Source organism: Aquiflexum sp., assembly GCF_041749095.1.
Taxonomy (GTDB): Bacteria; Bacteroidota; Bacteroidia; order Cytophagales; family Cyclobacteriaceae; genus Aquiflexum.
In genome coordinates, this window is record NZ_JBGTCA010000019.1 from 1 (window position 1) to 57671 (window position 57671).

Here is a 57671-nt window from a genome sequence, read left to right on the forward strand (position 1 = left end):
AATTGAATAATTGTAGATTGCTTCCTAAAGCAATGTGGTCAAAATCTCTATCTCTGTGCCAAATTGGAATATCAAAATAAAGTGCATTCCATGCAATCAAACAATCATTGCTTTTCCTAATTGAAATCCCTTTTTTCTTCAGTGAAAAAAATAATTGGGCAGCACCTTCTGCGGATTGATAAGGGTCAATCTGCAGCTTTTGTAATGCATCGAGTTTCAGGGATAAATTAGTAAAATCATTTTCTGTTCTGCATCCCTGCAACAACTCCTGTACTATGGTCGGGCAGATGCAAACCTGATCATTCGTAATCAGATCAAACATTCTTTGGGAAATATTGTCATTTGGATCATTTAAGAAGGGAATCCATATTGAAGTATCTATTAAAACCATTTTTCAAATTGTTCTCATATCCTCAAGATTACCTTCCCATTTTAATTTCCCGCGAAGTTCTGCCAATTCCTTCAATTTCAACATCCTTAAATATTCCCTCAAAGCAGTATCCACGACTTCTTTTTTGGTTTTGATAGCCGATTTTTCCAGAATCTCACCCATTAATTTTTCATCAATTTCAATATTTGTTCTCATGATGCAAATATATGTTATACACAAAAATAACATAAATTATACACACAAAAGTTTAATCTTTAAAAATCTGCATAATCGCATTTTAACCGATAACTTTGAACTTTCAAAACCACTAACCTCCAATCACATTGAAAATCCTTATCATCAACGGTCCTAATCTCAATCTCTTGGGCAAAAGAGAACCGGAAATTTATGGCAGCACTTCCTTTGAAGATTATTTTGGAACGCTGAAAACAAAGTTTCCTGATCTGGAATTACACTATTTTCAAAACAATATTGAGGGGGAAATCATTGATAAAATCCATGAAGTTGGATTTGACTTTGATGCGATCCTTATCAATGCGGGCGGATACACGCATACATCTGTTGCCATTTCGGATGCCATCGCAGGAGTGACCACACCGGTATTGGAGGTACATATTTCCAATATTTACAAAAGAGAGGAATTCCGCCACAAAAGCATAATCACCAAGGAATGCGTTGGGATGATTTCGGGTCTTGGTCTCAAAGGGTATGAGCTGGGCATCCGGTTTTTTCTCAAACAGTAGGTTTCGGAACCCAATATCTTAATATCAAAATATCAACAAATATCCATCAGCTACGGATTCAATGGTTGTGAATTCGTTAAGCCATTCCAACCTTCAACTCCCTTAAATATAAAAACAATGATCACATTTGCACCGGGACCTTCCAAGGTCTATGACAGCCTTCCCCCATACATGCAGGATGCCTATGAAAAAGGCATTTTGAGCGCAAATCACCGTTCTGCTGTTTTCATGCATCTCTATCAGGAAACAGAAACACTGATGCGGGAAAAGCTCCATGTGCCTGAGGATTACAAATTACTTTTCACCTCTTCAGCGACAGAGAATTGGGAGATCATTTCCCAATCCATAGTGCAGTCTGCAGGTTATCATATTTTTTCCGGTTCATTTGGCAAGAAATGGTTTGATTATGCCAAATACATCGAACCTAAATGCCATGCCCATAAATTAGAGTCAGATCAAACTATTGATGTGCAAAATCTGGAGATCGGGGAAGAATTCGATGTGATTGCCATAACCCAAAACGAGACATCAAATGCCACTCAGGTCACCAATCGGACCATCGCTGACATTGCCAATAAATATCCCGGGAAAATGATAGCTGTGGATACCACTTCTTCCATGGGAGGAATTGAGCTGGAATTTAGATTGGCAGACATTTGGTATGCTTCAGTACAGAAATGTTTTGGACTGCCTGCAGGTTTGGGGATTTTGATTATTTCTCCTAAAGCCATTGAAAAGGCAAAATACAAGGGCGAAAAAGGGAGATATAACAGCCTGAACTTTATGCTAGAAAATGCTGAAAACTATCAGACCCATTACACCCCAAATGTCTTTGGTATTTATTTACTGTTTAGGGTATTAAAGGACATTCCTGAAATCCAGCATATAGACCAAAAAACCAAAGAACGCATGAGGATCTTGGAAGACACTATTGCCAAAACAGGAAAATTAAGAATGCTGATCCAAAATCCTGAAGCCAGAAGCAGCACGGTCCTGGCGATCACAGGAAGAGACGAACTGATCACTGAAGTCAAAAAATCTGCAGAAAAAGTTGGTATGCAGATGGGTAGTGGATATGGGCCATTGAAAGCAAGCAGTTTCAGGATAGCCAATTTCCCGGCTATCTCTGATACGGAATTTCAAAATCTGATCGATTTTCTCAAAAAATATTAGACCTCCATTAATCTACTTTTCTTTGCATCATGATTACAATCTTTACAGACGGTGCCTCCAAAGGCAATCCCGGGCCGGGTGGTTATGGAGTAGTGATGAAATACAACCAACATCGAAAAGAACTTTCAGGCGGTTACAGACTCACTACCAACAACAGGATGGAACTCCTGGCAGTCATCCGTGCCCTCCAGGAACTGAAAGCAAGGGGTATCCCAGTGACAATTTACTCAGACAGCAAGTATGTCGTGGATGCCATTGAAAAGGGTTGGCTATGGAGTTGGCAGAAAAAGGGATTCAAGGACAAGAAGAATATCGATCTCTGGAAAATATATATTCCATTGCACGTCAGGTACAAGCCGAAGTTCATGTGGGTAAAAGGCCATGCCGGACACCTTGAAAATGAACGCTGCGATCAATTGGCCGTAGCAGCGGCGGAAATGCCCAATTTACCTGCTGATGAGGGATATGAGAATCTTTGATTTGAGTTTCTGTAAATAGACAGAAGACGGAAGACGGAAGACGGAACATGGCATGAGTCGATATTTTGGACAGCTTTTTAGATCGCTAATTATTTAATCTTTGATCCTTTTAAAAGACTGTTCACTAAAATGAAAGACGCTGTATTCCGGTTCAAACAATTTGCTGTGCAACAGGACAGGTGCGCCATGAAAATCAGCACTGATGGGGTAGTTTTGGGAGCATTTGCAGGTCGGGGAAATCCACAAAGAATTCTGGATATCGGAGCAGGAACAGGGGTTGTTTCATTGATGTTGGCACAAAGATTTCCTGAGGCCACGATTACAGGGATTGAAATTGACAAAGATGCTTTTGAACAGGCCTCAGAAAATGTATGCAAAAGTCCTTGGAGTAACCGCATAAAAATGATTAACCAAAGCTTTCAGGAATTTTATAACCAACATGATGGAAAGTTTGATTTGATTGTCAGCAATCCCCCCTTTTTTCCAAAACACTTAAAATCACCTGATCCAAAAAAAAATTTGGCTTTACACAATGACAGTCTATCTTTCGGTGAACTGGCAAATGGCATAAAAAGGTTATTGGAGAATGATGGACATTTTTGGCTGATTCTACCCCCTGAACAAATGGATACAATCAATAGAATTCTTGAATTTTTAGGTTTTTTTGTTTTTGAAAAACTGGATTTAAGAGATAAACCAGCTAAAAATATTATTAGGACAATTCAGGCTTTTTCTTTTTCAAAAGGAGAAATAAAAAATTCTGATATGCATATTAAAGATAAATCAGGGAAATACTCAAAAGATTATTCTGAACTACTCCAACAGTTTCTTATCATATTTTAGTTTTTATATAGTCTGACCATAACAAAATGTTTTTTTTAAATCCATTATTGCTGTACTTTTAAACCCTATTTTATAAGAGTTAAATTAATGAATAAGAGTAATATTGGTGTCATATCATTTCTGGTGATTTTAATGGGTATTTTTTCGTCTTGTGAAGAAGAAAATATAATACCCCCCTCACTGATCACCGAAGAAGTTATTTATCTGAGTGGAGAGCGGGTCAGATTACTTGGAAGGATCCTCACTACCCAAAATATCAATGCAAATGACCATGGTTTTTATGTGGCTGAAAATGAGGCCTTTAATCAGCCATTGATCATTTCCTTGGGGGAAAGAATCAACCCGGGCAGATTTATTGGAGAAATTGAGGCGCTGACCATTGAACGCACCTACTATGCTAAGTCCTTTATCAATATAGGTGGAGAGATTCAATTCGGCAATGTTTTACAACTCACGACCCTCTCCCCTCAAATTCAAAGTTTTTCTCCAAATAATGGCCCGGCAGGAACTCTCATAACCATAACGGGTAAAAATTTTACTTCGGATACCCAAATATTAATCGGGAACAGGCCAGCTGAAATTCAGTCAATAGAATTTGAATCAAGGATTACGGCAAAAATTCCTCCCCCTGGTTCAACAGCTAGGGAAACTGTGACTATAATTATTCAGGGAAGGGAATTTGTTCTTAACCAACAGTATGAATATCCTACAGGAACATTTACGAAGCTCCCAAATCCACCTATATCTATTCGGCTGAAAGGAAATATTTTTTTTCAGGACAATGAAAATTTCTATTTGGGTTTGGGAACCAATGCTGATAATTCATTGAATTCTAAAATCTGGAAATATAATCTTGGTACCGAGCAATGGTCTGAGGAAACTTTTCAAGGCAACCCATTGTGGCTGGCTTTTTCCACAAATAATTATTTTGGTGGTGGTTCAAGTACTATTGCATTCTCACCATATGTACCAAGTCGGGATTTTTGGAGAATTCAAAATGGGAATTTTGAGAAATTGCCTGATTTACCATTTGCAGTTATAGAACCGGTTTCATTTGAAACCAATCAAAATCTATATGTAAGCGGCGGGTTAATTGGGAACAGTAATTTCAAATATTCGAAATCTTCCGGTGAATGGAGAAGTATCAATCCTGCCCCGGTTTCTTTAAATAAAACTGATTTATATTTTGTCCACAATGACAAATTATATATAGCGAGTTCAACCAACAAACAGATTTATCTGTTTGATCCAGAGACAGAAGAATGGAGTTTCTTCGGTATATATCCCGGAGATTTAGTGGGAGGAAGTGCTGGATTTGGAGTTACCATTGGTGACCGGGTCTTTGCCGGTTTAAATTATAGGTCTGTTCAGGTATGGGAACTCAATATGGTGCCAGGTTCAAATTGGATCAAGAAAAATGATTTTATTGGCACACCGTTAGCCTGGAATATTGGAGTTTTTTCAGATGGGGAGTTCATATACTTGGTAAGGAGGCTAGATCTTTCCGGCCAAATAGAATTCTGGAAATTTGATCCAAACAGGTTTTAAATAAAGATTATATGAGAAAAATTTTACAATTAATATTTTTTCTTTTCCTGGTTGGTATTTCTGCAAATGCGCAGCAAAAAAATGTCGTGGGAAGGGATATCGGACAATTAAAAGACCTCAAAATAGGTGGCCGGATCATCGATCAGATCACAGGTGAACCTTTGGTGGGAGCTACAATTACCGTTCGCGAACTGACACAAACAGAAATTACAAGTACCAACGGCACCTTTAATCTGGTTTTGGACAGAGCAGAATACACGCTTGAGATCAGGTATGTTGGTTATGAAACCGTATTATATCCTTTTGTAGCAGTGGGCGATGGAAGGATAAGTCTAACCATGATTCAAGAAGACTTTACATTGGATGATGTGGTTATCTATGGTAGGGATCCTGAGAAAAACATCAGAAGCACAGATATGGGTGCCATCAGCATCAGCATGAATACACTGAGGGAATTACCTCCATTTCTTGGAGAAGTGGATATTATAAGAAGCATTGCTACTCTTCCTGGCGTTAGTCAGGTGGGGGAAGCTTCATCAGGATTAAATGTAAGAGGAGGAGGGGCTGATCAAAACCTTATTATGTTTGCGGGTGCACCTATATATAATCCTTCTCACCTTTTCGGTTTGTTCACGGCTTTCAATCCTGATGTGGTAAATGATTTCACTTTATATAAGGCGATAATCCCGACCAAATACGGAGGAAGAGGGTCATCCATCTTGGATATCACACCAAAATCAGGAAGTCTGACCAATTGGGGCGGTGACCTAATGGTAGGTACAGTTTCAGGTAAAATCGGATTTAATGGTCCTGTCATCAAAGACAAGGTCTCTGCTAAAGTCGGTGTAAGAGGATCTTATATTAACTGGTTGCTCGGGTCGCTGAACAATGCCGATCTGAGGACAAGCCAGGCCAATTTCAATGATGTGAACGGAATTCTATATGGCGAAATCAATGATAACCATAATGTCACCTATAGCTTCTACCGTAGTTATGATGATTTTGCACTGGCATCTGACACCACCATTTCATGGACAAATATGAGCCATACGCTAAGTTATCAGGGGAGATTTTCTGAAAAGTTTTCTGTCAATGCCATAGGATTTTCCACGTTGTATGATTTTACCATTTTCAATCAATCAGGTATCAATAATTTCGACCTCAATTCAGGAATCATTGACAATGGCTTAAGGTTGAACTTTACTTATGCCCTGAGTGAAAGGAACAGAATCACCTTTGGCGGAGATACTAAAAACCTTACCATCAACCCGGGAGAACTAATACCGGGAGTTGTCAACGGAGAATCTACCATTCTTCCCCAATTGGTGCAAAGCGAATATGCCAGAGAGTCAGGCTTATATCTTCAACATGAACTTGAATTGGGGGAAAAATTCGGTTTTTCCTATGGAATGAGATACGACATGTACCAATATTATGGGCCTCGGACTGTCAGGGAATATGCCCCAAATCTTCCACTGAATGCTGGAAATGTCATCGGTGAAAGAACTTATGGAGATGGCGAACTTATCCAATCTTATGATGGCTGGGGTCCAAGGGCTTCTATTCGCTATTCTATAGATTCCAGGACCTCCATCAAAGGTGGCTACAACAAAATGTACCAGTTTATCCATTTGATCTCGAATACTGCCACCATAGCTCCGACAGATATTTGGAAGTTGAGTGACCGATTTTTGAAGCCACAGATTGTAGATCAGTATTCCCTGGGGATATATAAAAACTTCAGAGGAAATATTTTTGAGACCTCAGTAGAAGTATATTACAAAGACATTCAAAATGTGGTGGAATACAAAGACGGAGCAAAGCTTTTGCTACAGAACAATCTTGAAACAGAAATCATACCAGGGGAAGGAAGGGCTTATGGGGTTGAAGTCTATGCAAAGAAAAATCTTGGTAGAATCACCGGTTGGGCAAGTTATACCTATTCCAGAACCTTTAGGAGAGTCATTACACCTTTCGAGGAAGAGATAATCAATGATGGAGAATGGTACCCTGCCAATTTTGATAAACCACATGACTTGACTTTGATCGGAAATTATAAAATGGCATCCAATGTTTCCCTTTCGGCTACCTTTTCCTACAGTACAGGAAGACCTGTGACATTCCCGGAAGCTAAATTTGATTTTGCAGGTAATTCCCTCGCATTTTTTAGAAACCGGAATCTTCAAAGAATTCCTGATTTTCATAGGTTAGATCTTTCTTTAAATTTCCAGTTGAAAGGTAAAGGTAAATTCTATGATGGTGACTGGACATTTGCTGTAATGAATGTTTATGGAAGGAAAAACCCATTTTCGATCTTTTTTGCCGACCAGCCCGGTTCTCCACCACAAGCCTATAGACTTGCAATACTTGGTGTGCCACTTCCTACTTTGAGTTATTCGATGAAATTCTGATGAACATGTTGAAAAGATTGATTTATATATTATTGATTATCCCTATTTCCTGTATTGATCCCTATAAGATCGATATCCCCCAAGGTACTCAACTGCTAACGGTCGATGGTTTTATAACCACCGATCCCGGGCCGCATTTGATAAGATTGACCAGAAGTGATACCTATGGTAGTGTATTTGAGGGCCTAATCAGGCCTGTAACCAGGGCAACAGTAGGTATAAGGGACAGCGAGGGAAATGTAACCTTCCTCGATGAACTGGCAAATGACGGTGTCTATGCCACGCCTGCAGGTTTTAGGGCAAGGGTTGGGATTTCATATTCCTTACAGATCAATTTACAGACCGGTAAGTCTTACACTTCCCTTCCTGAAAGAGTAGAATCTGTCCCTCAAATTGATTCACTTTCTTACAAGTCTATAAAATTTAATACCAATGACAGGTTAACAGACATAATCGGTGTTCAAGTATTTGCCCACTTTACAGATCCAAGTGATCAGGCAAATTTCTATTATTGGAGAAATGGTACTTCCACATTTGTATTGGTAGCCAACCCGGAACTGTACACTTTACCTCCGAATCATCCCGAAAATCCAAGAGGCCCGGCTCCTAAAGACTGCTGCGCGATTTGTTTTGTCGATGATGAATCCAGAATTCAAAGATTCACTCTTGCTTCCGATGAGAACTTCAATGGCCTGTCCCAACGACTTCCAGTCCTGTTTATTGAAGATAATGGATTGAGGTTTAGACAAACCTACAGGGCAGAAATACAACAAATGGCAATTTCAAGTGAAGCACATAGGTTTCTGAGTTTGATTGAGCAGCAAACAAATCTCACGGGAAGTGTTTTTGACAATCCTCCTGCCAGTATTAGAGGAAATATCATAAGTTTAGATGATCCTGATGAGACGGTTTTAGGCTACTTTATTGCCGGCTCGGTCGATAAAAAAAATGTCTACATTGAAAACAATAAACTTGAATTCCGTCAAACACCCGGAATAATTCCGGATGATTGTCTTACGGTAAGCGGAGCCAGACTCAATCCTCCGGCAGATTGGAACCCGTAAGGAAATTAATTTGCAATAACTCCAATAATAACTACAGAAGCTTGATCCTTTCTTCGAATACAATCCCTTCTTTTTCCAAAGCCCCTAAAATAGGCTCATAAATTTCGGATAGAACAGGAACGTGTAAGCCCCTCACATTGATTTTACCATCCAAAAACAGATCAACGGCAATGGCCAATGGCAGACCAACTGTCTTGGCCATTGCAGTATGTTCCTGATTTACTCCTTTGCATACCAGGCTGGAAACTATATCCTTCTTTCCTTCGGGAGTCTCAATCTCAAATAGATGCTGCATGACAATCATGTCTTTATCTTGATGTCCCAACTTCCACTTTTCTTTCAAAATCTCCTCTAAAATTGAAGCCGGACTTCCTGTTTTTTTTGGTATTGGACTATCAGAAAACATTCCTAACCATTCGATTTTCTCGAGTATTTCGCTACCGACCCATGGTAGAAGTTCCTGAAGTTTTTCCTCCACCGATTTGGTCTCATGAAAAGGCAAAAATGAATTAAAAAACATCCTATGTGAAAATCCCGTAGGCAACTCCATCTGAAAAGAGTCGTCTGTGATTCCCAATTGCACAAAGACATCCCAACTTTGACAAAACCCAGCTCTTCTTAAAGTCCCTCTCAGCAATGTAGGGATTTCATTAAGTCCATAAATCTTTCTATAACTCAAAGAATCCCTGTTTGGATAGCCTTCAAAATCACCAACTTTGTCAAATCTGATTTTCTCCAGTCTCCTGTAAAGCATGTGATAGGGTATATATTTGAGTTCTCCATTTTGGATAAACCGAGAAGTCCCCTGACCTGCAAGGACAACATTTCTAGGATTCCAGGTAAATTTATATTTCCAAGGGTTATTCTCACTTTCAGGCGCTAGTAACCCACCTGTATAGGACTTAAAAGAAGTGACCCTATTGCCTGTTTTTTTTTCATCATTGATAATTTTCATAGCAGACATGTGATCCAAACCCGGATCTAATCCACATTCATTTAGAAAAAGGAGGTTCTTGGCTTCTATTTCACTTTTCATTTCCCTCATTTCCCCGGATTCATAGGAAGCGGAGAAAAAATGTTTGCCCAATTCCAGACAGTCCTTTGCGATGATCGGATGCAAAAAAGCAGGAAGCATTGAAATCACCACATCTGATTCTTCGATAAGGGCTTTTCTTTTCTCTTCATCTTCCAAGTTTATACACACAGCTTTGCCTGACCCATGGTCCTTCAGCTTTTCGGCAGCAATCTCCACAGAAACATCTGCTACAATAATTTTTCTTTTTTTTGGTACAGCTGTCTCCAAAAGATATTCAATTAGAAAAACGGATGATTTCCCTGCACCGAGGATCAGTATTGTTTGCATAATGAATAAATAAATATGACTGCCCGAAGTTGTGAAAAAACAGGGAAGGCAAAAAATCCAACACTATAATTAAATGGAAAATAACAATTCCGGATTTTTTTTTGTTATTTCAATCCGATTTTTAAATCATAAAATGAATAGAAGGATAGAGTTGAAAGTAAGTTTGGAGGTGATCCAAAAAAAGGACTGGTCTGAGGAAGAGTGCATTTTGATTTCCAGGGCAAGTGAAATTTTAGAGATGGCCCATGCCCCATATTCAAATTTTCTGGTAGGAGCAGCATTACTTCTGGAAGATGGTTCTATTTTTGTAGCGAACAATCAGGAAAATGTTTCTTTTCCGGTTGGGGTCTGTGCAGAAAGGGCCGTTCTTAGTTATGCCTTGGGAAATAATCCTAAAGTAAGGCCTTTGAAATTGGCAATAGTTGCTAAAAGGAATGGTGAAAAAAAAATGGCAACCGTAACCCCGTGTGGACTTTGCCGGCAGACTATCAATGAATATGAAGTGAAATTTGGGCAACCAATTGAATTGTTGATGCTCAATCCTGATGGGGATATTTTAAAAGCGTCTGGAATTGACCAGTTATTGCCTTTTAGATTTAACGATTTGAACAGTTAATGAAATATAATTTCAAATATCAGCATACTGCCCAATATAGGACATCCCATGTGATCAATAGGAACGAAAAAGAAATTATTATTGCCCTTCACGGCTATGGTCAGTTGTCAGAATTCTTCCTCAAAAAGCTCGAACCAATTTTCAGTGAAGACAAGTTGATTGTTGTACCGGAGGCAACGAATTACGCTTATTTGGAAGGTTTTTCCGGCAGAGTTGGAGCCAATTGGATGACCCTCCACGAGAGAGAGTCTGCCATAACCAACAACAATGATTATCTCAATGGACTTCTCGAAAATATCCTTTTGAAATACAGGATTAGACCAATCGTCAAAGTCATGGGTTTTTCTCAAGGTGCCGCCACTGCTACTCGATGGGTCAGTCAACTTCCTTTTTCGGTAAATTCCCTTATTCTTTGGAGTGGAGGATTTGCCCATGACCTTAATTTCCAAAAAACCGGAGAAAAACTAAAGAATACAGAAGTTATGATTGTTTTAGGTGATTCGGACAGCCTCATTACGACGGATTCTATCCAAAAACAGGATGAGTTTCTTTCCATGTTGCCTTTTGAGGTAAAAAAGCTCCGATTTGAAGGAGGTCATGATTTAAATACACCTTTTCTCCAAAAGATTTTTGGATAATGTAAATTATATAAATGATACCAGAACAAAAAAGTTTGATATGAACTGCGAGTTATTTAATTTTCTTAAAATTTTATCTGAATTCCACAATGCTTACCCTATCTGAAAAAGAAGTCGAAAAAATAGCAGTGCAGCTGCTGAAGGGGATGATTTGTTTTTTCCAAATGGACAATAAAAAAATTCACCACTTACCTGATGATGAGGACTATTTCAATTACGATCTTACTCCTGAGGAGGAAGATATTCTGGATGAAATAGATGATAATCCCGACAATTTCGCAGAATTCACCAAGATGGAACCCAATCAGGAACATCAAATGATGGAGCATTTTGCTGATAGAATTGTAAAGGAGAGAAATTTCCAGGATGACCTCTTCAATGCTTTAAGCAAGCCGAAAGCAGCAACAGGTTTCAAATTCCTAATAGACAGTTCCGGAAAATATTCCGAAAAATGGCAGGAATACCGGATCCAAAAATACAAGGATTGGGTAAAGGAACAGGTTGACAGCTTTAACTATTCCGAAGAATAAGTAAAGTCACTTTTAGGTGGCTGTACTGAGCTCTTTCCAACACTAGTTCGTCTTAATCCATCTCCAGATGGTTTTGTAATTGACCTTGGTACCATGGATCAAAATCCCTATACGGTACACTTTCCCAGCCACCCATGTACTGAACAAAAATCCCACGATCAATAGCACTATTGACAGGGCCAAGTCCCAGAAAGGCACGCCATAACTCACCCTGCCCATCATGGCAATCGGTGAAGTGAACGGAACAATGGACAGCCAAAAAGAGACATTGCTATTGGGATCGTTCAATACAAAAACAAAAAGGCCCATATATCCAATTAGCAGTGGAATAGTGATGGGAAGCATAAATTGTTGAGCTTCAGAAGGTGTGTCTATGGCGGCACCCACAGCCGCAAAAAAAGCCCCATAAAGCAAGTAACCTCCCAAGAAGTAAAATATAAAAGTCAACGTCAGCTGAATAAAATCTATTCCCTGAATTGTCTGAATGATATTGTAAATATTTTCATCTCCATTGATCATTTGACCCATTTCAGGATTTGAAAGCTCCATTAATTGTTGGTGGGGCAATTGCATTCCGAAATAGCCGATTATTATTGAAGAGATCCCTCCTATCAGTACTACCCAGATCAGAAACTGGGTGAGACCTACTGCACCGATCCCGATTATTTTACCCATCATTAGCTGAAAGGGCCTGATAGAAGATATAAGGATTTCGATGATCCGGCTGGATTTTTCCTCGATAACTCCCTGCATGATCTGGTTGCCGTAGATAAAGATGAAAATATAGATTAGAATGCCTGCCATGAAGCCGATGGCATAATTGACCGTTGCGTCAGATATTTTTTCATCTCCTCTGTTATCCAAAGTAATGGATTGGATGGCCACTTTGGTTCGGTAGGCATTGATGACCTCCGGATCTATCCCCGATTCAAAAAGCCTTTGTTCCTCTATTCTTTTTTTCAGATTGGATTCAAGAGTGGTTATAAATCCCATACTTGGATTTTTTTCTGCATAATATATGATACCGGTTGGTTTGGTAAGATCTAATTTGGGAATATATAAAAAGCCAAATCTTTCTCCGTCCTGCACCATAGTCTTGGCATCTTCCAAGGATGTATTGGAAAAGGAAAAAGCGTATTGTTCCGAACTCTCAAGAAAAAACAGGTTATTTTCATCCACGACTTCAATAATTCTTAAAGCGGAACTGGATGATTCATCTACAGCTATCCATAGAAATACCCCCATAATTGCAGGAAAAATCAATGGAGTCAAAATTGTCGCTAAAAGAAAAGACTTCTTCTGTACCCTTGAGAGGTATTCTCTCTTGATTACCAGCCAGACTTTACCCATTTGAATAATCTTTAACTTGTTGGATAAAAATTTCTTCCATACTTGGTAATATTTCCTGAAAGCTGACCACTTCCCCAAACTCCATCAATTTGAGAAGCATTTGATTCGGAGAATCTTGCCCTAGCGACAATGTAAACGTGGCCAGTCCATTTTTTAATTGGGCGCCAAACTCCAATGGAAGATTGCTGCCATCACAATTAAGACTGATTTTATATTTATTGGGTCTAAATTGTTGTTTGATATTTTCCAGACTTCCCTCCAGAATTTTATGTGACTTGTGAATCATGGCTATTTGATCACACAATAGTTCTACTGATTCCATCCTATGAGTTGACAAAACCAGTGTAATTCCCTTATCCTTCAACTCAAGGATTTCATCTTTAATGATTTCAGCATTAATTGGATCAAACCCCGAAAAAGGTTCATCCAAAATTAGGAGTTCGGGTTCATGGATAATGGTAGAAATAAACTGCACCTTTTGGGCCATTCCTTTGGAAAGGTCATCAATCCTCTTGTCTTTCCAGGAAATTATATCCATTTTTTTAGCCAATAACTCACCTTTTCTTTGGCAATTGCAGCTGGCATGCCTTTTAGCCTCGCAAAATAGATCAATTGGTCCCAAACCTTCATTTTTTTGTACAGACCTCTTTCTTCGGGCAAATAGCCGATTCTGGAGATATGGTTTGGATGCAGTTTTTCTCCATTGAACAAAACCTGCCCTTGGTCTGCTTCTATGATCTGATTGATAATTCGGATAAGGGTGGTTTTTCCTGCCCCATTGGGACCTAGCAGACCAAAAATCCCACCTTCAGGAATACATAAAGAAACATCACTAAGAGCCTTGTTAGGTCCATAAGATTTGTTCAAATGTTGGATTTCGAGGATAGCCAAAGAAAATTCTTTTTGGTAAAAATATTAAATCTTGAAATTGTATCCTATCTGAGGGTAACAGAACCAACAGAAACATCAATATCGAAAGTCATCAGATTCTTACTGTTTTCTTTATAGGTTCTGCTTACGTAGGTTTTATTACCAATATCCTTAAGATGTTTGGGAATATAAGTCCTGCACATAGGTGTTGATTTGATCTTAACAATAAAGGGCTGACTGTCATCCGGTAGTTCAAGGTTAACTTTGCCTGCACCCACCATTGCCTGAATATTACAGGACTCAGGCATTTTGCCTGAGAATGAAAGATTGAGTGTTCCGTAATTGGCCTCAAATATCATTTCCTTGGCGTTTGTGAGATTGAGATTGAACGCTTCAACATTTCCCATATTAATGGACACCATGATGGTGTCCATTTTGACCGAATTTGCCGTATTTTTACTATAATCCAACAAAATGTCCGCACTCGTGGACTTAATAATGCAATTAGAGATTGGCAAATAGGAGAGATCAAGATTGGCTGTTCCAATTCCAAAATAAAAATGGAGATCATATAGAAAATTGGAATTCAGACCAACAGACCATTTATGGTCAAAATCGTCATTAGTGCTTGAAAAGAGTTTATAGGAAAGACTTTTTCCCAGATTTTCGGATTCTACATTTCTATGGACCAAATTGGCATATAGTACCTCATCCCTGATTTCATGGAAAAATGAAGGCAATATATTTACTTTCGATAAATTTGATTTGATATAAAGAGACTCCTCCCCTTGTTTTCTTTTGATCTCAGAAACACCTTTGTAAATGTTGAAATCCAGATAAACAAGATGGTACCCACGCCGCTCTTCAATTTTAAACTCTTTGGTGATCTGGGCCGTAAGCTGGAAAGAAACCCCAAAAACGAGTCCGATAATTAAGCTAAATCTGTTCAGCATACGGTAAGGTTACGGCAATCAATTTAAAAGGTTCTTGAAGGTATAAAAAAAGCCAGATTTTCGTCTGGCTCCAAATTTTTAGAAAAATTCTTTCATTTTATCGAAAAAGCTCTTTTCCGATTTACCTGGGTCTGGCTTGAAATTATCAGAATCTTTGAGGTCTTCAAGAATTTGTTTTTCCTCTTTACTGAGTTGTTTGGGAGTCCAAACATTCACGTGAATGAGCTGGTCACCTCTACTATATCCATTGATATCTCTTATTCCTTTTCCTTTCAATCTGAGAATCTTCCCACTTTGCGTACCCGGGTCTAGCTTTATCTTGACTTTACCGTCAATAGTAGGCACTTCAATCTGAGACCCCAAAGCTGCATCAATGAAACTGACATACAAGTCAAACACAACGTTATTGCCATCCCTTTGAAGAATTTCATCTTCAATCTCCTCAATCACTATCAGCAAATCTCCAGGAACTCCACCTGCCGTTTCATTTCCTTTTCCTGACATACTCAATTGCATGCCATCAGCAACACCTGCCGGGATATTGATCGGAATTACCTCCTCTTTTAATATAAGGCCCCTTGGATCTGCTTCCGCAGGTTTTTTATCTACGATTTGACCATTGCCTCCACAAGTAGGACATGTACTGGCCGAAACCATTTGACCCAACATGGTATTGACTACTTTTTTGATCTGACCGGAACCGTGGCAGGATGGACAGGATTTGAAAGTAACTCCATCTGCAATAATATGTCTCTTTACTTTGATTTTCTTCTCAACACCGTTAGCTATTTCTTTGAGGTTGAGCTTGAGCTTTACGCGAAGGTTTGTTCCTTTTTTGGTTCTTCGACCACCTCTGCCTCCTCCAAAAAATGATTCAAATCCGCCGCCTCCGAAAATATCTCCAAACTGGGAAAAGATATCCTCCATATTCATTCCGCCACCACCGTAGCCGCCATTTCCACCAAGACCCTGATGTCCAAACTGATCATAGCGCTGACGCTTATCCGGATTGCTTAAAACTTCATAGGCTTCCGCAGCTTCTTTGAATTTTTCTTCTGCTTCAGGATTATCAGGATTTTTATCCGGGTGATATTGAATTGCTAATTTCCTGTAAGCTTTTTTGATTTCCTCAGGGGCAGCACTTTTACTTACCCCTAATATTTCGTAATAATCTCTCTTTGCCATATCCTTTTTTATGCTCCTGTCACAACTTTGGCATACCTGATGACCTTATCACCGAGGGTATATCCTCTTTCCACTACATCGATAACCTTCCCTTTCATATCCTGTGTTGGGGAAGGAATTTGGGTAATTGCTTCTTGGGTTTCCGGATCAAATGCTTTTCCAATAAGATCATCCATAGGTTTCAAGCCCTTATTTTCCAGTATTTTTACAAGTTTATTGAATACCAATTGATTTCCATCTCTTACTTTAACCGGATTATCTTCATTTTCACTGGCTTTGCAGGCTCTTTCAAAATCGTCAATGACAGGTACTATCTCGGTCATCAGATCTTGAGAAGCAGTTTTTATTAGATCCAAACGTTCTTTGGAAGTCCTCCTTCTATAATTTTCAAACTCAGAATAAAGCCTTACATATTTATCTTTCAGTTCTGCCACCTCTTCTTGTAATTTTTCTTCCTGAGATAATTCACTTGTTTCAGATTTTGAATCAGAAGTGACGTGCTCTTCATTGGACAATTCATCCTGATTTACTTCCTGTTCTTCGGAAGTGAAATGTTCATCATTGAATAACTCTTTCTCAGCCATTTGTTTTAAAATTTTTTAATCTTTTGTAAATCATCAATTTGTTTGCCATTGCACATTCTCTGACAAACTGACATTTATTGACTATGGATAGCCTGCCATAACATGTCTTTCAATTTATCGAGATTATATTGGGATACAGAAGAAATGAAAATAGAAGGGATATCTTTAGGTAGATCTGCCCCCATTTGATCCATCAGCTCATCGTCCAACATGTCTGATTTTGTGATAGCCAATAGTCTCTTCTTGTCCAAAAGTTCGGGGTTGAATTTCTCCAATTCTCCGAGTAGGATTCTATATTGCTCAGAAATGCTTTCGGCATCTGCCGGTATCATAAATAACATGATGGAGTTCCTTTCTATATGTCTCAAAAATCTCAAGCCTAATCCCTTACCTTCCGAAGCTCCTTCTATGATTCCTGGGATATCGGCCATTACGAAGGATTTGTCATCTCTATACCCTATTACTCCGAGATTAGGAACTAAAGTCGTGAATGGATAATCACCAATCTCCGGTCTTGCCGCGGATATACTTGACAAAAGCGTAGATTTTCCGGCATTCGGAAAACCTACAAGTCCAACATCCGCCAATAATTTCAATTCAAGAATAATCCATTCCTCTATCCCCGGTTCGCCAGGTTGTGCAAAGTGTGGCGCTTGATTGGTCGCAGTTTTGAAGTGGTCGTTGCCCAATCCTCCTCTTCCTCCCGGTGTAAGAATTACCTCTTGCCCATCTTCAGTGACTTCGAACCTGACTTCCAATGATTCAGCATCCTTGGCAACGGTTCCTAATGGTACTTCCAAAATCACGTCAACCCCCTCCCTTCCTTTTCTTCTACCTCCTTCTCCGCCTTTGCCGTCTTCTCCAATAACATGTTTTTTGTATTTAAGGTGTAGAAGTGTCCAAAGCTGGGAGCTTCCTTTCAGAATGATGTGCCCACCTCGCCCACCATCCCCACCGTCAGGACCGCCTTTTGGCACGTGCTTTTCCCTTCTGAAATGAACAGAACCCGCCCCACCTGCTCCTGATCTTGAGCAAAATTTCACATAATCAATAAAGTTGGAATCAGCCACTTTCTTCTTTTTTTCTAACAAAAACGGCTAAGCTCTTAGCTTAGCCGAACAAATCCAATTACAAAGGTACAAATTATTCTATATCAGAGCTTATCAATTACTTTTTCGATGTCCCCAAAAATATCCTCGATTGTACCAACACCATTGATTTTTGTGAATTTGCCCTGCTTTTCATAATATGCTGCAACAGGCAAGGTCTCATCCAAATAGACTCTAATTCTGGTTTCTATTTTGGACTCGTCCTGATCATCCGTGCGACCAGAGGTCTTTCCTCTCTCCCTTATCCGTTCTTTCAGCACTTTCTCTTCCACCTCCAAAGCAATCATACCTGAAATCTCCAAGTTGTTGTTTTGCATCAGCTTGTCCAAAGCTTCAGCCTGTGCGACAGTTCTTGGAAATCCATCAAAAATAAAACCATTTGAATCTTTGTTATGGGTGATTTTGTCTTCAACCATCCTTATCACAACTTCATCAGGAACCAACCTTCCTTCGTCCATATATTTTTTGGCCAACTTACCAAGCTCTGTACCTTCTCCTAAATGCTTTCTGAACAAATCACCTGTCGAAAGGTGTGTCAGGTGGTATTTATCGATGATTTTTTCACTTTGGGTTCCTTTACCTGCCCCGGGAGGGCCAAATAACACAATATTGAGCATGATCTATTTCTTTTGTTTTTATAATGAAAACTATTTTAATTGGTATAAAGCAGGCAAGTTTCTTCCTAATCCATCATAATCCAATCCATACCCCACCACAAACCTATTTGGAATTTCAAACCCAACATAATCAATATTGATGTCATGAACCAGAGCATCAGGCTTTAATAGTAGGGAAGCTACCGCAATTTTTTTTGGTTTTCTTTCTTTAACAAGTTCCAAAAGAAATTTCATACTCAAACCTGTATCAACAATATCCTCAACAATAATTACTGATTTTCCCTCTATATCTAAATCCAGTCCAATTAAACTCTTTACTTCACCGCTAGACTTGGTTCCCATATATGAGGCTACCTTAATAAAAGTAACCTCAACAGGAACTTTAATATTTTTGGTCAGATCAGATAAAAACATGAAGGCACCGTTTAATACTCCTATCAGGACTGCAGGGCCCTCTGAAAAATCGTTTGATATTTCAGAAGCCAGTTCCTCTATTCGCTTTTTCAGCACATGAGCACTTATATAAGGTACAAATTCTTTATCTTTTATCAATACCATCTTATGAAACAAAAATGCCCTTTATTAAAGGGCGCTACAAATATAAAAAAAAAAGCTTGGCCATCTTGGATTTGGATATTAATCCTTATAAATGTTTCATCAAATACCTGTACATAGCCAGCATTGATTCCAGATCAAGAAGGGAGACCTTCTCTGATGGGGTATGAACATTATCCTCTGCTGCACCAATAAAACACCAATCAATAGCATAAGGTGAGAGTTGTATTTCCCTTCCGTCACTACCACCTGTACCTTCTACTTCTAATTGAAAAGGGATGCCACTGTCCAATGCCAATCTTATAATTCTATCCAAATATATTTTTCTGGGGATGAATTTGTCACGCATGGAGATGACTACTCCTTGATGATGCTCAATTCCATCTGTAATCCAGGTAATGTCCGAAACTAATGCCTGTTTGATTGGAAAAGTCTCCTCAATAAATTTTAGTAAAAAAGGAACACTTCCTCCTCCATGTTCTTCATAGGTTGAAAAAACGACCCAACCATGTTCAAGGGATTCACACATTTTTAGACAATTATAAATACCCAATCTGTTGTCTAAGTATGCAGCCTGAATAAATTCTTTATCAATCCTTATGTTTTGTGCATAGGATAATAAAGTTCCCCTTTCAATTGACCTTGGAAAATCGTGAAATAAATCTCCCTCTTTTTCAACAATTTTACACAAAATAGGACCTAAACTATCCTTTCCAACGATATATTCATCACTATCCACCTCAGGGCCGCCTATTGGCACAAGTTGATTTTCATACCTGACTGTAAAACCAATAGTATCTATATGGGCAAATACAGCGGTTCTTGGTTTCCCAAATTTCAGTAATAAGCAATCCTGAAACCTTTCTCCAAAATAAAAATCAGGCTGAACTTTCCACTGAAATTTCCGTTGTTGGATGTAGTCAATCAAAAATTCTGTCATAGAACGCTCATCTCCTGAGACACTTTGTATATTAAGTAACTTGTTGAGCAGTTCCATTTTAGTGTAATTTTGCTTGTTTTGGCTTAGTTTCACAAATATGAAAATTTGAAAAGATTTTTGATAAAGTTTAAAGTTTTAAAATATTAATATACATTTGTGAATAGTTAAAAGTTTATAAATTTGAAATCAAATCAATTAAACACTCAAAATCTGAACGTAAAAAATTTTTTATTATGAAAAAAATACTACTATCTACAATCATGGCTGGGTGTATTGCCTTATCGGTAAACGCCCAAAGCGACTACAATAAGTGGTCCCTAGAACTAAATGGAGGCTTTAATCATGTACAAGCTCCATTGACTCCTAACTATTTCTCACCCATCGCATTAGGTCATGTTGACTTCGGTGTTAGATACATGTTCAATGACAAGTTTGGAGCCAAACTTGATTATGGACTTGGCTCTTTCAACGAGAAAAGTGACTCTCCTACGTTTTCTACCGGTTATTACAGGTTGAATCTTCAGGGTGTGGCTAATTTGGGAAGAATTATGAAGTGGGAATCGTTCACAAGAACGTTCAATCTGTTAGGTCACCTTGGTGCTGGAATAGGTCAAGTAAGACCTGATGCAAATCCATTGGACGACAATGTCTTTAACCTAATGGCCGGTCTTACTGGCCAAATTAAGCTTGGTGAAAGAGTAGCTCTAACAGGTGATATCAGTGCCCTCGCTAACGGAAGACAAACTGTTTCTTTTGATGGGAATACTAATGTACCTACAACTGATCCAACTTACCATGGTCCGAAAGCGAACTGGTGGACTGGAACAATAGGATTGAATTTCTACCTTGGAAAAGCCTCTACTCATGCCGATTGGTATGTTGAAGCTGATAAATATGCTACAAAAGCAGAATTGGCTCAACAAATCGGTGAAATCAAAGATATGTTGAAAGACTCTGATGGAGATGGTATTCCTGATTATTTGGATAAAGAACCAAACACCCCTGCAGGTGCAAGAGTTGATAATATGGGTAGAACCTTAGATTCTGATGGTGACGGAATTCCTGACCATTTGGACAAATGTCCTTTTGCTCCCGGACCTGCCTCAAATAACGGTTGTCCAATTGAAGAAGAAGTTAAAGAAGTTGATTACTTCAAGAAAGCTATTAATGAAGGTTATGTAAATGTTTATTTTGCATTTGATAGTGCTAAGCCCCTTGGATATTCAGCTTCAGCCACAAATTATGTTGCTAATTTCTTAAAAAGGAATCCAGGAGTGAAATTAGAAGTCAAAGGTTATGCTGATGAAATCGGACCTGAAGATTATAATATGAAACTTTCTGAAAGAAGAGCTAAAACTGTTTATGATTTGTTGATCACAACAGGTATAGATGCATCCAGAATTACATATAAAGGCTACGGCGAAGATACAAGTGTAGATAAGAATTCTGCTGACGCCAGACAACTAGCTAGAAGAGTAAGTTTTGAAGTGAAATAGTAATCAATAGATATAAATAATAGCCCGATCCCAAAGATCGGGCTTTTTTTATGTAAATCTTCGCAGGTTAAATTAAAGTTAATTTATCGATATTTGTTTTTGTGAAATTTATAGCCAAAAGCCATGTTTATACTTGACAAGACAAATTCTATTGCCAATCAATATCTGTTCGAATTACGGGATAAAAGCATACAAATTGACCGCCTCCGCTTCAGAAAAAACCTTGAAAGGCTTGGGAAAATTATGGCTTATGAAATCTCCAAGTCTCTTCACTATTCCTCCAGAACAATTGAAACCCCTTTAGGAAATGCTACTATCCCTTTAATGCAAGAACAGCCGGTTCTGATTTCTGTAATGAGGGCTGCTATTCCCTTTTTCCAAGGATTCTTGAATTTTTTTGATGCAGCGGATAGTGGCTTTATTGGTGCCTATCGGGTAGCTGAAAAACCATGCTCCAAAGAAGTAGAAATCGATTACTTGTACCAAGCCGCACCTAGTCTAGAAGGAAAGGAAGTTATCATTATTGATCCTATGCTGGCCACCGGCAAATCATTTATAAATACCGTAGAAAACCTACTCCTTACCCATGGAAATCCAACCATGATCCATATTGCATGTGTTATCGCAGCACCTGAAGGAATTGACTACATTAAAAATCAATTGCGTATTCCCTTTACACTTTGGATTTGTTCATTGGATGAAAAGTTAAATGACAGATCCTATATTATTCCCGGTTTAGGAGATGCCGGAGATTTATGTTTTGGTCAAAAACTTTAAATAAAAATGGATTACCTGTTTTTAGTGATCGGGCTGGCCATTTTGTTGGCAGGAGGAAAATTTTTAGTTGATGGTGCCTCAGGATTGGCTTTAAAATTTGGGCTTAGTCAAGGTCTGATCGGGCTTACTATTGTGGCATTTGGCACTTCAGCTCCAGAGTTACTTGTGAGTATCAATGCGGCCATCAAGGGCAATAGTGATATTGCCTTGGGGAATGTCATTGGATCAAATATTTCAAATATTTCTTTGGTATTGGGAATAAGTGCAATGATTTTTCCCATAGTTATATTGAAGTCAGTAATCAAATTAGATTATTTGACAGCTCTATTAAGTTCTGTTCTTTTCTATGTGATGGCGTTGAATGGTACCATTTCGCGATGGGAAGGATTGATACTTTTTATTTTACTTATCTTGATAAACATTTATTTTTTCAGAAAGCTTTCAGGGGGAGACCACCTGGCTTCAGACGATACCTCTATTACAATCCATCCACTTTGGAAAACCATTGTGTTATTGATAGCCGGGATTTTAGGTTTGTTTTTTGGCTCGGATATGTTGGTGGACAGTGCGGTAAATATTTCCAAGAATTTGGGAATCAGTGAGCGGGTAATCGGTGTTACAATCATCGCAATTGGTACAAGTCTTCCTGAACTGGTAACCTCCGTGATTGCTGCATTGAATAAAAAAACGGATATCGCAATAGGAAATATCCTTGGAAGCAATATCATGAATGTTTTGTCAATCATAGGTATTACAGCATTGGTCAGCCCGATTCAGGTTTCAGATTTGTTTCTTAAACAGGATTTTATTTGGATGATCGGATTTACCTTAATCTTGTTCCCAATACTCAAGTCCAAATTGACCGTTTCTAAAAGAGAAGGATTTATATTATTGGTATTGTATGGGTTATATTTATATGTAATAATATGAGCACATACATCATTAAATTTCTTACCATATTTTTTGCATGTCTCTTCAAATTCATAGCAGGGCCTGTATTGGGTGCTGCTGCAGGCTACAACCTTACGGAAATAATCATAGTATCAGTGGGTGGAATGATGACTTCAGTCGTTGGTACGACCTATTTGGGGGATTGGTTTAAATCTCACTGGAACTTAAGAATTACGAAAAACCGAAAAAAATTCACTCCAAAAACACGGCGAATAGTCAGAGTTTGGAAAAAATTTGGGCCTTTAGGGGTCGCTGTTCTGACCCCTGTTTTCCTTACTCCAATAGGTGGATCAATAGTTCTGAATGCTTTTAATGTGGAAAAGAAAAAAATATTCTTTTATATGTTGGCCAGTGCCATGTTTTGGGCCTTAATTTTGGGTTATTCAATACATTGGTTGCTGAATATTCCATTCTTTGACAACCTACTCCGTTAGGTCCTCATCTGGAAGTATCTCAATATCCTGGATTAATACCCGCTTGGAAATTTCCTGACCAGTCAAAGTCGCTGCTAGTCCACCCATCGCTGTTTCCTTGTACCTGCTTTCCATACTGGATCCAATTTCCCCCATTGCATCGATACATTCATCAACAGGAATCACAGCGTTGACTCCGGCCAGAGCTATTTGAGCAGAACTATTAGCGATCGCCACTGCACTTGCATTTCTGACGACACAAGGAATTTCTACCAACCCAGCAACCGGATCACAGACCAAGCCTAGCATACATTGGATAGTAATAGCTACCGCATTGAATATTTGGTCAACGGAACCATCAAGACAGTAAACAATGGCTCCGGAGGCCATTGCGGCAGCAGAACCGGTCTCGGCCTGACATCCCCCGACCGCGCCGGCAAGGCTTGCTTTCTGCTCTATAATCAAAGCAATCCCAGCTCCAACAAGAAGCCCCTCCAGTATTTTTCTATCATCCAAAGAATGTATTTCCTGTAGTGTATATAATACTCCCGGCAAGATCCCTGAAGCTCCGGCAGTTGGCGCAGCCACCACTCGACCCATACAGGAATTCACTTCCTTTGCGGCCAAAGCACGTGATATTAGTTTTTGGAATTCAATAGAAAGGACAGCTAGTGGATGATTATAAACCTTCTTTGCTCCATTGTTGATCATTCCTGATCTTGAGGTCATATCTTCTGACAAACCGGTCTCAACAGCCTCTTTCATCACCTCATACGCTTTTGATAGACCTGACCAGATTTCATCTTCTGTAACACCCTTTTGGGAAACCTCATATTGCAAAACGGATTCAAATAGATTCAGTTGATTGGCTTTACAATATTCTTTCCATTCTATAAAACTTTCAAAAAGAAAACTCATTATAATTTGGGTTTAAATACAGAACAAATTTGGATATTCTACATCACAAAAAAAAGGCCTTCAAATCCAAGATATGAAGGCCTTCAGCAGTTATATTATATTTAACGAACTTCCACAATCTTCACCATAAACCTGATAGGTTCTTTTGGTCTCGCTATCTGGTTGATGAAGCCTTTTTCGAAAAGGTCTTTCCTGATTATGTATGGGAAAACTTGTGTGGAATTTGTAAAACCCAAATCGGATGGTATGAGCAATTCCAGTTCCATATCCTTTTTAACCCCAAACAAACCCAAATTCAAAAATTTCAAATTTCCTTCATTACCAATTGTAGCCTGTACAGGTGCATTAGGCGCATTTTCGGCTATAGGATCAGTGCTATCCAACTGAAATAACTGGAATGTGAAACGGACAATATCACTGTTGGCAGAAACCTTTGAATCCTCTGCCCCTTCCTCAAGGGTTTTAACATACATACCCTCTGAAGTTTTCTCAAATCCCTCTAACTCATTCTCAGAAATAAAGTCCTCCATTAATTCTTCCTCGAAGACCTTTAGTTCAGCCTCGGTGTAGGTGTCAACGAATTTCATTTTGATTACCAAATTGGAATTAGGTAGAATCAATTGTTGGTAACTATAAGTTTGATAGCCTAAATAGGAAGGGACATATAGTATTAAAGTTTCACCGGTTTTGGCCATCCCGGAGGCAAAATTCATAGCCCTGGGAACCAGTCCGCTATCATTGTGGACATATAATCTAGGCCTTTCAGTTTCATCCATATAGCTTTCAATCAATTGGTCATCTGTGGTTCTGATTTCATAATAAACTCCAACCACTTCATTGTTGACGATTTGATTGCCTGTAGCATTGACCACTTCTTTTCTGTAGAAATATCCTACCGGACTTTCAACTGCATCTATGGAATTTCTGGATAAATATTCTCTTAATAACCTGTCATCCTTTTCCATTGATTTCTGAAGGTCAGACTCGGACTCCGGAAAGCATGCCGTCAACCCATACATAACAATTCCGATCATTATCGGAACAACTCTTCTGTTTATCATTACTATTCTTTTTTATTTTTTAATTGGAAATTCATTCTCAGATTAATCCCTCCTATAGAGAACTGTTGATTGTTAAATGTTTGATCACCCAAAGAAAACTTATAAAAAGGTTCGATGGAAAGGAATGTCCCGTTTTTCAAATTCTGCTCATACCCAAATCCAAAATTAAGCATTTGACCGGAATTAACATTTCCGGAGCCTCCACTAGGACTTACCGTTTGAGTGTAGGTCTGTATGGCAGATTGCATACCAACAAAATTACCATGATTCAGGTTTGCAGTGCTGAATGTAGTTGTATTCAGCTGGTTCAGATACACCATATTGGAAAAACCGGAAATGAGATATACGTCAGAACTTTTATTTTCGAGAACTTTATACTTCAGGTTAATCGGAATCTCCAATTGGCCAAAGCTTAATTCTGTCGAGGAATTGATAAAATTTCCTGAGAATGCAGATCTTGCAGCCTCAGCTTGGTTTGCCAAATACAATGCGTTTGCATTTGATGCATCTGAGGTTATCAAAGCGTTTCTACCGGATGTTGTAGGTGTGATCTGTTGCCTTGCATAGGCCATACCGACATCAAGCTTCAATCTTTTGGAAAAAGAAAATTCCGACATCATTCCTGCCCCTAAACTCAGGGTTTGAGTGGCATTTGAAATAGTTTGAGGAGCAACCATTACGCCAAGTTTGACAGGACCATTCTTTTCGTCCTTCTTTGCAATTGTCTGCTTTTTCTCAATTTCGGCTTCATCACCCAACCAATTTTTAATATAATCCAATGTCTTTTTTTCTGCATCAGAATCTTGCTCAAATGTCAATGCTTTGGATGAATCTATAAAAGATTCATTGGATTTAGAATCATGATTGGTTTCAATTGGTGCATCATTACTATTATCGGCTACAGTAATGTTAGCTGGTAAAATCTTTTCCTCGTTTTTTATAACCACTGTATTGTCAGTATTATCCAAACTTGCCATAGGTACCCCCACAAAGGTAGTGTTCGGTATTTCATTTACCTTTTGATTCGTCCCTATGCCTTGTGCGTTTTCAATTCTTTTTTCCCCTTCAGAATCTTGGTCTTTTGTTGAATATTGATCGTCAATTTCAATTGGTTCATTGGATGTCAGCACCTCGGCTGGATCTTCATTTTCATATGTTTCTGTGACCTGCAATTGGTTTAGAAGTAATATACCTAATACCAAACTGGCCGCTATGCCCATCCACCAGAAGGCACCAATCCTTTTGAAAGCTTTATTTTTTTGTCCAAAATAAAGCTTCTTGAATTTTTCAAGTTCTTGAGGATCCAATGGTTCCTCATGTTGTTGAAAGGAGACTTTTATCTTATCAACAAGTCTTTTATCGAATTGCTCCTTCATTTTTTATTTCATTTAATTCCTGAACTTTTTCACGTAGCAGTTTTTTGGCCCTTGCCAAATAGGTCCTTGAAGTACTGGGAGGAATTCCAAGTTCATCACCGATTTCATTGTGGGAATAACCTTCTATTTCATACATATTGAATACAATCCTCAATATTTCCGGTAAATCCCTCAAAATTCCAAGAATGTCCTGAGAAGACAATCGGTCAATGATATCAGGGTCGGATACTTCAGTATCAGCTTTATCGATATTCATTACAGCAAAATATTTGACATTTTTTCTGTAATAATCAATCGATGTATTGATAAGAATTCTTCTGAACCAGCCTTTGAATGAATTATCAGGACTATACTGGGGCAACTTATCAAAGACCTTCATAAAACTGTCATTGACAATCTCACAAGCATCATCTCTGGAATTGGAATACCTTAAAGCAATGCTCATAGCATACCCATAGAAGTGCTTATAAAGCATTTCTACGGATTTGGAATCTCCATCTTTTGCTTTTTGGATCAGGTGTTTTTCCAAAGATACAGGTTGGTTTTCAGGCCCTTTGATACTAGACGCAATTCATTGGTAAAACGCTACAGGATTTTAAAAAAAATATCCGATCAGATTGTCTGTCCACTATAAAAGCAATGGACATCTCCGTCAAGGAATTAATTGATGCAGCTTTTTTAAGTTGTCATAAACTCTTACTTTTATTTTTGGTTAAGTAACATAGCAACAAAATTACCGTTAAATTCATCACCGAAATTATGATGAAAGCACTAAAATACATTTTATCTGTTCTTTTTCTGAGTCTTTATTTTTCAGCCAATGCTCAAAGAGAAGACGCAGGAGATTATGAATATGAAAGTGAAGTTCTATTTGGAGTGAATAAAAATACAAATGGTGGACTGATTGGCGGTTTTTCATTAAAAATGGGTTTCAGATTAGACGAAACAAATTTTCAGTTTTTTGGACTTGATCTGGCCAATGTCAAAGATTCCAGGGAAGTCCGATATCCCACTGTTTTGGGAAACTCATTTATATTCGGAAAATCCAACTATCTATATTCTTTAAGACCATATTATGGAAGAGAGTTGATTGTATTCAAGAAAGCTCCACAGCAAGGTGTTCAGGTATCTGTCTTGGGTGCGGTTGGTCCGAGTATTGGAATCATTGCCCCTTATGTCATAGAATATGCAGTCAATAGATTAGAGACAGTCAGAGAACAGTACAATCCCACAGATCACCAAAGCCGGTTCAATATCATAGGTCCGGGAAGAATTTTTGAGGGTATGAACCAATCTGACATTGCCTTTGGTGCAAATGCAAAAGCAGCAGTAAATTTTGAGTTTGGTGTATTCAAATCAAATGTAACGGGCTTGGAACTAGGTTACCAATTAGAGGGTTTTACCAAGGAAATCCCTTTGATACCTACTGTTGAAGGCAGGCAATTATTCCAATCTGTATATTTCACTTTCTTCTATGGATTCAGGAAATAGTGAATCCGCTGGTTTAATTGGCATTTGGGGATTAATTTTGGATTTCAATAAAGAATAGAAAATGATCGAACTTCCAGTAATATCCGAAGAGGCCACAAAACGCAAAAAACCGGATTGGTTGAGAGTTAAACTGCCCATTGGAAAAGAGTACGCCAAAGTACGGAAATTAGTAGATGAACATAAACTGCATACCATCTGCGAAAGTGGCAACTGTCCCAATATGGGTGAATGCTGGGGTGCAGGAACCGCAACTTTTATGATCTTGGGCAATGTCTGTACAAGGTCTTGTTCTTTTTGTGCTGTAGCTACCGGCAGACCTCCTGAATATGACACTGATGAACCAAGACGAGTAGCAGAAGCTATTCAATTGATGGGGGTCAAACATGCTGTGATCACTTCTGTCAACAGAGATGAACTGAAGGATAAAGGTGCGGAAATCTGGTATCAGACAGTAGTCGAAACTAAAAAACTTTCTCCTCAAACCACCATAGAGACCTTGATTCCAGATGTCAAATCAAACTGGGATGCCCTATACAGGATGATTTGTGGAGGGCAAGAAGTTGTGTCCCATAATGTGGAAACTGTTGAGAGTCTGTATCGAAGGGTCCGGCCTCAGGCAAAATATACCCGATCCCTGGAACAGATTAAGCTTACCAAAGAATATGGCAAGAGAACCAAAACCGGTATTATGCTGGGTTTGGGAGAAAAAAGGGATGAAGTGCTGAAGGCTATGGATGACTTGGTCGCCCATGGCTGTGATATTCTGACATTGGGGCAATATCTGCAACCTACCAAAATGCATATTGAGGTGGCAGAATTTATCCATCCTGATTTATTTATAGAATACCGTGAAGAAGGTTTAAAGAGGGGAATTAAATATGTAGAATCAGGTCCCTTGGTGAGATCTTCTTATCATGCCGAAAGACATGTAACTGTATAATAAACAAAGAGGATAGATTTTTGCCCATTCTCTTTTTAAAATAGACTTTTAAATTTATCTCAAATAAGCAGAAAGCATCCAAACAGTCTTTTCTTTGACGGTGTCTTTTATTTCTATTCCGATATCGATTGTGCTCATAATTTTTATATTTATGTTTTGTAACATTACCTTATGTTCAAAAATAAAGACATCAGGATTAGAAAAGTAATTTTGTCAGATTGATAATATCTATTGGCAAATTGAGTTTTCTATAATATATCCCATCATCCCTCTACATCTCAATGAAGAACAAACTTCAGGACATTGCCATCCTAGACTTCTACCAAAATAAGAACAGAATCAAATGGCTTATTTTTATCAGTTCTGTTATAATAAGTTTCGGATCAATTTATTATACCAATCTACTTGTTGAGGAATTGAAAGAGAGGGAAAGAAGACAGATTGAATTGTTTGCAATAGCCCTGGAATATGCCTCGGTCAATACCGATGCACTCAGCTTCATCAATGAAGAGATCATCAAGCAAAACAATTCCATTCCTGTTATTATTGTCGATTTGGATGGAAACGCAATTGAAAATAGAAATATAAAATTCAAGAAAAACGCAGATCCTGAAGAGATTGAAAAAGTTATTCAAAAAGAACTTGAAAAAATGAAGGCAGAGTACGAACCCATCCTGATAGAGGATTCTTTTTTGGTATATTATCGAAATTCTGAATTGCTGACTTCACTGAAATACTATCCTTATGTTCAATTAGCAGTAATCCTTGTATTTGGGGCATTGGCCTATGCTGTTTTTAATCAATCCAAGATTGCTGAACAAAACCGGGTCTGGGCCGGGCTTACCAAAGAGACCGCACATCAACTTGGTACACCGATAGCCTCTTTGATGGCATGGATAGATTATCTCCGAAATTCACCTGTTTGGGAAGAAAATAAGGAGGTGATCAAAGAAATGGACAAAGATGTGGTCAAACTCCGCATGGTGACAGAAAGGTTCAGTTCCATAGGCAGCACCCCTTCCATTCAACCTGAAAATGTATTTTCAGTTGTAGATGAGGCCATTAACTACCTAAGGCCACGTATTTCGACCAAGGTGAAAATGAAAGTTAACGGATATGCCAATAACATCGAGGCCATGTTGAACAAGCCGCTTTTTGAATGGGTAATAGAAAATCTTTGTAAAAATGCAGTGGACGCCATGAAAGGACAAGGAGAAATCTCCATAGATATCGTCAAAGAAAGCGAGCGCTACGTATTTGTGGACATTACAGATTCCGGTAAAGGGATGGAAAAGAACATGTATAAAAAAGTTTTTAACCCGGGTTTCACTACCCGGCAAAGAGGTTGGGGTCTCGGACTGACTTTGGCAAAAAGAATCATAGAAGGATACCATAATGGTAAAATATTTGTAAAAAATTCAGAACCCGGCAAAGGCACAACATTCCGGATTGTGCTTAATGGAACCAAAGAGGGGATTACCAAATTCAGGCGGGAAGATTTTTTGGAACATAAAGCTTAATCAAGAGAATTTGACAAAGTCCATTAACTTATGTGACATTGATTAATGTTTCATAACCTTCCAACCTATAAATTAAAACCTTACCTTTGCAGGCTGAAAAATTACAGAATCAGTAAAATACATGAGCCTGAACAAAGAAATACAAAAGAGGAGGACTTTTGCCATTATTGCCCACCCGGATGCCGGGAAGACGACATTGACCGAAAAATTATTGCTTTTTGGTGGTGCAATCCAAACTGCCGGAGCTGTCAAATCCAATAAAATAGATACTGCCACCAAATCCGACTGGATGGAGATAGAAAAACAAAGAGGTATCTCTGTGGCTACTTCTGTGATGGGATTTGAGTACAAAGGAGTCAAAATCAATTTATTGGATACTCCCGGACACCAGGATTTTGCAGAGGATACATACAGGACTTTGACTGCGGTGGATTCAGTCATTATGGTGATCGACTGCGTGAAAGGTGTTGAAATCCAGACCGAAAAACTCATGGAAGTCTGCAGGATGAGAAATACTCCTGTCATTTGTTTTATCAATAAACTTGACCGTGAAGGCCGGGATCCCTATGAGTTGTTGGATGAAGTGGAAGAAAAACTGAATATACAAGTAAGGCCATTATCATGGCCGATAGGTATGGGAAAAGGCTTCAAGGGTGTGTATAATCTGTATGATAAAAAACTGAATCTTTTTACACCCAGCCAAAGAAAATTAAGTGATGCAAGGGAGACTTTTGATAACCTTGACGACGAAAAGTTGGATAACCTGATCGGAACAAATAACGCTAATCAGCTTCGGGAGGATGTGGAATTAATAGAAGGTGTTTATCCTGAATTTGATCCAAAAGAATATTTGGAAGGAAAGATTGCTCCGGTATTTTTTGGCTCAGCAGTGAATAATTTCGGTGTAAATGAAATGCTGGATACATTCATCAAAATTGCACCGACCCCTAAAAGCAGACATACCGAAGAAAGAGAAGTATTGCCTGATGAGCCTAAATTTTCAGGGTTTGTATTCAAAATCCATGCAAATATGGATCCCAACCATAGAAATAGAATTGCTTTCCTAAGAATCTGTTCAGGTAAGTTTGAGAGAAATAAACCATATAACCATGTCCGCGGACCAAAACCTTTGCGGTTTTCCAATGTGACACAATTTATGGCCCAAGACAGAGAAATAGTGGATGAGGCATTTCCGGGAGACATTGTAGGTCTTTTTGACACAGGGAATCTCAAAATCGGGGACACCCTCACAGAAGGGGAAAACATGACCTTCAAAGGAATTCCCAGCTTTTCCCCTGAAATCTTCAAAGAAGTCATCAACAAAGACGCCATGAAAACCAAGCAATTGGAAAAAGGCCTGAAACAGCTGATGGAAGAAGGAGTCGCCCAGTATTTCACCTATGAAATGGGAAACAGAAAGGTTGTAGGAACAGTGGGCCAATTGCAGTTTGAGGTTATCCAATTCAGGTTGAAAAATGAATACAATGCTTCAGTAGAGTTTGCTCCCATGAACCTATACAAAGCATGCTGGATCAGCAGTAAAGATAAAAAACAGTTGGATGAATTTGTGAGGTCAAAAAACCGGCATATTGCATATGATAAGGACGGGAAACTGGTCTTTATGGCCGAATCCAAATCCTGGCTTCAAATGGTTCAGGAAAACTATCCTGAAATTGAATTCCATTTCACTTCAGAGTTTTAATTTTCATCCAATTCTTTCTTTTCATTCGTTGTATTAGAATACAACACGGCAATCGGCTTGGCCTTTATTTCATGCCCGCGTTGTATTGCATAAGCTTTCGTGAGTTCTCCGCACAGGAATAAGATCACAGAACTGTAAAATATCCATAGTAGGATGATGACCAAAGAGCCTGCTGCTGAGTAATAATCATTGAGGTCAAGATTGGAAATGATAAGGTTAATCACTCTGGTTCCGATCAAAAACAGGACTGTAGTAATGATGCCCCCTGCGATGGCATCTCTCCATTGAACAATGACATCAGGCAGCGTTTTGTGGACTATGGTGAAAAACAGCATCACTACGGAGAAATTGAAGATCATTCTAGCAGAGCCAAATACGATAGATTCAACAGCCTCAGGTAAAATTCCTGTGGCCACATTTGAAAGGTAAGCCAGAAGTATTTCTACAAAAAGTGTCAAGACCATCAAAAAACCCAAGCCGAGTACAAATAGCAAGGGGATAGTGCGATATTTTGCAATTTTCCAAAAACTGACACCTTTCTTGAGTTGTACTTTCCAGATGGAGTTCAAAGCTTTTTGCAGTATTCCGAAGATCATGGTGGCACTTTTGAAAATAACCAATATGGCAATAATGATGTAAAGAGCAGAGTCCGGTAAATCCATCACGTTGCTCAAAACCTGACGTACCTGTTCTGCAGCATCTGAATCCACGTTACTTTCTATTTGGCTGACAATTTCATCCTTGATTTCCGCCTTTTTAAAAAACAAATTCCCTATAGTAACAATGACAATTAAAATAGCGGGTAAGGAAAACAAGGTGAAAAATGCGATAGCAGCACTGTATATGATAGGTTGGTCCTGGCCAATAAAGCCCCATGTCTTCTTAAGAATTCCAATGGTGTCGTGATATGTCTTTTTCAGTTTCATCGAATTAGGTATCTTAGGTCAATTCAATTATTTTATATCCTTTTGCAGTTTTAACTTGGACATGCCCCTTAATTTAACATAAAAATTAAATAAGACCCCGAGGTCTCTAATTAATAAAATATCTTTGTGACCAAATCTGTAAAATTAAAATGAAAAATAAACCTTTTTCTGTTGTCTATGAGGACAACCATCTTTTGATAGTGAATAAAGCTGCCGGAATCCTTGTCCAAGGAGATAAAACAGGCGATAAAACACTTACGGATTATTGTAGAGATTATATAGCCAACAAATACAATAAGCCGGGAGCGGTGTTCCTTCACCCCGTTCATAGATTGGATAGGCCTGTAAGTGGTCTGGTTGCTTTTGCCCGAACTTCTAAAGGCTTGGAAAGAATGATGGAGCTTTTCCGCAAACGGGAAATCCACAAAGTCTATTGGGCGATTGTCAAAAGCAAACCCAAAGAGGAAATTGGAAAATTGACACACTATCTTGTTAAAGATGAACAACGCAATGTGGTGACTGCTTATGAAAAAGAGGTAGAAGGTTCGCAGAAAGCCGAACTGAATTACAAAAGAATGGGCAAACTCAATGACCATTGGCTTGTAGAGGTCAGGCCAGTTTCAGGACGTCCACACCAAATAAGAGTTCAACTTTCCAGTATGGGCTGCCCTATCCGGGGAGATTTGAAATATGGTTTTTCCAAAGCAAATCCTGATGCCAGCATTAATCTGCACGCTTTTCATTTGGTATTTGTCCACCCGATCAAAAAAGAAAAACTTTATCTGAGGGCTGCTTTGCCGGAAGAACCATTTTGGGAACAGTATCTCGAATTTGAGCCTCACAAGGGGAAAGATCAGCATATTGATAATAGTTATAGTGGCTAAATGTTGAATAAAAGCCATTTTTTTATTTAATTTAAGGTATGGTTACGGTGAAAATGATATTGAAGAGTATTTTGGTTTTATTTTTTGCTGTTCCTATCTGCATGGCCCAAACCGGCAAACCTCAAAAATCCGGGTTTCCCTTTGAAAGGGAACATGCTCTGAGAAAACAGGGGCCTGCGATTGGTAACAATTTTCCATTGGTAGATTACCTTTCTCTGGATTGGGAACTGATTCCTGTAGAATCTTTGAAGAACAAAACCCTGGTCATCAAGATCTGGTATGTGGGATGTAAAGGCTGTAAGCAGGAAAATCCTTTTTTGTCTAAGCTGACAAATTCTTTAATGGAAAATGATGATGTTTTATTTTTAAGTTATTCTATGAGCCATGAGGATAAGACCAGAAAATACTTTGATAAAAACGGCGATTTCGGTTATGAAACCATGCTTATGAAAAAAGCAGAGGTAGAAAACAAATTCAATGTGGCTACCTCCCCTACCCATTTTATCATCAAAAACGGAGTCCTCATTGAAAAATTTACTTATCCGGTCGCCGATGAATCCATTTTCAATTGGTATCAAAACAGAATTCTTGAAATCAGTAAGATGTAGAGGGTAAGTGTTAATTTAATTTTTATTTCTTCAATTCACCATACTTTTTTGATACTTTGGAAACCAAACCAACTCCGATTTTGGTCATTCAATAATTTACATCCTCAATTTCTATTTCAAAATGAAGAAATATCTATTTATCATTATTTTACTGATTAAAGTATTTTCCTGTAGCACCGGTCAAGAACCAAAAACAATCTACATCGTTCGCCATGCCGAAAAAATATTGGTAGGAGACGATCCTGAATTGAACGTGGCGGGAACCGCTAGGGCAACAAAACTTGCCCAAATTCTTGAAAATGAAGACATTCAACATATTTACAGCACCAATACCATCAGGACTAAGGCAACAGTTCAGCCATTAGCCGACAAACTAGGCCTTTCTATCGAAATATATGATGTCAATAAGCATGATGACCTTGTAAATGATCTGAGGATGCGAAAAGGTGATGCAGTGGTGGTCGGACACAGCAATACCATTCATCATCTGGTCAACTATTTTGTGGGTTCAGGTGAAAAATACCCGGAACTTGATGACATTGAATATAATTTTATTTTCGTGGTGACTCTATCAAAAGACGGAAGTTCCGAAGTAAACAGAAAGTTGTACAAAGACTTTTAAATAGAGTGATTTGTAATAATTCATATTGATCCGATTTTATTCTGATGATTTTTTTGATATCTTGAAAAGAAAAATTTTTCTCTATGAATAGGTCAGTAAGCCTTAAGAGGTTAAAAGAAAATCAGGAAAAAATTTGGGATATTGCTGTTATAGGAGGCGGTGCCTCTGGATTTGGTGTAGCATTGGATGCCTTATCAAGGGGACTTTCCGTAGTTTTATTGGACAAGTCAGATTTTGCAAAAGGCACATCCAGCAGAAGTACGAAATTGCTGCATGGTGGTGTCCGCTACCTGGCACAGGGAGATGTTGGATTGGTTTTTGAAGCACTGAAGGAAAGGGGAAGACTTTTGTCCAATGCACCCCACCTTACCTACAACCAACCATTCATCATACCAATCTATACTTGGTTTGACAGAATTCAATACAGTGCAGGTCTGAAGATTTATGATTGGATGGCAGGTAAATTGAGGTTGGGCAAATCCAGATTTATCAATAAAAAAGAAACCATTGCCAGACTTCCCCAGATCAAACAGGATGGATTAAAAGGGGGCGTAGTATATCATGACGGTCAGTTTGATGATGCAAGAATGGTCATTGCCATAGCCCGGACCTGTGATGAATTGGGCGGATGCGTAATCAATTATGCCAAGGTAACAGGCCTGACCAAGGATGGTAATGGTAAAGTAAACGGATTGATGTTCAGTGACGAAATTGAGGATAATCACTTCCAAATCAAAGCAAAAATGGTAGTCAATGCCACCGGTGTTTTTGCGGATAAAATCCTCCAAATGGATCAGCCAGGAGTCAAAAAAAGCATTCAACCCAGTCAGGGTATCCATCTTGTATTTGACCAATCTTTTTTGGGCGGCAAAGATGCGCTGATGATCCCAAAAACCTCAGATGGCAGGGTACTTTTTGCTGTACCATGGCATGGAAAACTGGTAATTGGAACTACGGATACCTTGGTGGACAAGGCCAAACTGGAACCTGAAGCCTTGGAGAAAGAAATAAACTTCGTATTGGAAACCGCGCAGGCATACCTGGCCAAAAGACCAATGAGATCGGACGTCTTGTCGGTCTTTGCAGGATTGAGGCCATTGGCTGCCCCCAAAGAAGATGGGGCAAAAACCAAAGAGATTTCAAGAAGTCATAAAGTAATTGTTTCTGAATCCAAACTGGTCACCATCACCGGTGGAAAATGGACCACTTTCAGAAAAATGGGAGAGGATACTGTGGACTATTTTTCCGAAGTCACAGGAGAATCCATGAAAGCCAGCAAATCAGCAAACCAGAAACTTCATGGATATACAAAAAATCCGCAGGATGGGCACATGTCTGTATATGGCTCAGATGCATCCCAGATTAAATCCATGATCAAAGACCATCCTGAATGGGCAGAAAAATTACACCCAAATCACCCCTATACAGTGGCAGAACTGATATGGATGGTGAGAAACGAAATGGCTGTGAAGCTTGAAGACATCATGTCACGAAGATTCAGAATTATGCTCCTGGATGCCAAAGCAGCAAAAGAGATGGGGCCAAAAGCAGCAAAAATTATGGCCAAAGAAATGGGTCAGGACGAGGCCTGGATAGCAGATGAATTGGAAGAATTCGAAAAAACAGTCAATAAATATATCATAACCCAATAACCATGAGCCAAAAAGAACAATACATCATGGCGCTGGACCAAGGAACAACCAGCTCCAGGTCTATTATTTTTAACAAAAAAGGTCAGATCGTCTCTGTAGCTCAGAAAGATTTCAAGCAATTCTTTCCGAAATCAGGTTGGGTAGAACATGACCCGCAGGAAATCTGGACAAGTCAATCTGCTGTACTGATAGAATCCCTTGCCAATGAAGGCATCAAAGCCGGTGAAATAGCAGCGATCGGAATTACCAATCAAAGAGAAACTACAATCCTTTGGGACAGAAAAAACGGAAAACCAATATACAATGCCATTGTCTGGCAGGACCGCAGAACTTCAGCATATTGTGACAAATTGAAAGCAGAAGGCAAAGCAGAAATGATCGCCTCAAAGACAGGGTTGATCTTAGATGCCTACTTTTCTGCTACCAAAATAAAATGGATACTGGACAATGTGGAAGGCGCCCGAGATAAGGCTGAAAAAGGTGAATTGGCTTTTGGTACGGTGGACACATGGCTGGTATGGAAACTTACCGGCGGGAAACATCACCTTACTGACATTACCAATGCCAGCCGGACGATGGTTTTCAATATCCATAAAAAGGAATGGGACAAAGAGTTGTTGGAATTATTTGAAATACCGGAATCTATCCTTCCCGAGGTCAGATCAAGCTCAGAAATCTATGGAGAAACCTCAGGGGACATTCTATCAGTCAAAATTCCTATAGCAGGAATTGCAGGAGATCAGCAGGCAGCATTATTTGGCCAGCTCTGTACACAATCAGGCATGGCAAAGACAACTTATGGTACAGGTTGCTTTTTGGTAATGAACACAGGTGAGAGGCCTGTCAAATCCAATAACAGATTACTGACAACCGTGGCCTGGGAAGTAAATGGGAAAGTGAATTATGCATTGGAAGGTTCGGTTTTTATAGGTGGAGCGGCCATCCAATGGTTGAGAGATGGTATAGAGTTTTTTGGGCACGCCAAAGACAGTGAAAAATTAGCAATCAGCTTAGAGGACAATGATGGAGTTTATTTTGTACCTGCATTGGCAGGACTTGGTGCGCCACATTGGGATCAGGATGCCAGGGGAGCATTTTTTGGTATTACGCGAGGAACGACAATTGCACATATGACAAGAGCGGCATTGGAGGCCATCGCTTATCAGGTTCATGATGTACTCAAAGCCATGGAAAAAGACAGTGGTGAACCTACCAAGGAACTTCGGGTAGATGGCGGTGCCACAGCGAACAACTTCCTGATGCAGTTCCAGGCAGATATCCTGGATTGTAAAATCACCAGACCAAAAATCATCGAAACAACAGCTATTGGAGCAGCATTTTTGGCCGGATTGGCAGTTGGATTCTGGAAGGATGAAGAAGAACTCAAATCACTATGGGAGGCCGACAAAAGTTTCGAACCAAAGATGGATAAAGAAAAAATAGAAAAATATTTACATTTTTGGCACAAAGCAGTTGAAAGGTCTAAAAACTGGGTAGAATAATATGGATGCATTCATAGCAGAGTTTGTAGGCACCTCCCTATTGATTACCATGGGTTCCGGTGTAGTGGCAAATGTTGTACTCAAAGGCACAAAGGGTAACAACAGCGGATGGATAGTGATTACAACCGCTTGGGCATTGGGGGTTTTTATTGGTGTAGTTGTGGCAGGACCTCACAGTGGGGCACATCTCAATCCAGCTGTCAGCGTCGGTTTGGCTATAGTCGGTTTTTTTGATTGGGCCATGGTTCCAAGTTATGTCCTGGCCCAAATCTTAGGTGCCATGTTTGGTGCCACGATATCCTATTTTATCTACAAAGATCATTTTGATGCCACAGAGGATGCTGATCTCAAATTCGCCCCGTTCGGAACGGTGCCGGCAATCAGAAATCTCCCTTCCAACCTATTTTCAGAAATTATCGGCACATCAGTTTTAATCATTGTGATCCTTTATTCAACAGACCCTGTTATTACCGATTTTGATGGAAAAGAAGTCCCAATAGGATTGGGAGCATTAGGTGCTTTGCCTGTGGCATTTTTGGTTTGGGTAATCGGATTATCACTAGGTGGCACTACAGGATACGCAATCAATCCAGCCCGTGATTTTGGCCCCAGACTGATGCACCAATTGCTCCCAATCAAAGGAAAAGGGACAAGTGACTGGGCTTACAGTTGGGTACCCATCTTGGGACCAATCATTGGAGCATCAATGGCGGCAGGGATTTACTTGTTTTTGGGAGCTGGAGGGATGGTTTGAATGGAACGCTGACTGAGCTGATTTTTATCAGTGACAATCTGCTAAATCTGCGTTATCTGCGTTCAATGGAAAAAGAAGCCTCTCAACAAGGATAAAAAAGATGAGTCTTTCACCATATACAAAGGCAACCTAAAGGAAAAAAGGTAATTTTGGGGATTACAACTTTCCCAAAGTTTCTAACTTTGGGAAAGTTTCAATTACTTCAACACCTCCCTTGAAATCACGATCTTCTGAATCTCCGAAGTTCCTTCACCAATGGTACAAAGCTTAGAATCCCTATAATATTTCTCCACAGGGTAATCCTTGGTAAAGCCATAGCCTCCAAATATCTGCACTGCTTCATTGGATACGCTCACAGCTACTTCTGAAGCATAGTATTTGGCCTGGGCACCTGCCAAAGTCACTTTTTCTCCCCGGTTCTTAAGGTCTGCAGCTTTGAAGGTCAATAATCTTGCGGCTTCCACTTGGGTAGCCATATCTGCTAACTTAAAAGAAATCCCCTGGAAACTGTTGATCGGTTTGTTGAATTGATGCCTCTCCTTTGAATATTGGATGGAAGCTTCCAAAGCCCCCTCGGCTATTCCCAAGGAAAGTGCTGCGATGGATATCCTACCTCCATCCAATATTTTCATGGACTGTATAAACCCATCTCCGACCTCTCCCAAGACCTGGCTTTCATGAACCCGGCAATCTTCAAATATCATCTCGGCGGTCTCAGATGCCCGCATTCCGAGCTTGTCTTCTTTTCTGCCGCCTTTAAATCCGGCAGTTCCTTTTTCAATCACAAATGCCGTCATGCCATGGGAATCTCCGACCTCACCTGTCCTTGCAATCAAAACAGCAACATCACCTGAAACCCCATGGGTAATAAAGTTCTTGGCTCCATTGATGACATAAAGATCTCCATCCTTTTCAGCGACAGTCCGCATATTGCCCGCATCCGAACCTGTATTGGGTTCAGTCAGACCCCAGGCACCCAACGTTTCACAGGTAGCCAGTTTTGGGATATATTTTTTCTTCTGCTCTTCATTGCCAAACATCATGATATGTCCGGAACAAAGGGAATTATGGGCTGCCATGGAAAGGCCTACCGATGGATCCAGTTTGGTTAATTCTGCAATGGCAGTCACATATTCCAGATACCCGAAACCCGACCCGCCATACTCAGTGGGAATAAGTACGCCCATAAGACCAAGTTCACCTAGTTTTTTAAAAAGATCCTTGGGGAAATGTTGGTTGTCATCCCATTCTTTTCTGAAAGGAGTTATCTCCTTTGCTCCAAAATCACGGATCATTTGAGCAATCATCACCTGATTTTCATTGAGCTTAAAATTCATCATACAATACTTCTAATTTAATATTTGGGTTTATTTTCACTAAAGTACAAACTTCTTTCCTAAGGCAAAGGTTTACAATGATTTACAAGACATAGGACTTATGCTGTCTTTATTTAAATTAGCTCCGGAATTGAATTCAGACACCAAGAATATTCAAAATAATTTAAAATAAATATTGAAAATATTGAAATATAATTTCGAATAAAATATTTTTTATTCTTTGCCGAAATAGATATTAAGGTAAAAATACATCCACAAACTCAAACTTTTTCCCATCAAACAATCCTTTGTCACTGAGTTTAAGATCAGGAATCACCAAGAGCGCCATAAAGCTAAGTGTCATAAATGGAGACTGAAGGGATGATCCCATGTTTTTTGCCATTTGGTCTATTTTGGTATAAGCCTCAGCCACTTGATATCCATCCTCATTGGACATGATGCCGCCGACGGGAAGAGCCAGTACCATTTCTTCCTCCATGCTTACTGCCGAAACCCCTCCTTTTTTTTCAATCAATAAATTCACTGCCCTGCAGATGGATACATCGTCCACCCCTACTGCAATGATATTATGGGAATCATGTCCTACAGATGAGGCTATCGCCCCTTCATTCAATCCGATATTTTTGATAAACGCCACAGCCGGAGAAGCATCCTCATACCTGTTTACTACTGCGATTTTTAAAATATCCGATTCGGGATTTGATATTGCGTAACCATCTTTTAAAGTAACTTCACCAAGGACTTCCGGGGTAATCAATTGCCCATCCAAAGCCTCTATGACCCTCACTCTATTGCCATTTGCAGGAAGCCTAAATGCTTCTACCTCCTTTTTACTTGTATTAAAATTGTTAATGATTTTATTGGTAACCTTTCCAATCAAAGTCTTACCATTTTCAGCAACTTTCTGCCCATAAATAAAGGTTTGCAATACTTTGAAATCTTCTAAGTCTTCCACCAAAATGAAATCAGCAGGGTCTCCGACTTTTAACTGCCCCACATTCATTCTGTAATGCTGCACGGGGGTGGCACAGGCTGCTTTGAGCACATCAAAAATGTCTTTCCCTTTAGCTACAGCCCTTTTCACCAATTCATTGATATGACCAAGGGCAAGGTTATCGGGATGCTTATCATCCGAACAAAACATAATCATGTCAGGAAAATCATCAATGAGGTCAATCAATGCCTCAAAATTTTTGGCAGCACTTCCTTCCCTGATGGCGATTTTCATTCCCAATTGTAGTTTATCCAAGGCTTCCTCTTTGGTGAAACATTCATGGTCAGAAGTGATTCCTGCCGAGGCATATTTAGCGGCCAATTCTCCCTTTAATCCAGGGGCATGTCCGTCCACAGGTTTCCCATATTTTTTGGCCAATGCAATTTTCTCCAGGACTATCGGGTCTTTATTGATAGTTCCAGGCCAGTTCATCATTTCTGCCAGATAGCTGATTTCTTTTCTTTCCAATAGGTCGTCAATGTCCTGAACTGTAATTTCCCCTCCTGCTGTTTCAAATGGTGTCGCAGGCACACAGGAAGGAGCGCCAAAATAGAATTTAAAGGGTACCTGCTTACCATTGTCGATCATGTAATTGACTCCTTCCATGCCGCAGACATTGGCAATTTCATGCGGGTCAGAGACAGTGGCAATAGTACCGTGGGGAACGGCAAGCCGGGCGAATTCCGCAGGCACTAACATTGAGGATTCTATATGAACATGTGCATCAATAAATCCAGGCAAAAAAAACGGCAGGGAATTATCCTGTTTGATCTTCTGGATGGAAACGATTACCCCTCCTTCAATCGTGGCTTCAGCACAGTAGATAGTCCGTTCCGGAATATCCACAAACTGTCCAGAAATAATGAAATCATTCATAAAATACAGTTTTTATTTTTTTTATTTCAAATTTTAACAGGAAAATGGATTACCCTTACAAGAAAGCGGAATACATCTTTTTGTCAAAGGATTTAGATTTAAAACTATTATATTTGCGCCTGAAACAAGTTATGCGAAGGTTACTTTTATTAGATGCAAAGTATTGTAATTGCGATAGATGGATATTCAGGATGCGGCAAAAGCTCCACAGCAAAAGCGGTGGCAAAAATCTTGAATTACACATACATAGATTCAGGAGCAATGTACCGTGCAGCCACCCTCCATTTTTTAAACAACCATGTAAATCTTTCCAGTCCAAAAGAAGTAAAGAGGAACCTCGAAAATCTTCGGATTTCTTTTCATATCAATCATGATAATGGAAAACAGGAAACCTTTCTTAACGGTGTCAATGTTGAAGATGAGATCCGGAGCATGAAAGTTTCCGAATATGTCAGCGAAGTCAGTAAAATCAAAGAAGTCAGAACAGCTTTGGTAGCTCAACAGCAGCACTTAGGTAGAAAAAAAAGGGTTGTAATGGATGGTAGAGATATCTCCACCGTTGTATTTCCGAATGCTGAATTAAAGGTTTTCATGACAGCAGATCTCAATATCAGGGCGACGAGACGTCAAAAAGAATTATTGGAAAAGGGAGATATGGTTGCATTGGATAAGATCGTCCAAAATCTTTCTGAAAGGGATGAAATTGATTCCAGCAGAAAAGAAAGTCCTCTTTTGAAGGCTGAAGATGCTATAGAATTGGATACGGGTAACCTTGACTTTGAGGAACAGGTAAATCAAATTGTGGAATTGGCCAAAAAGAGAATTGGCGTTTATAATATAGAATATGGAAGTAACCATTGATAAAAATTCAGGTTATTGTTTTGGGGTAGAATTTGCCATCAAAATGGCCGAAGACGAAATGGAAGGCACCGATAGATTGTACTGTCTTGGAGATATCGTCCATAATGATATGGAGGTGAAAAGGCTCTCAGAAAAGGGGCTTGTGGTTATTGACAGGGATCAATTACAGCAACTCAATGACTGCAAAGTACTGATCCGGGCTCATGGCGAGCCACCCGAAACATATAGGACTGCCATTGAAAACAACATCGAACTGATAGATGCTTCCTGTCCTGTTGTACTGAAGCTACAGCACAGAGTGAAGACGGCATTTGATAAAATGGAAAAAGAAAATGGCCAAATTGTTATTTATGGTAAAAAAGGACATGCAGAGGTTATTGGTCTGACCGGACAAACTCTTGAAAAAGCCATTGTAGTCATGGAGGACAAGGATTTGGAAAAAATTGATTATTCCAGGCCGGTAACTCTTTTCAGTCAGACTACTAAAAGTACAAAGGGATTTTATGAACTGAAATCCAAAATAGAAGAAAGAATCAAGACCGAAAAAGGAGTCCTGAATGAACTGGATTTCAATGCCAATGATTCCATCTGCCGGCAAGTTTCCAACAGAGAACCGCAACTAGCTAAATTTGCCAATGAAAATGATGTTATCATATTTGTTTCAGGCAAAAAAAGTTCAAATGGGAAAGCGTTATATCAGGTATGCCAAGGCGTCAATGAAAGAAGCTATTTTATTGAGAATGAATCTGAAATAGATCCAGTGTGGCTGACTTCGTCTGATAAAGTCGGAATCTGTGGTGCAACATCGACTCCCATGTGGCTGATGGAACAGGTTATGAGACATCTGAAATCCATGGAAGAGAACTTGATTTTAGAAAATAATTGATGTCATATTGTGGCAATATTTTCAATATCAGGTGATCACTCTGACAAATATTACCAAAATTATCTTCTTATAACTGATCAATTTTATTAGATTTGAGGCGTTTTTCAAAACACCCTATAGTTCAAAAACATATGTCAAAAACCGTAAAGCTCAAGAAGGGATTCGATATTAACCTTGCAGGCAAAGCTGAAAAGCAGTTTGCAGACTTCAAACCGTCCAAGACTTTCGCGATCAAGCCCACCGATTTCATTGGTATGCTGAGACCAAAAGTGACTGTTAACGAGGGGGACACAGTAAAAGCAGGAACCCCGATTTTGTTCGACAAAGCCATGGAGAAGGTTCAATATGTAGCACCGGTATCCGGCGAAATTGTTGAGGTAAAAAGGGGTGATAGAAGAAAATTGTTGGAAATCAAAATCCTTGCAGATTCAGAAATCAGCTTTGAATCCTACAATAAATACTCTGAATCTAACTTGAAATCTCTCTCAAAGGAAGATGCAATCATCCAAATGACAAAAGGAGGGGTTTGGCCCCAAATCATCCAAAGACCATTCGGAGTTGTTGCCAATCCTGAAGACACCCCTAAATCTATTTTTATATCCGGTTTTGACACTCATCCATTGGCACCTGATTACGGGTTTTTATTAAAAGGAGAAGAAAAATATTTCCAAGCTGGAATTCAAATACTTGGAAAACTTACCTCGGGTAAGGTTCATTTGAATGTTAATGCTGATGCAGAATTGCCTTCAGTTTATTCCAATGTAAATGGAGCAGAACTGAATAAATTCAGCGGTCCACATCCTGCGGGCAATGTTGGCGTGCAGATTCACCATATTGATCCTATCAACAAAAATGACATTGTTTGGACAGTCAATCCATTTGGGGTTGCTCAAATTGGCAAGTTATTCCTCGAAGGACATTACGATGCGTCAAAAGTTATTGCCATTACAGGCTCACGGGCTAAAAATGCAGTTTACACTAGAACATTTATAGGCGCCTGTGTAGATACCTTTGTTCATGGAAATATCGGAACTGATTCGAAGTCAGACATTGCACCGGAAACAAGAGTAGTCTCAGGAAATGTCCTTACAGGTGAAAGAATCAACAAAGACGGATATTTGGGCTATTATGCCAATCAAATTACCATGTTGCCTGAAGGTGAATACTACGAGTTTTTAGGTTGGATGAAACCCACCACCGAAAAATTAAGCTATCATAGGGCATTGGGGCTTTTGTCATTCCTAAGTCCCAAAAAAGAATTTGTTCTCGACACCAATGGCAGAGGAGAAGAAAGAGCATTTGTCCAAACAGGTGTCTTTGAAAGCGTAACCCCTATGGATATCCTACCGGTCTATCTACTAAAAGCCATTATGGCTGAGGATTATGACGAAATGGAGGAATTGGGGATATATGAAATTGTAGAAGAAGACCTTGCATTATGCGAATTTGTAGATGTTTCCAAACACCCGGTGCAGGAAATAGTTAGAAAAGGGATAGATTTAATTCAATACAGTTAATCAATATGAAGTTTCTAAGAGATCTGCTGGATAAGCAGAAACCACTCTTTCACAAAGGTGGAAAATTTGAAAACTTATACTATCTATTTGAGGCGGGTGAAACTTTCATGTTTTCTCCAAATCATACCAATGGTATAAAAGGGGCTCAGGTAAAAGATGCCATCGACCTGAAAAGAATGATGATCACGGTAGTCATTGCGATGATTCCATGTTTATTGTTCGGAATATATAATACGGGACATCAGCATTTCCTTGCAACAGGCCAAACAGCCGGATTATGGGATGATTTTGGTCCAAAATTACTAATTGGACTTGAATTGGTACTACCAATAGTAATAGTTGCTTATGCAGCTGGAGGGTTGGTTGAAGCAGGTTTTGCAGTAGTCAGGAAACACCCCATCAACGAAGGGTTCCTCGTCACAGGGATGCTGATTCCTTTGGTTGTACCTGCAACATTGCCCCTATGGCAGGTCGCATTGGCTACTATATTTGCTGTAATTATTGCGAAAGAGGTTTTTGGAGGCACTGGGATGAATATCCTCAATGTTGCCATGACAGCAAGAGCCTTTTTATATTTTGCATATCCGGCACAAATCTCCGGAGATCAGGTTTGGACATATTTAGGAGATAAGGCTCCGGTAGATGGATTCTCAGGAGCAACCGCCTTGGCGGTTGCTTATAATGCGGGTGTAGATGGAGATAAAGTAACTGATGCTTTGGCAGAACATAACACTGCTTTAGGAGACGGTATGTTCAGCTTTTCCAATATGTTCATGGGATGGATTCCAGGTTCTATCGGTGAAACATCTACATTGATGGCTCTGATCGGAGCATTGATTCTGATCGGAACAGGAGTTGCCAGCTGGAAGATTATAGTAAGTGGTTTTGCAGGTGCCTACATTATGGCCTTCATTATGAACCTTTTTGCAGTAAATGAATATATGGCGATGGCACCGGAATATCATTGGGTAGTAGGTGGTCTGGCTTTCGGTATTGTATTTATGGCAACTGACCCGGTATCAGCCTCACAGACTGAAACAGGCAAATGGATTTATGGTTTGCTGATAGGTGTCCTTACAGTGATCATTAGAGTCACCAACCCAGCCTATCCCGAAGGGATTATGCTTGCCGTTCTTTTCATGAACGTCTTTGCCCCGCTAATTGATTATTATGTAGTTAAAGCTAATAAGAAAAGGAGGTTACAACGTGCAACAGTCTAACGCTTACATCATCACATTTTCAATAATCCTGACTGTAGTATTGGGATTATTATTATCAGGGACTTCTCAGGTATTGGCACCTCTTCAGAAAAAAGCAGAGGAATTGGATAACAAAAAACAAATTTTGGGTGCTGTATTAGAGCCAGAAAAACTCAGCGCCATGAAGCCAGAGGAAATACTTTCATTCTATGAAAACAGGATTGCCTCAAAGGTAGTGGATATTGATGGCAATGAAGTGGAAAATGATTCCGATGGAAATCCAATAGTTGCTGAGAAGGTCAATGTTGCCAAAAACTATAAAATGGCTCCTGAAAACAGGCATTACCCCATATTCATGTACCATGCTGAGGGTAATCCCGAAGATGTAGAGTCCTATGTTTTCCCGGTTTACGGATCAGGTCTTTGGGACGAAATCTGGGGATATTTAGCATTGCAAACTAACCTAAATACCATTGAAGGTGTGACATTCTCCCATAAAGGAGAAACTCCAGGATTGGGAGCAAGAATTACCAATCAAGAAGTGCAGCAACGCTATCAAGGAAAGGAGATTTTTGATGAATCCGGAGAACTTCAATCTGTATATATGCAGAAAGGGGAAGGAAAAGATTATTCTTCAGAGAAACATAAAGTAGATGGCTTGTCAGGTGCAACCATTACAGCTAATGGCGTCAACGACATGTTGAAAAATTACTTGAATCATTACACTACTTATCTGGAAAAACAAAAATCCAATAAGAGTGATATTGCCGCTTTAAATTGATTACAAACGTTTCAACTTTAAAATAATGAGTACAGAAACAGCACAAGTTGCAGAAGTAAAAAAGCCGGAAGAGGCGCTTTTGTCCAAAAGAAGAAAAAAATTAGTAACAGACCCATTAGTAGATGACAATCCGATTACCATACAGGTATTGGGGATTTGTTCAGCTTTGGCAGTTACGACCCAATTGCAGCCTACTTTAGTCATGGCCATATCAGTAATATTTGTAATTGTTATGTCCAATCTTACCATTTCATTATTAAGAAATACTATTCCAACCAGGGTTAGAATTATTGTACAACTTGCCGTTGTTGCCACCTTGGTAACTTTGGTGAATGAGTTTTTGAAAGCTTTTGCTTTTGATATGTACAAAGAACTTTCTGTCTTTGTAGGACTGATCATCACTAACTGTATCGTAATGGGGCGTCTTGAGGCTTTTGCTTTGGGGAATAAATCTTATGATTCAATTTTAGATGGTTTCGGTTCTGCATTGGGATACGCTTGGATTATTCTGACAGTAGCATTCTTTAGAGAATTACTTGGATCAGGTTCTTTGTTTGGTGTACCGATCTATGATGCGATATCCGGGTTGTTTGGAGAAGATTTCAATTTAGCAACCAATGGCTTGATGGTATCTCCGGTTGGAGCATTCATTATCTTAGGACTGATCATTTGGGTACAGCGTACCAAGACCGGTTATGTTGAACATTCATAAATTAAGAAAGACATGGAATTATTTAATTTAGCTATAAGATCAATATTTATTGAAAACATGGTTTTCGCATACTTTTTGGGAATGTGCTCGTTTTTGGCCGTTTCCAAAAAAGTAAGTACTGCAATAGGTTTGGGAGCTGCCGTTATTTTCGTATTGACAGTCACTGTTCCGACCAATTGGCTTTTGAATGAATATATTTTGAAAGAAGGTGGATTATCCTGGTTGGGTGAAACATTTGCCACAATCGATCTTTCTTTTTTAAGATTTATCATGTTCATAGCTATTATTGCTGCCATGGTGCAGTTGGTAGAAATGGTGGTGGAAAAATTTGCTCCGGCCCTTTATGGAGCATTGGGGATCTTCCTTCCTCTGATTGCGGTAAACTGTGCCATCCTTGGTGGTTCATTGTTTATGGCCACAAGAGACTACACTTTGGCTGAAGCAACAGTTTATGGCTTTGGTTCAGGAGTAGGATTTTTCCTGGCCATAATAGCCTTGGCAGCAATCCGTGAAAAATTGAAATACTCAAATGTACCAAATGGACTCAAAGGCTTAGGAATTACCATGCTGATTACCGGGCTAATGGGAATTGCATTTATGTCCTTTATGGGAATTGACTTATAATTCCTAATTATAAAATTATTAAAGGCCCTGGAAGGAATTCAAGGGCCTTTTTTTTGATATAGACTAATATACTGGATAGCATAATTTTATTATAGTAAAATCCAAATTCCAACCTAAGACCGAATAAGAAAGTAACTTTCCCAAATCAAGATTTTATCTAACGATTGTTTATTTTTACATATCTTAAAATTGAAATATGACATTTACTTATAAAAGATTCCTGACTTACTTCTTCCGAGGGCTGCTTTTTGTAGTCCCCATTGCCCTGACCATTTATGTAATATTACTAATTCTGCAGTTTTTGGATGGTATTCTCCCCATACCTATTCCAGGGCTTGGAATTATTATAATGCTGGCCTTTATCACCTTTGTTGGTTTTTTGGCAAGTATTTTTGTCACCCGCCCATTATTTGAAATCTTTGAACGTTGGGTCTTCAAAATCCCATTAATCAACATCCTCTATACCAGTATCAAAGACCTGATGTCTGCATTTGTAGGTGATAAGAAAAAATTTAATATACCTGTCATTGTCAAGCTTTCAGAGGGAATGTCCCGTTTAGGGTTTATCACGCAGGAGGATCTTTCTGTTTTAGAGGAAGATAACCTTGTTGCCATATATTTCCCTCATAGTTATAATTTTTCAGGCAATTTATATCTGGTACCCCAAGAAAATGTCCGTATCTTGAAAAACGTTAAGAGTGCAGACATGATGAAATTTATCGTTTCCGGTGGTGTCTCGCTTTTACCAAAAGTTGAATCAGAAAATTAAAGTGATGAAAATCGGTATAATAACTCAATAATAAGTCAAAAACATTAACCCTAAAACAAACCAGAATCATGAAAAGACTCATAAGCCTATTAACCCTAGTCCTGTTTTCTACAGTTCTTTTTGCCCAAAAGGATGGCTGGGTTCCTTTATTCAATGGTAAAAACCTTGATGGTTGGAAAATCTCAGAAAATCCGTCATCTTTTTCTGTTGAGAATGGCGTTATCAAAGTAGATGGCCCTCGCGCCCACGCCTTTTATGTTGGAGAAGTCAACAATGCTGATTTTAAGGATTTTGAATTCATCGCTGAAGTCAAGACCATGCCTAAAGCCAATTCTGGTATATTTTTTCATACCAAATACCAAGAAACAGGATGGCCCAATAAAGGCTATGAGGTCCAGGTAAATCAATCTCACGGTGACTGGAGAAAAACAGGCAGTTTATATTCCTTCAATGACGTAAAAGAAGTCTATGTCAAGGACGGAGAATGGTACACCGAACACATCATCGTCAAAGGAGATCATGTCACCGTGAAAATCAATGGTAAAACTGTGATGGAATATAAGGAATCGGAGGACAAAAACAGACCGGCAAATGCCGGTGAAAAGAAAATCGACAGGGGAACATTCGCACTACAAGCCCACGACCCTGAAAGCGTGATTTATTACAGGAATATCAAAGTAAAAGTGCTTGACTAAAACACTTTTATACTTATGGCTGATAGGGATTGAAACTCCCCAATCAGCCATGCTTTTTGTTCTAGATTCTCCAATACAAATTCAAATTCTTTTTGAAATTCAGGGTCAACGGCCACCAATAAGCCACCATTGGTCTGTGGATCGCAGAATTTGACCAACTCCATACCTATGATTCCTTCCGATTTGCTACTGTAGGCATTCCAGTTTCTGTAAGTATTGTCGGGAAAAATAAATTGGGAGATATATTCCTGCACACCATCGATCAAGGGAATGCTACTTCCCTGAATTCTAGCTGTAAGTTTAGCTCCCTCAGCCATCTCCACCAAATGCCCCAAAATACCAAAACCCGTTACATCAGTCATGGCATGGACAAAATCCAAATGTCCAAAATCCTTTCCAATGCTATTGATTTGAGTAGCATATTGGATCATATTGACATAATCCTCTGACTTGATTTTATCTCTTTTCAATGCAGTGGCCAAAACACCTATACCAAGTGGCTTAGTGATAAAAATCAAATCGCCTTCACGGGCTCCCATATTTGTTTTGATATTATTCGGATGAACGATCCCATTTACCGAAAATCCAAAAATTGGATCCTTTGCAGTGATGCTATGACCTCCCGCCAAAGGGATTCCAGCCAAATGACAGATCTCCCGTCCACCTTCCAAAACTACTCCTGCAAGCAACGGATCAATTTTTTCTACCGGCCAACTCAAAATAGCATTCGCAAAAACCGGCTTACCTCCCATTGCAAAGACATCTGATAAAGCATTTGCTGCAGCAATTCTTCCAAAATCAAAAGCATCATCCACAATTGGTGTGAAAAAATCAACCGAATTAATCATGGCCAAATCATCACTGATCTGGTAAACTGCCGCATCGTCTTTTGAGGAGTTTCCAACCAAAAGTTTTGGATCCATCAAATCAACAGATTTTCTATTGGCAAGAATACTATCCAGAACTGCTGGAGGGATTTTGCAACCACAGCCTGAACCTTCACTGAATTGAGTTAATCTGATTTCTTGATTTTCCATTGGATTTTATTTTTTATGGCTAAAAGTTTTGTTAATGAACTCTCCAGATCTTCATCTCCCAAATCCAGTTCTACAATTTGATCCCTTGGGTTTTTTTTAAGGTCAAATTCGTAAGACTTGTCATAATATTGAAGCAAAATATTGATCCATAATTCCGGTTGATTGTTTTGAATTGCCTCAATGGATTCTGCGGTTCTAAGCCCTCCCAGTTTCTTTTGAAGGCGACTGACGGCAGAGATAAGTTCTACTTTTGGCAATGAAGCATATTCATACTTTATTTGGGAAATTCTCTGCTTGATAGTTTTATGGATTTCAACCAAGGGAGCATTTACTATTGATGCATACAATTCATTAGCTAGTATCACTTTCCCTATCCTCCTACTTTCATTTTCAATCCAAATAATTACATTCTCTGGGATTTTTAAGAACTCTTCGGCCAACATATTTTCAAATTGTTCAATGCTTGGCTGTGGTTTCATTCCAATTCCACCAAAAGTTGAACCTTTATGTCCTGCAAGAAACTCGAGATCTATAATGTCCTCTCCCGCTTCCTTCAATCTTTTTAAAAGAAGGGTTTTTCCAACACCGGTTTTACCTCCCAAAGTCAGGAAATTTCTCTTCTTCCTTATCGTTTTGTAGGTAAATGCACGGTAAACCTTATACCCTCCCCTCAATCTAAAAACTTCAAATCCGGCCATTCCCAATAACCAAGACAAAATTTCACTTCTCATGCCACCTCGCCAACAATAGATGAGTACTTTTTTCTCCGGAGCAATAGCTAATGCGTCTTGGATTATTGAATGGAATCTTGGTCCGACAAGCTCAAACCCTTTAAACACTGCTTGCTGATTTCCTTGCTGCTTATAGACAGTGCCTATTATTTTTCTTTCTTCATTATTCAAAATGGGCAAATTGATCGCTCCAGGAATATGGCTTTGCTCATATTCTCCCTCACTTCTAGCATCTAAAATGGAGATCCTCTTCCTTAATTCCAGAAACCCATCTAAATCGATCTGTACCTCTTTCATTAAATTGAATTTGGTTAAAAATAAAAATAGCCACAAAGAATGGATCTTTGTGGCTATTGTTTGAAATATTCAAATCTTATAATTGGGCGTCAAGTTTTTTTGCCAATACTGCTTTTGGAACTGCACCAACTTGCTTATCCACTATCTCACCACCTTTGAAGAACAATAATGTTGGAATGCTTCTGATTCCGAATTGAGATGCCACACCGGGATTGGAGTCAACATCAACTTTTCCAATAACTGCTTTTCCTTCATAATCCCCGGCCAATTCCTCTACAATCGGACCGATCATTTTACAAGGTCCACACCATTCAGCCCAAAAATCAACAAGGATAGGTTGTTCGGAATTCATGATTTCTTCAAAATTTGCGTCAGTAATTTCTATTGCTTTTGCCATTATAATATATTTTTAATTTGTTTCTTGAATTTCTAAATATAGTAGGTAAGTGTAATCACCGGTAATAAGTTCCGGAAGAGATTGAAATATGATTGATAAAATCTATTGCCAATCTAATTTTTCAATTTTAAAATCTCCCAATTTTTCAATCCTATATAATCTGATACACCACTTCCGGAATCTGCCCCAAGTCATTGATCATTTCATTAGAAGGATCAACTGTAAATTTTTTTGACATCAAATCCAATGTAATATTTTCCTTACTGTCTATGACATTGATAAACAGCTTGGCATCTCCTTTATACTTTTGGGTGATTGATTCCAGTTTTTCCATCAGATCCAATGTCAGGTCATCTAAGTCAATATTGACCCGTAATCCTTTGATCATTTTTCCCCGAACCTCATTAAGCAACATGATCGAATTGATTTTAAACTCAAATTCATTTTCTTTCCACTTATTGGGATGGACAGAACCTGAAATATAAAGAAACCACCCGGTCATGAAATACTCCTTGAACCGGATATAATCATCTCCAAAAAGAAAGAAAGTATTTGCCCCATGGTAATCTTCCATGGTCAATGTGCCGAAAGGTTTACCGGTTTTTGTGGTCCTGTGGGCAAAGGAGGTCACCATCCCGGCTGCTTTGATTTCTCCTTTCTTCCTTAATATATCCATATCAGGAAATTCCGTCATGGGAGTATTAGTAAAGGATTCTATTTCCACCCTAAACTGATCCAAAGGATGCCCGGAAATATAAAGACCTACAACTTCCTTTTCAATGTTAAGCTGTTGTAACTGACTAAATGGCTCAATAGGTGGCACAGATGGTAACGGTACTTCCATTCCTGCTCCACCACCAAATAAGCTTACCTGAGAACTATCAGCTTCCTGCTGCACCTTCTGAGCGTATTTAACAGCTTTTTCAAGCAAATTGGCATCTCCATCAGCCGCCTCCAAGTATTGCCTTCTATGGTGCTCTGGAAAGCAATCAAAACCTCCGGCCATCGCCAATGCCTCCAGTGTTTTCTTGTTGACGGCTCTGGAGTTCACCCTTATACAAAACTCAAAGATATTCTTGTAAGTACCTGATTTTTCCCTTTCTGCAATGATCGCCTCCACGGCAGCCCCGCCTGCGCCTTTGATGGCAGCAAGACCGAATCTGATCTGACCTTCTTTATTGACAGCAAACCCACTGTTAGATTCATTGATATCAGGACCCAACACCGCTATTCCACCACGCTTACATTCTTCCATAAAAAAAGTAACCTGTGTAATATCATTCATGTTATTGCTCAACACCGAAGCCATATACTCTGCAGGATAGTGGGCTTTGAGATATGCCGTTTGATAAGCAATCCAAGCGTAGCAAGTGGAGTGGGATTTATTGAAAGCATAGGATGCAAAAGCTTCCCAGTCAGTCCATATTTTTTCCAGCTTTTTTGGATCATGTCCTTTTGTCGCAGCTTGTTCCACGAACTTGGGTTTCATCTTATCCAAAACATCCTTCTGCTTTTTCCCCATCGCTTTTCGCAATACATCTGCCTCACCTTTGGTAAAACCGGCCAGTTTTTGGGAAAGCAACATCACCTGCTCCTGATAGACTGTAATCCCATAAGTTTCCTCAAGGTATTCCTTCATATCCTCAAGGTCATAAGCAATTGGTTCTGTACCGTGCTTTCTTTTGATAAATGAAGGAATGTAGGCCAATGGACCGGGCCTATACAAAGCATTCATAGCAATTAAATCCCCAAAAACCGTAGGCTTAAGATCCCTCATGTGTTTTTGCATTCCCGGAGATTCATATTGAAAAATACCAACTGTTTCACCCCTTTGAAATAACTCATATGTCTTGACATCATCCATAGGAAAACTGTCCGGATCCAGTTCAATCCCATGCCTTTGCTTGACAATCTTGACAGCATCTTTGATCAGCGTTAGGGTTTTCAGACCCAAAAAGTCCATTTTCAAAAGACCGGCACTTTCCACCACCGAGTTGTCAAATTGTGTGCATACCATATCAGAATCTTTGGCCAATGCCACAGGAACATAGTCGGTAATATCCCCCGGTGTGATGATTACACCACAGGCATGGATTCCCAGGTTTCTTACAGATCCTTCAAGAATAGTGGCCTGATTGATGGTTTTGGAAAGTTCATCATGTCCCTTGGAGATTCGGATAAGTTCATCAGCTTTTCCGAGATCCTCCCCATTTCCTTTGAGTTTATCGGCCAACTTTGCCCTGTCTTTGGTCAGATCAAAAAGTGCCTTCAATTTGATATCAGGGACTAACTTGGCCAATTTATCCGCCTCGGACAAAGGCAAGTTCAAAACCCTTGCCGTATCCCTAATGGCAGACTTGGCTGCCATGGTTCCGTAAGTGATGATCTGTGCGACCTGATTGGACCCGTATTTGTTGATCACATAATCGATGACTTTTTGACGGCCTTCATCATCAAAGTCAATATCAATATCGGGAAGGGAAACCCTATCCGGATTCAGGAATCTTTCAAATAGTAGATCATAAGCGATTGGATCCACGTTGGTAATGCCTGTGCAATAAGCAACTGCTGAACCCGCCGCCGAACCCCTGCCCGGCCCAACTGACACGCCCATCTCCCGGGCAGCGGCAGTGAAATCCTGAACAATCAAAAAATATCCGGGGTATCCGGTATTTTCAATGGTTGCCAACTCAAAATCAAGCCTTTCCCTGATTTCATCAGTAAGTTCAGGATAGCGTTTTTTGGAACCTTCATAAGTAAGGTATCTGAGGTAGGCATTCTCACCTCTTTTACCCCCATCCTCCTCATCCAGGGGATCTTTGAATTCTTCAGGAATATCAAATTTAGGAAGCAGGACTTCTCTTGCGAGTTTGTAGGTTTCAACCTTATTGACAATTTCATTGGTACAGGCAATTGCCTCAGGCAGATCTGCAAAGAGTTTTTTCATTTCTTCAGGACTCTTGAGATAGAATTCATCATTGGGGAACCCATAGCGGTATTCCCTCCCCCGCTTTCCTACATACTTTTTGGGCTTTTCTACCAACTCCCCATCTTTCACACATAACAAAATATCATGTGCCTTGGCATCTACCTTATGGTTGTAATAGGTATTATTTGCCGCAAAATATTTAACCCCATATTTTTCTGCAAAATGGAGTAAAACCTCATTGACCTTTTCCTCTTCAGGAATGCCATGTCTGTTCAACTCAACATAAAAATCCTCCCCGAATTGTTCATTCCACCAAATAAAGGCTTCTTCTGCATGAGTATCGCCTACATTCAAAATCAAATAAGGAATTTCTCCCCAAAGTCCACCGGTGGTGGCAATCAAATCATCTTTATATTGTTCCAATAGTTCCCTATCAATCCTTGGCACGTAATAATATCCCTGAATATTGGCATAGGAGGACAGTTTGGCCAAGTTATGGTATCCGGCTTTGTTTTTTGCCAAAAGGACAGTTTGGTAACCATCGTCTTTTTGGCTTTTATTATTTCTGTCATTGGTCAGATTAAATTCACAACCTATAATCGGTTTGATATCATTGGCCAAAGCAGTCTTTACAAAATTAAAAGCCGCCATCATATTGCCATGGTCTGTCATAGCTATGGCGGGCATCTTCATCTGCTTGGCCAAGGCAATCATAGCCGGAATTTCTGAGGTAGCCTGCAAGACGGAATATTGGGTGTGCACATGCAAATGGGAAAAAGGCATATCCGTCATATCGGATATATCTGCTGTTCCCGCAGCTTTCAATACATCTTTGGCAGCAATTTTTTGCTCATCTTTTGCATTGACAAAATTGGCAATGTCCAGTTTTGGTGCTTCATAGATGACTTCAGTGGCATCTATACCTTTTACCGGAGCCCAAACTTTTTGGGCAATCAGCCCAAAAAAACATTTGGCAGTAGCATCCACATCATAAGCGGCATCATGCGCATCTGCAAAACCATTCCCAAAAAGTCTATGGTGCAGTTCGGTCAAAGTAGGCCATTTGAATTTCCCGCCTTTTCCTCCGGGCAAGGCGCAAAAATCCGTGGAGATGTCCTTTGTATCCAACTCCTTCATCTCGGCAAGTCTCATTGGAATTCCCTTTCGCAAAAATTCGGAACCCACCACATTGATATCGAAACCGATATTGTGTCCGACCAGAAAATTGGCTTTTTCTACATCTTCATGGAAAATGGCCAGCACTTTTTCCAATTCATGCCCTTCTTTTGTCGCCCTTGCTGTGGAAATTCCGTGTACTTTTTCCGCATTATAAGGTATGGTAAAACCCTCCGGTCGGATGATGAAATTGTTGTTGGAAAGCAACTTGCCTTTGGCATCATGAAGTTGCCATGCAATCTGAACCAATCGAGGCCAATTGTCCAGGTCGGTCATCGGGGCATTATAATTCCTTGGT

General features: G+C 39.4%; 55 protein-coding genes and 1 pseudogene (1 of these 56 running past the window's edge). 33 read left to right on the forward strand and 23 right to left on the reverse strand.

The features are described 5' to 3' along the window. The coding region (locus ACEW8O_RS01080) for a PIN domain-containing protein (RefSeq protein ID WP_373492772.1) at positions 1 to 391 on the reverse strand (391 nt) is incomplete at its 3' end. Positions 392 to 394: 3 nt separating this feature from the next. Beyond that, positions 395 to 586 carry a type II toxin-antitoxin system VapB family antitoxin gene (locus ACEW8O_RS01085; protein WP_373492773.1) on the reverse strand — a complete coding sequence of 64 codons (192 nt, stop codon included), beginning with the start codon at positions 584 to 586 and terminating at the stop codon, positions 395 to 397. 128 nt (positions 587 to 714) lie between these two features. On the opposite strand from ACEW8O_RS01085, the gene aroQ reads away from it, so the two are divergent. The 7 genes from aroQ (at position 715) to ACEW8O_RS01120 (ending at position 8652) form a co-directional block, all read left to right on the forward strand. Continuing rightward, positions 715 to 1134 carry a type II 3-dehydroquinate dehydratase gene (gene aroQ, locus ACEW8O_RS01090; RefSeq protein ID WP_373492774.1) on the forward strand — a complete coding sequence of 140 codons (420 nt, stop codon included), beginning with the start codon at positions 715 to 717 and terminating at the stop codon, positions 1132 to 1134. Positions 1135 to 1251: 117 nt separating this feature from the next. Further along, positions 1252 to 2307, forward strand: coding sequence for an aminotransferase class V-fold PLP-dependent enzyme (locus ACEW8O_RS01095; protein ID WP_373492775.1), 1056 nt, complete (start codon positions 1252 to 1254; stop codon positions 2305 to 2307). 29 nt (positions 2308 to 2336) lie between these two features. Further along, positions 2337 to 2786, forward strand: a complete 450-nt coding sequence (gene rnhA / locus ACEW8O_RS01100; RefSeq protein ID WP_373492776.1) for a ribonuclease HI — start codon at positions 2337 to 2339, stop codon at positions 2784 to 2786. A 129-nt stretch (positions 2787 to 2915) separates the two neighbouring features. Further along, positions 2916 to 3629, forward strand: coding sequence for a tRNA1(Val) (adenine(37)-N6)-methyltransferase (locus tag ACEW8O_RS01105; protein ID WP_373492777.1), 714 nt, complete (start codon positions 2916 to 2918; stop codon positions 3627 to 3629). An 87-nt stretch (positions 3630 to 3716) separates the two neighbouring features. Next, positions 3717 to 5177 carry an IPT/TIG domain-containing protein gene (locus tag ACEW8O_RS01110; protein ID WP_373492778.1) on the forward strand — a complete coding sequence of 487 codons (1461 nt, stop codon included), beginning with the start codon at positions 3717 to 3719 and terminating at the stop codon, positions 5175 to 5177. A gap of 11 nt (positions 5178 to 5188) precedes the next feature. Next, the gene (locus ACEW8O_RS01115; protein ID WP_373492779.1) at positions 5189 to 7588 is read left to right on the forward strand and encodes a TonB-dependent receptor domain-containing protein; all 2400 of its coding nucleotides are present in this window, start codon (positions 5189 to 5191) and stop codon (positions 7586 to 7588) included. Positions 7589 to 7593: 5 nt separating this feature from the next. Then, positions 7594 to 8652 carry a DUF4249 domain-containing protein gene (locus tag ACEW8O_RS01120; protein ID WP_373492780.1) on the forward strand — a complete coding sequence of 353 codons (1059 nt, stop codon included), beginning with the start codon at positions 7594 to 7596 and terminating at the stop codon, positions 8650 to 8652. Positions 8653 to 8683: 31 nt separating this feature from the next. On the opposite strand, the gene ACEW8O_RS01125 is transcribed toward ACEW8O_RS01120, so the two are convergent. Next, on the reverse strand, positions 8684 to 10015 hold the full coding sequence (locus ACEW8O_RS01125; RefSeq protein WP_373492781.1) for a saccharopine dehydrogenase family protein: 1332 nt from the start codon (positions 10013 to 10015) through the stop codon (positions 8684 to 8686). 133 nt (positions 10016 to 10148) lie between these two features. Here ACEW8O_RS01125 and ACEW8O_RS01130 point away from each other — a divergent pair, with 133 nt between their 5' ends. The 3 genes from ACEW8O_RS01130 (at position 10149) to ACEW8O_RS01140 (ending at position 11799) form a co-directional block, all read left to right on the forward strand. Beyond that, the gene (locus ACEW8O_RS01130; RefSeq protein ID WP_373492782.1) at positions 10149 to 10631 is read left to right on the forward strand and encodes a cytidine deaminase; all 483 of its coding nucleotides are present in this window, start codon (positions 10149 to 10151) and stop codon (positions 10629 to 10631) included. Continuing rightward, positions 10631 to 11269 (forward strand): alpha/beta hydrolase, encoded by a 639-nt coding sequence (locus ACEW8O_RS01135; protein WP_373492783.1) that lies wholly within the window; start codon positions 10631 to 10633, stop codon positions 11267 to 11269. Before ACEW8O_RS01130 ends, ACEW8O_RS01135 begins: the two co-directional genes overlap by 1 nt. An 89-nt stretch (positions 11270 to 11358) precedes the next feature. Then, entirely contained in the window at positions 11359 to 11799 is a 441-nt protein-coding gene (locus tag ACEW8O_RS01140; protein WP_373492784.1) for a UPF0158 family protein, read from the forward strand. 42 nt (positions 11800 to 11841) lie between these two features. On the opposite strand, the gene ACEW8O_RS01145 is transcribed toward ACEW8O_RS01140, so the two are convergent. The 9 genes and pseudogenes from ACEW8O_RS01145 to ACEW8O_RS01185 all read right to left on the reverse strand — a co-directional run bounded on the left by ACEW8O_RS01145 (position 11842) and on the right by ACEW8O_RS01185 (position 20019). Next, positions 11842 to 13149: an ABC transporter permease gene (locus tag ACEW8O_RS01145; RefSeq protein WP_373492785.1), complete on the reverse strand. Its 1308-nt coding sequence runs from the start codon at positions 13147 to 13149 to the stop codon at positions 11842 to 11844. After that, positions 13142 to 14040, reverse strand: a pseudogene (locus tag ACEW8O_RS01150) (ABC transporter ATP-binding protein). The gene ACEW8O_RS01145 and the pseudogene ACEW8O_RS01150 overlap by 8 nt, the downstream one beginning before the upstream one ends. Positions 14041 to 14084: 44 nt before the next feature. Then, complete coding sequence (locus ACEW8O_RS01155) at positions 14085 to 14972, reverse strand: hypothetical protein (RefSeq protein ID WP_373492786.1); 888 nt, start codon at positions 14970 to 14972, stop codon at positions 14085 to 14087. A gap of 78 nt (positions 14973 to 15050) precedes the next feature. After that, positions 15051 to 16157: a molecular chaperone DnaJ gene (gene dnaJ, locus ACEW8O_RS01160; protein ID WP_373492787.1), complete on the reverse strand. Its 1107-nt coding sequence runs from the start codon at positions 16155 to 16157 to the stop codon at positions 15051 to 15053. An 8-nt stretch (positions 16158 to 16165) separates the two neighbouring features. Continuing rightward, positions 16166 to 16741, reverse strand: coding sequence for a nucleotide exchange factor GrpE (locus ACEW8O_RS01165; protein ID WP_373492788.1), 576 nt, complete (start codon positions 16739 to 16741; stop codon positions 16166 to 16168). Positions 16742 to 16815: 74 nt separating this feature from the next. Then, positions 16816 to 17811: a GTPase ObgE gene (obgE, locus tag ACEW8O_RS01170; protein ID WP_373492828.1), complete on the reverse strand. Its 996-nt coding sequence runs from the start codon at positions 17809 to 17811 to the stop codon at positions 16816 to 16818. 83 nt (positions 17812 to 17894) lie between these two features. Further along, positions 17895 to 18467 carry an adenylate kinase gene (locus ACEW8O_RS01175; RefSeq protein ID WP_373492789.1) on the reverse strand — a complete coding sequence of 191 codons (573 nt, stop codon included), beginning with the start codon at positions 18465 to 18467 and terminating at the stop codon, positions 17895 to 17897. 30 nt (positions 18468 to 18497) lie between these two features. Continuing rightward, on the reverse strand, positions 18498 to 19025 hold the full coding sequence (hpt, locus tag ACEW8O_RS01180) for a hypoxanthine phosphoribosyltransferase (RefSeq protein ID WP_373492790.1): 528 nt from the start codon (positions 19023 to 19025) through the stop codon (positions 18498 to 18500). Positions 19026 to 19110: 85 nt separating this feature from the next. Beyond that, on the reverse strand, positions 19111 to 20019 hold the full coding sequence (locus ACEW8O_RS01185) for an aminopeptidase (RefSeq protein WP_373492829.1): 909 nt from the start codon (positions 20017 to 20019) through the stop codon (positions 19111 to 19113). Between the two features lie 176 nt (positions 20020 to 20195). Between ACEW8O_RS01185 and ACEW8O_RS01190 the strand changes: the two genes are divergently transcribed. From ACEW8O_RS01190 to ACEW8O_RS01205, 4 genes are all read left to right on the forward strand, one after another. Continuing rightward, positions 20196 to 21458 carry an OmpA family protein gene (locus ACEW8O_RS01190; protein ID WP_373492791.1) on the forward strand — a complete coding sequence of 421 codons (1263 nt, stop codon included), beginning with the start codon at positions 20196 to 20198 and terminating at the stop codon, positions 21456 to 21458. Between the two features lie 123 nt (positions 21459 to 21581). Beyond that, positions 21582 to 22235 (forward strand): uracil phosphoribosyltransferase, encoded by a 654-nt coding sequence (upp, locus tag ACEW8O_RS01195; protein WP_373492792.1) that lies wholly within the window; start codon positions 21582 to 21584, stop codon positions 22233 to 22235. A gap of 6 nt (positions 22236 to 22241) precedes the next feature. Further along, positions 22242 to 23165: a calcium/sodium antiporter gene (locus ACEW8O_RS01200; protein ID WP_373492793.1), complete on the forward strand. Its 924-nt coding sequence runs from the start codon at positions 22242 to 22244 to the stop codon at positions 23163 to 23165. Further along, positions 23162 to 23620: a hypothetical protein gene (locus ACEW8O_RS01205; protein ID WP_373492794.1), complete on the forward strand. Its 459-nt coding sequence runs from the start codon at positions 23162 to 23164 to the stop codon at positions 23618 to 23620. Before ACEW8O_RS01200 ends, ACEW8O_RS01205 begins: the two co-directional genes overlap by 4 nt. On the opposite strand, the gene sdaAA is transcribed toward ACEW8O_RS01205, so the two are convergent. The 4 genes from sdaAA to ACEW8O_RS01225 form a co-directional block, all read right to left on the reverse strand. Next, positions 23609 to 24517, reverse strand: a complete 909-nt coding sequence (gene sdaAA, locus ACEW8O_RS01210; protein ID WP_373492795.1) for an L-serine ammonia-lyase, iron-sulfur-dependent, subunit alpha — start codon at positions 24515 to 24517, stop codon at positions 23609 to 23611. The two genes, ACEW8O_RS01205 and sdaAA, sit on opposite strands and share 12 nt — an antisense overlap. A gap of 101 nt (positions 24518 to 24618) precedes the next feature. Next, positions 24619 to 25578, reverse strand: coding sequence for an FKBP-type peptidyl-prolyl cis-trans isomerase (locus ACEW8O_RS01215; protein WP_373492796.1), 960 nt, complete (start codon positions 25576 to 25578; stop codon positions 24619 to 24621). 2 nt (positions 25579 to 25580) lie between these two features. Further along, positions 25581 to 26954, reverse strand: a complete 1374-nt coding sequence (locus ACEW8O_RS01220) for a hypothetical protein (RefSeq protein WP_373492797.1) — start codon at positions 26952 to 26954, stop codon at positions 25581 to 25583. Continuing rightward, positions 26935 to 27483: an RNA polymerase sigma factor gene (locus ACEW8O_RS01225; RefSeq protein WP_373492798.1), complete on the reverse strand. Its 549-nt coding sequence runs from the start codon at positions 27481 to 27483 to the stop codon at positions 26935 to 26937. Before ACEW8O_RS01225 ends, ACEW8O_RS01220 begins: the two co-directional genes overlap by 20 nt. Before the next feature lie 233 nt (positions 27484 to 27716). On the opposite strand from ACEW8O_RS01225, the gene ACEW8O_RS01230 reads away from it, so the two are divergent. The 4 genes from ACEW8O_RS01230 to ACEW8O_RS01245 all read left to right on the forward strand — a co-directional run bounded on the left by ACEW8O_RS01230 (position 27717) and on the right by ACEW8O_RS01245 (position 32607). After that, positions 27717 to 28445, forward strand: a complete 729-nt coding sequence (locus tag ACEW8O_RS01230; protein ID WP_373492830.1) for a hypothetical protein — start codon at positions 27717 to 27719, stop codon at positions 28443 to 28445. A 61-nt stretch (positions 28446 to 28506) separates the two neighbouring features. Further along, a complete protein-coding gene (gene lipA / locus ACEW8O_RS01235) occupies positions 28507 to 29385 on the forward strand; it encodes a lipoyl synthase (RefSeq protein ID WP_373492799.1) in 879 nt (292 codons plus the stop codon). A 281-nt stretch (positions 29386 to 29666) separates the two neighbouring features. Next, positions 29667 to 30905 carry a sensor histidine kinase gene (locus ACEW8O_RS01240; protein ID WP_373492800.1) on the forward strand — a complete coding sequence of 413 codons (1239 nt, stop codon included), beginning with the start codon at positions 29667 to 29669 and terminating at the stop codon, positions 30903 to 30905. Between the two features lie 121 nt (positions 30906 to 31026). Continuing rightward, positions 31027 to 32607: a peptide chain release factor 3 gene (locus ACEW8O_RS01245; RefSeq protein ID WP_373492801.1), complete on the forward strand. Its 1581-nt coding sequence runs from the start codon at positions 31027 to 31029 to the stop codon at positions 32605 to 32607. On the opposite strand, the gene ACEW8O_RS01250 is transcribed toward ACEW8O_RS01245, so the two are convergent. Next, positions 32604 to 33533 (reverse strand): YihY/virulence factor BrkB family protein, encoded by a 930-nt coding sequence (locus tag ACEW8O_RS01250; protein WP_373492802.1) that lies wholly within the window; start codon positions 33531 to 33533, stop codon positions 32604 to 32606. The genes ACEW8O_RS01245 and ACEW8O_RS01250 overlap by 4 nt on opposite strands. Positions 33534 to 33682: 149 nt before the next feature. Between ACEW8O_RS01250 and ACEW8O_RS01255 the strand changes: the two genes are divergently transcribed. From ACEW8O_RS01255 to ACEW8O_RS01280, 6 genes are all read left to right on the forward strand, one after another. Beyond that, positions 33683 to 34417, forward strand: a complete 735-nt coding sequence (locus tag ACEW8O_RS01255) for an RluA family pseudouridine synthase (RefSeq protein WP_373492803.1) — start codon at positions 33683 to 33685, stop codon at positions 34415 to 34417. Positions 34418 to 34455: 38 nt separating this feature from the next. Next, entirely contained in the window at positions 34456 to 35025 is a 570-nt protein-coding gene (locus ACEW8O_RS01260) for a TlpA family protein disulfide reductase (protein ID WP_373492804.1), read from the forward strand. Between the two features lie 121 nt (positions 35026 to 35146). Continuing rightward, on the forward strand, positions 35147 to 35647 hold the full coding sequence (locus ACEW8O_RS01265; protein ID WP_373492805.1) for a histidine phosphatase family protein: 501 nt from the start codon (positions 35147 to 35149) through the stop codon (positions 35645 to 35647). Positions 35648 to 35730: 83 nt separating this feature from the next. Then, positions 35731 to 37299, forward strand: coding sequence for a glycerol-3-phosphate dehydrogenase/oxidase (locus ACEW8O_RS01270; protein ID WP_373492806.1), 1569 nt, complete (start codon positions 35731 to 35733; stop codon positions 37297 to 37299). Between the two features lie 2 nt (positions 37300 to 37301). Then, a complete protein-coding gene (glpK, locus tag ACEW8O_RS01275; protein ID WP_373492807.1) occupies positions 37302 to 38801 on the forward strand; it encodes a glycerol kinase GlpK in 1500 nt (499 codons plus the stop codon). 1 nt (position 38802) lies between these two features. Beyond that, entirely contained in the window at positions 38803 to 39555 is a 753-nt protein-coding gene (locus tag ACEW8O_RS01280) for an MIP/aquaporin family protein (RefSeq protein ID WP_373492808.1), read from the forward strand. 197 nt (positions 39556 to 39752) lie between these two features. On the opposite strand, the gene ACEW8O_RS01285 is transcribed toward ACEW8O_RS01280, so the two are convergent. Together ACEW8O_RS01285 and ade are read right to left on the reverse strand one after the other, a co-directional pair. Beyond that, entirely contained in the window at positions 39753 to 40892 is a 1140-nt protein-coding gene (locus ACEW8O_RS01285) for an acyl-CoA dehydrogenase family protein (protein WP_373492831.1), read from the reverse strand. Positions 40893 to 41127: 235 nt separating this feature from the next. Then, positions 41128 to 42762: an adenine deaminase gene (ade, locus tag ACEW8O_RS01290; protein WP_373492809.1), complete on the reverse strand. Its 1635-nt coding sequence runs from the start codon at positions 42760 to 42762 to the stop codon at positions 41128 to 41130. A gap of 153 nt (positions 42763 to 42915) precedes the next feature. On the opposite strand from ade, the gene cmk reads away from it, so the two are divergent. From cmk to ACEW8O_RS01335, 9 genes are all read left to right on the forward strand, one after another. Beyond that, on the forward strand, positions 42916 to 43623 hold the full coding sequence (cmk, locus tag ACEW8O_RS01295) for a (d)CMP kinase (RefSeq protein ID WP_373492810.1): 708 nt from the start codon (positions 42916 to 42918) through the stop codon (positions 43621 to 43623). Continuing rightward, on the forward strand, positions 43607 to 44509 hold the full coding sequence (locus ACEW8O_RS01300; protein WP_373492811.1) for a 4-hydroxy-3-methylbut-2-enyl diphosphate reductase: 903 nt from the start codon (positions 43607 to 43609) through the stop codon (positions 44507 to 44509). The genes cmk and ACEW8O_RS01300 overlap by 17 nt, the downstream gene beginning before the upstream one ends. A 131-nt stretch (positions 44510 to 44640) precedes the next feature. Beyond that, complete coding sequence (locus ACEW8O_RS01305) at positions 44641 to 46026, forward strand: Na(+)-translocating NADH-quinone reductase subunit A (RefSeq protein WP_373492812.1); 1386 nt, start codon at positions 44641 to 44643, stop codon at positions 46024 to 46026. Between the two features lie 5 nt (positions 46027 to 46031). Then, complete coding sequence (locus ACEW8O_RS01310; protein ID WP_373492813.1) at positions 46032 to 47246, forward strand: NADH:ubiquinone reductase (Na(+)-transporting) subunit B; 1215 nt, start codon at positions 46032 to 46034, stop codon at positions 47244 to 47246. Next, complete coding sequence (gene nqrC, locus ACEW8O_RS01315) at positions 47233 to 48006, forward strand: NADH:ubiquinone reductase (Na(+)-transporting) subunit C (RefSeq protein WP_373492814.1); 774 nt, start codon at positions 47233 to 47235, stop codon at positions 48004 to 48006. The genes ACEW8O_RS01310 and nqrC overlap by 14 nt, the downstream gene beginning before the upstream one ends. A gap of 25 nt (positions 48007 to 48031) precedes the next feature. After that, positions 48032 to 48718, forward strand: coding sequence for an NADH:ubiquinone reductase (Na(+)-transporting) subunit D (locus ACEW8O_RS01320; RefSeq protein ID WP_373492815.1), 687 nt, complete (start codon positions 48032 to 48034; stop codon positions 48716 to 48718). Positions 48719 to 48730: 12 nt separating this feature from the next. Continuing rightward, complete coding sequence (nqrE, locus tag ACEW8O_RS01325; RefSeq protein WP_373492816.1) at positions 48731 to 49342, forward strand: NADH:ubiquinone reductase (Na(+)-transporting) subunit E; 612 nt, start codon at positions 48731 to 48733, stop codon at positions 49340 to 49342. 196 nt (positions 49343 to 49538) lie between these two features. Then, entirely contained in the window at positions 49539 to 50111 is a 573-nt protein-coding gene (locus tag ACEW8O_RS01330) for a DUF502 domain-containing protein (RefSeq protein ID WP_373492817.1), read from the forward strand. A 68-nt stretch (positions 50112 to 50179) separates the two neighbouring features. After that, complete coding sequence (locus ACEW8O_RS01335; protein ID WP_373492818.1) at positions 50180 to 50806, forward strand: DUF1080 domain-containing protein; 627 nt, start codon at positions 50180 to 50182, stop codon at positions 50804 to 50806. Here ACEW8O_RS01335 and selD read toward each other — a convergent pair. From selD to dnaE, 4 genes are all read right to left on the reverse strand, one after another. Continuing rightward, on the reverse strand, positions 50803 to 51843 hold the full coding sequence (gene selD / locus ACEW8O_RS01340; RefSeq protein ID WP_373492819.1) for a selenide, water dikinase SelD: 1041 nt from the start codon (positions 51841 to 51843) through the stop codon (positions 50803 to 50805). The two genes, ACEW8O_RS01335 and selD, sit on opposite strands and share 4 nt — an antisense overlap. Beyond that, positions 51819 to 52871: a tRNA 2-selenouridine(34) synthase MnmH gene (gene mnmH / locus ACEW8O_RS01345; RefSeq protein ID WP_373492820.1), complete on the reverse strand. Its 1053-nt coding sequence runs from the start codon at positions 52869 to 52871 to the stop codon at positions 51819 to 51821. The genes selD and mnmH overlap by 25 nt, the downstream gene beginning before the upstream one ends. Before the next feature lie 76 nt (positions 52872 to 52947). Beyond that, a complete protein-coding gene (gene trxA / locus ACEW8O_RS01350; RefSeq protein WP_373492821.1) occupies positions 52948 to 53268 on the reverse strand; it encodes a thioredoxin in 321 nt (106 codons plus the stop codon). A 151-nt stretch (positions 53269 to 53419) separates the two neighbouring features. After that, positions 53420 to 57671: the 3' portion of a DNA polymerase III subunit alpha gene (dnaE, locus tag ACEW8O_RS01355; RefSeq protein WP_373492822.1), read on the reverse strand. 35 nt of this gene lie beyond the right edge of the window; 4252 of the gene's 4287 nt are visible here — the last part of the coding sequence; its start codon lies beyond the right edge, outside the window; its stop codon occupies positions 53420 to 53422.

Bases quoted from the DNA above. Each gene is read 5' to 3' on its own strand.
- ACEW8O_RS01125 (WP_373492781.1), bottom strand. From the start codon at position 10,015: ATGCAAACAATACTGATCCTCGGTGCAGGGAAATCATCCGTTTTTCTA.
- glpK (WP_373492807.1), top strand. From the start codon at position 37,302: ATGAGCCAAAAAGAACAATACATCATGGCGCTGGACCAAGGAACAACC.
- upp (WP_373492792.1), top strand. From the start codon at position 21,582: ATGTTTATACTTGACAAGACAAATTCTATTGCCAATCAATATCTGTTC.
- ACEW8O_RS01330 (WP_373492817.1), top strand. From the start codon at position 49,539: ATGACATTTACTTATAAAAGATTCCTGACTTACTTCTTCCGAGGGCTG.
- ACEW8O_RS01220 (WP_373492797.1), bottom strand. From the start codon at position 26,954: ATGAAGGAGCAATTCGATAAAAGACTTGTTGATAAGATAAAAGTCTCC.
- ACEW8O_RS01265 (WP_373492805.1), top strand. From the start codon at position 35,147: ATGAAGAAATATCTATTTATCATTATTTTACTGATTAAAGTATTTTCC.
- ACEW8O_RS01135 (WP_373492783.1), top strand. From the start codon at position 10,631: ATGAAATATAATTTCAAATATCAGCATACTGCCCAATATAGGACATCC.
- ACEW8O_RS01255 (WP_373492803.1), top strand. From the start codon at position 33,683: ATGAAAAATAAACCTTTTTCTGTTGTCTATGAGGACAACCATCTTTTG.
- ACEW8O_RS01110 (WP_373492778.1), top strand. From the start codon at position 3,717: ATGAATAAGAGTAATATTGGTGTCATATCATTTCTGGTGATTTTAATG.
- ACEW8O_RS01085 (WP_373492773.1), bottom strand. From the start codon at position 586: ATGAGAACAAATATTGAAATTGATGAAAAATTAATGGGTGAGATTCTG.
- ACEW8O_RS01140 (WP_373492784.1), top strand. From the start codon at position 11,359: ATGCTTACCCTATCTGAAAAAGAAGTCGAAAAAATAGCAGTGCAGCTG.
- ACEW8O_RS01165 (WP_373492788.1), bottom strand. From the start codon at position 16,741: ATGGCTGAGAAAGAGTTATTCAATGATGAACATTTCACTTCCGAAGAA.
- ade (WP_373492809.1), bottom strand. From the start codon at position 42,762: ATGAATGATTTCATTATTTCTGGACAGTTTGTGGATATTCCGGAACGG.
- ACEW8O_RS01095 (WP_373492775.1), top strand. From the start codon at position 1,252: ATGATCACATTTGCACCGGGACCTTCCAAGGTCTATGACAGCCTTCCC.
- nqrE (WP_373492816.1), top strand. From the start codon at position 48,731: ATGGAATTATTTAATTTAGCTATAAGATCAATATTTATTGAAAACATG.
- ACEW8O_RS01130 (WP_373492782.1), top strand. From the start codon at position 10,149: ATGAATAGAAGGATAGAGTTGAAAGTAAGTTTGGAGGTGATCCAAAAA.
- selD (WP_373492819.1), bottom strand. From the start codon at position 51,843: ATGGAAAATCAAGAAATCAGATTAACTCAATTCAGTGAAGGTTCAGGC.
- trxA (WP_373492821.1), bottom strand. From the start codon at position 53,268: ATGGCAAAAGCAATAGAAATTACTGACGCAAATTTTGAAGAAATCATG.
- ACEW8O_RS01305 (WP_373492812.1), top strand. From the start codon at position 44,641: ATGTCAAAAACCGTAAAGCTCAAGAAGGGATTCGATATTAACCTTGCA.
- rnhA (WP_373492776.1), top strand. From the start codon at position 2,337: ATGATTACAATCTTTACAGACGGTGCCTCCAAAGGCAATCCCGGGCCG.
- ACEW8O_RS01320 (WP_373492815.1), top strand. From the start codon at position 48,032: ATGAGTACAGAAACAGCACAAGTTGCAGAAGTAAAAAAGCCGGAAGAG.
- ACEW8O_RS01270 (WP_373492806.1), top strand. From the start codon at position 35,731: ATGAATAGGTCAGTAAGCCTTAAGAGGTTAAAAGAAAATCAGGAAAAA.
- cmk (WP_373492810.1), top strand. From the start codon at position 42,916: ATGCAAAGTATTGTAATTGCGATAGATGGATATTCAGGATGCGGCAAA.
- ACEW8O_RS01300 (WP_373492811.1), top strand. From the start codon at position 43,607: ATGGAAGTAACCATTGATAAAAATTCAGGTTATTGTTTTGGGGTAGAA.
- ACEW8O_RS01240 (WP_373492800.1), top strand. From the start codon at position 29,667: ATGAAGAACAAACTTCAGGACATTGCCATCCTAGACTTCTACCAAAAT.
- sdaAA (WP_373492795.1), bottom strand. From the start codon at position 24,517: ATGAGTTTTCTTTTTGAAAGTTTTATAGAATGGAAAGAATATTGTAAA.
- ACEW8O_RS01285 (WP_373492831.1), bottom strand. From the start codon at position 40,892: ATGAATTTTAAGCTCAATGAAAATCAGGTGATGATTGCTCAAATGATC.
- ACEW8O_RS01120 (WP_373492780.1), top strand. From the start codon at position 7,594: ATGTTGAAAAGATTGATTTATATATTATTGATTATCCCTATTTCCTGT.
- ACEW8O_RS01145 (WP_373492785.1), bottom strand. From the start codon at position 13,149: ATGGGTAAAGTCTGGCTGGTAATCAAGAGAGAATACCTCTCAAGGGTA.
- ACEW8O_RS01215 (WP_373492796.1), bottom strand. From the start codon at position 25,578: ATGATAAACAGAAGAGTTGTTCCGATAATGATCGGAATTGTTATGTAT.
- ACEW8O_RS01155 (WP_373492786.1), bottom strand. From the start codon at position 14,972: ATGCTGAACAGATTTAGCTTAATTATCGGACTCGTTTTTGGGGTTTCT.
- ACEW8O_RS01230 (WP_373492830.1), top strand. From the start codon at position 27,717: ATGAAAGCACTAAAATACATTTTATCTGTTCTTTTTCTGAGTCTTTAT.
- ACEW8O_RS01280 (WP_373492808.1), top strand. From the start codon at position 38,803: ATGGATGCATTCATAGCAGAGTTTGTAGGCACCTCCCTATTGATTACC.
- ACEW8O_RS01310 (WP_373492813.1), top strand. From the start codon at position 46,032: ATGAAGTTTCTAAGAGATCTGCTGGATAAGCAGAAACCACTCTTTCAC.
- ACEW8O_RS01250 (WP_373492802.1), bottom strand. From the start codon at position 33,533: ATGAAACTGAAAAAGACATATCACGACACCATTGGAATTCTTAAGAAG.
- dnaJ (WP_373492787.1), bottom strand. From the start codon at position 16,157: ATGGCAAAGAGAGATTATTACGAAATATTAGGGGTAAGTAAAAGTGCT.
- ACEW8O_RS01190 (WP_373492791.1), top strand. From the start codon at position 20,196: ATGAAAAAAATACTACTATCTACAATCATGGCTGGGTGTATTGCCTTA.
- ACEW8O_RS01115 (WP_373492779.1), top strand. From the start codon at position 5,189: ATGAGAAAAATTTTACAATTAATATTTTTTCTTTTCCTGGTTGGTATT.
- ACEW8O_RS01200 (WP_373492793.1), top strand. From the start codon at position 22,242: ATGGATTACCTGTTTTTAGTGATCGGGCTGGCCATTTTGTTGGCAGGA.
- ACEW8O_RS01205 (WP_373492794.1), top strand. From the start codon at position 23,162: ATGAGCACATACATCATTAAATTTCTTACCATATTTTTTGCATGTCTC.
- ACEW8O_RS01335 (WP_373492818.1), top strand. From the start codon at position 50,180: ATGAAAAGACTCATAAGCCTATTAACCCTAGTCCTGTTTTCTACAGTT.
- ACEW8O_RS01105 (WP_373492777.1), top strand. From the start codon at position 2,916: ATGAAAGACGCTGTATTCCGGTTCAAACAATTTGCTGTGCAACAGGAC.
- hpt (WP_373492790.1), bottom strand. From the start codon at position 19,025: ATGGTATTGATAAAAGATAAAGAATTTGTACCTTATATAAGTGCTCAT.
- ACEW8O_RS01175 (WP_373492789.1), bottom strand. From the start codon at position 18,467: ATGCTCAATATTGTGTTATTTGGCCCTCCCGGGGCAGGTAAAGGAACC.
- ACEW8O_RS01185 (WP_373492829.1), bottom strand. From the start codon at position 20,019: ATGGAACTGCTCAACAAGTTACTTAATATACAAAGTGTCTCAGGAGAT.
- lipA (WP_373492799.1), top strand. From the start codon at position 28,507: ATGATCGAACTTCCAGTAATATCCGAAGAGGCCACAAAACGCAAAAAA.
- ACEW8O_RS01245 (WP_373492801.1), top strand. From the start codon at position 31,027: ATGAGCCTGAACAAAGAAATACAAAAGAGGAGGACTTTTGCCATTATT.
- ACEW8O_RS01260 (WP_373492804.1), top strand. From the start codon at position 34,456: ATGGTTACGGTGAAAATGATATTGAAGAGTATTTTGGTTTTATTTTTT.
- mnmH (WP_373492820.1), bottom strand. From the start codon at position 52,871: ATGAAAGAGGTACAGATCGATTTAGATGGGTTTCTGGAATTAAGGAAG.